Below are 57671 nucleotides of genomic sequence, written 5' to 3' on the forward strand. Positions count from 1 at the left end.
CCCGCGAGATTTTGACTAGCGAGGCATTCGCTCTCGAGGTCCGTGAACTTGAAGGTTTTTATCTTGAGCGCGGGATTAACTCGGTCCCGGCCATGGTGCTGAACGGTCGTCAGTTGGTGTCCGGATCGCTATCCGTCAAGGAATACGAACAAATCCTCAGGCAAGTCGCACGAGAGTCCGCCACTGCCTGACAAAGCGACTTAACTGCAATCTCAGTTATTAAGCTTTCGCCGGGGCTTGTTGAAGTAACCGCCCCACTTCCTTCCATCAACGTCAAGCGAACCGTCATGCCTCACGACTTGAATCAACTGGAAACTGCGCTGGCTGCTTACCCCCGAGTGGCGCTGCTGGAAGGCCCGACACCGATTCAGAAGCTGTCCCGTCTGAGCCGGGCAGCCGAACTGCATGGCTGCAACCTGTACGTCAAACGCGATGATCTGATGGGCCTCGGCGGCGGTGGTAACAAACTGCGCAAACTCGAATTCCTGCTTGGCGAAGCATTGGCCGAAGGCGCGGACACACTGGTTACCTGGGGCGGTTTTCAATCCAATCACGCCCGGTTGACCGCCGCCGTCGCGGCCCGCCAAGGTTTGGCCTGCGAGCTTATCCTGACCCCGTCGGCGGTGCGCAGCGATGATGATTTTTACCATAACGGCAACGTATTGCTCGATGGCCTGTTTGGCGCAAAGGTTCATCGACTGCCGCGCGGTTTGACGCCCGATAGCTACGCTGGCGAACTGCTCAGCGCGCTCAAAAGCCAAGGCAAAAAACCCTTCCTCATACCATTGGGCGGGTCCAGCCCCAGGGGCAGTCTGGGCTACGCCGCTTGTGCGGGAGAGATCCTCCGCCAGACAGACGCGCTCGGTGTGCAATTCGAGCGGATCATCATCCCCAACGGCAGCGCAGGGACCCATTCAGGACTGCAGGCGGGTCTGGCACTGGCTCGATCATCAACCGAAGTTATCGGCTATTCGGTGTTGGCAACAGAGGACCAGGCCACGGCGACGACACTGGAAAAAACCCGGGAAACCTTGCAGCTCCTGGACCCGTCCGCAACCCTTCTGCAAAGCGCAATCACTGTGGATGGCAGTCAACGTGGCGACGCCTATGGCGCCCCCACCGAATCGATGCTCGAAGCGGTTCGACTGCTGGCCTCCGTTGAGGGCTTGCTGACGGATCCGGTCTACGGTGGCAAGGCCTTCGCCGGGTTGCTCGCTGCCGTGCGCCGGGGTGACTACCCGCCAGGAAGCAATCTACTGTTTGTGATGACCGGCGGCTTGCCCGGCCTCTTTGCCTACCGCAGCGCCTTCAACTGACTTGAGCTTTTTCGTCGTCATAAAAAACTGATGCCCGGGCGAGCCCACGGCATCGGTCACTTAACTTGCGTGGAGTACATCGTCATGTCGAACGCCCCTTATCCGCTGAACCGGACCGCTTATCTGCTTGTCGATCCGTACAACGATTTTCTCTCGGAAAACGGCAAGGTCTTCCCCTTGATCAAGCCGATTGCCGAGCAGGTCGGGCTGCTCGACAACCTGCGGGCGCTCGATCGCGCCGTACGGGCGCAGAACATTCCGGTGGTCATCGTGCCGCACCACCGCTGGGAACATGGCGACTATGAAGGCTGGGACCATCCAACACCTACCCAATGCAAAATCATGCACATGCACCACTTCGCACGCGGTGAATGGGGCGGCGAATGGCATCCCGATTTCGCGCCGAAGGACGGCGACATTGTCGTGCAGGAACATTGGGGCTCCAGCGGCTTTGCCAATACCGACCTTGATTTTCGCCTGAAGCAGAAAGGCATCACCCACGTCATCATCGTCGGCCTGCTCGCCAACACCTGCATCGAAGCGACCGCCCGCTACGCCTCGGAACTGGGCTACCACGTCACGCTGGTGCGCGATGCGACCGCCGCTTTCCGTGCGGAAATGATGCACGCCGCCCACGAGTTGAACGGGCCGACTTTCGCTCATTCAATCGTGACTACCCAAGAATTGATTGAGGCGCTTGCAGTGCAAGAGTAATGGCGATGAACCTCACCGATTTCGCGAGTTGGCCGAGGTGGTGCGTCAAGGCCGCTTTCTGCAATGGGCGATCGCCCCCCGTCAAAAATGCACCTTGAGCAAGAGACTCAACGCGTTCTGGTCGGTAGGGAATCCGCTCGTGTCTTCAATCCCGTATTTATTCGACCAGTAATCCCACTCAAGTCCCGCATAAAAACGTTTTTGCTGTTGCCCCAGCGCCTTGCCCACGTCGTATTTGACTTGGGGGTTGAAGTGAAAGCTCCTGGCCACATAGTTGGAGGTGCCTTTGTTGCCGACGTCGTTGACGTACCACTCCAGATAGCCGTCGAAAAGAATGTCGGAGCGACCCACCGGGAGGGTCATGGACCAGGTCGGGTTGATCTGCCATTGACCTGAGGCCTTACCGGTGATGCCGTCGGGTTTGCGGTAGTAGGTATTCAGGGAAAAGCGATCGAAGCCTGGAAGCATGAGGTCGACAGCAGGACCCAGCAGGTATTTGCGATTGCGGTTTTCACCGCGCTCGTAGGTGGCGGCGATGAGGACGTCCTTGACGATGCCATAGCTCAGGGAGCGGTCACTGATTTTGCCCAGCGACAGCCGTGGGGAGAATTCACCGTAGTAGGAATGGCCGTGGGCACCCGAGAGTCCGCTGGACCATTTGTTGTCGACGAACATGAAGATATCGCCCCACGTCCAGCCGCTGGCGTGTTCGAAGCTGAGCGTTTGCTGAGTATCGTCGCCAGTGCCGTCGACTTTGAAATGCTGGCCGTAGAGGTAGCTCAAGCTGTTGTCGTTCCACAACAGAGGGCCAGCTTCGGCGCCGGCGCTGGCCAGAGCTAACAGCGGCGCCAGGCTGCGACGCAGCAGTGAAGGTGCAAGTAATGGAATACGCGATGTTTTCATGGGCTGCCCTTTTCAGGTGATTGGCGGATATCACCGGCAAGGCATGCCCGAGCTGCGGATCAAGCAGCTGCTCTGGCCCTCAAATTAACGAGGGGCGACCCTTGCCGGGTACGCGGCGTAATGCCGCCAGAGCAATGCCCTGCACTTCGGGTCCTGTTGAGAGCCCACTGTGCTGACCGCTTCTACTCGACTCCAGACTAAGCAGAGGTTGTGCCAACTGAGCGAATACAATCTTCAGCCCTCATTCAGCACAATCGATTCGTAAAACTGAATACTTTGCAGCCATCGGTTGCGCACCAGATTGAGGCGCGCCCACTTGAATTCGCACTGTTGCGATTCGCCTGCCCACCTCCTGCTGATTGCCTCGCCCGCCGGATCCCGTGAGGGCGGGCCTGCGACGGCTTGGCACACTTTTGGCTATTACCACTTTCGAGTAGAAGCGGTCAGTGCCAGCAATGGCACCGGGCATTGCTCTTGCGCCCTTCCCTGTGGGCGTACGTCCGATTGGATGCTTGAACGCGGCGCCAGCGCCCCGGGCAAGAGAGAAGTGTCAGCCGTGTAACTACGCAACGCGCCCTCTCTCCTCCCCTTGTTCTCTCCAATCGGTCCCGCGCTGGCGTGCCGATTGGCGCGCGGCGGTTTTCGAATCGTTGTGGAGAACACATCATGAAAATTCGCTTTGCCTTGGGTCAACCGCTTCGCTCGCTACTGGCCATGGCGCTTGCGCCCGCCGCCCTGATCGCGTCTCCACTGGCTTTGGCCAATGACAAGGTGGTGCTGCTCACCTCCTGGTATGCCCAAGCTGAACAGGGCGGTTTCTACCAGGCCCTGGCGGATGGACTGTATGAAAAAGAAGGCCTGGACGTGACCATCCGCATGGGTGGGCCGCAGGTCAATGGCATGCAGCTGCTGCTCAACAAGCAGGCCGATTTCATCGTCAACTACGATTTGCAGATTCTCAAAAGTGTGGAGCAAGGCCTGCCGGTGGTGGCCGTGGCCGCGCCCTTTCAAGGTGACCCTCAGGGCCTGCTGACCCATGCCGATGTGAGCGGCCTGGATGCCTTGCAGAACAAGCAGGTGCTGGTTTCCACCTCCGGCCAGCAAACCTGGTGGCCGTGGCTCAAGGGCAAATATCAGCTCAAGGACAGCCAGGCCCGCCCCTACACCTTCAACCTGCAACCCTTCCTCGCGGACGCCAACACCACGCAGCAGGCCTATGCCAGCTCCGAGTTGTTCCAGGCGTTGAAGACCGGGGAGAAAGCCAACTTCTTCCTGTTCGCCGACGCTGGTTACCCACCCTACGGCTCGACGCTGGCCACTCGCCAGGACGTGATCGATCAGCATCCTGAGCGAGTCCAGCGCTTTGTTCGCGCCTCGATGGAGGGCTGGAAGCGCTACCTCGACAACCCGAGCGCCAACCACCTGATCAAGGCCGATAACCCGAACATGAGCGATGAATTGCTCGCCTGGGGCTTGTCGACGCTCAAGCAATATCGCCTGGTCACCGGCGGTGATGCCGCCACCCAAGGCATCGGCGTGATGAGCGATGCGCGCTGGCAGGCCACGCGCAATTTCATGGTCGAAGCCGGCCTGCTCGGTGCCGATGCGCCTTGGCAGAAGGCCTACACCACGCGCTTCGTCGAGGACTTGAAGGTGCTGCCTGACGCCGAACAGTCCGCCAGCCGCTGAGCCTGATTGCAAGACTGCTGAACCCAGAGCCCGAGCCCAAGAGCCGGCTGAACGAATACCGTGAGGACACTTGTTATGTTGGTCACCAAACAACCTGTATTGCGCCGTTTCTGGTATGCCCTGCTGCCCATGACCTCGCTGGATGCCGGTCCGCAGCCTTTCACTTTACTCGGCGAGGCGCTGGTGCTGTGGAAGCGCCCCGACGGCACCCCGGTGGCCATGCGCGACCGTTGCTGCCACCGCACCGCCAAGCTCTCGAAAGGTTTTGTGAGCGAGGACGGTAACATCGCCTGCGGCTATCACGGCTGGGAATATGATTGCACCGGCACCTGCGTGAAGATCCCGCAAAACCCCGCGGGCATGATTCCGCCGGGCGCCTCGGTCCAGGCCTTTCACTGCCAGGAAAAATACGGCTACGCCTGGGTCGCCCTCGACGATCCTCTGCAACCAATCCCTGAGTTTCCCGAAGATGGCGCCCCGGGCTACCGGCGCATCTTCCAGTTTTATGAAGAGTGGAAAACCAGCCCGCTGCGGGTCATGGAAAACTCCTTCGACAACTCGCACTTTTCCTTCGTCCACAAAGCCAACTTCGGCCTGTTCGACCAGCCGGCGCCGGCCGGCTACGAGTTCCGCGAAACCGACTACGGCTTCGAGGCCGAAACCCGGGTGCCGATCCGCAACCCCGAGGAAAGCTATCGCATCACCGGCACCCGCGAGCCGATCACCCAGCGCCATCTGATCAACCGTTATTACCTGCCTTTCTCCCGGCGCTTTGGCTGTATGTACCCGGACAGCGGCATCCACCACATCATCTACAACTGCGCGACACCCATGGAAGACGGGCGCCTGATGCTGGTCCAGTGGCTGTATCGCAACGACAGCGAGGAGCAATGCTCGACCCAGGAGCTGATCGACTGGGACGCAGCGATCACCGCCGAAGACCGCGACATCCTCGAAGCCACCGATTACGACGCCTGTGTCGATACTCGCCGGCGAGTGGAACTGCACATGCCGTCGGACAAGCCTGGCCTGGTGATTCGTCGGCAACTGCTGGGCCTGCTCGAAGCTCACGGTGAAAGTGAAGTGTTCCTCAGCCATTGAAGTCAGCGCCCCGGTGTGCCGGGGCTTTACCGGACGCTCATGACCCAAGGGGAGAGCGCTATGTTGATGCGAACCATAACTGGGGCCAACGCCCTGCCACAGGCGTTGCCACGGGGCGACAGCGTCGGCGTGCAAACGCCGCTGTTCGCCAATCAGGTGGAAAAAACCTACAGCAACGGCACCCAGGCCTTGAGCCGGGTGAAGCTGGCCATTCAGCGCGGCGAGTTCGTTTCATTGCTCGGCCCTTCGGGCTGCGGCAAGAGCACCCTGCTGAAAATGTTCGCCGGCCTCGAAAAGCCCTCCGCCGGCCACGTGCGCTGGTGGGGCAAGGACAGCCCGGCCAGCCCGACCCAAGGGCAAAGCCTGGCGATGGTTTTCCAGGAGGCGACCCTGATGCCTTGGGCCAAGGTCAGCGACAACGTGCGCCTGCCGCTGGATCTGGCCAATGTGCCCAAAGCCCAGAGCCAGCCAAAGGTCGACGCAGCCCTTGCTCTTGTCGGCTTGGACCGCTTCAGCCAGGTGTACCCGCGGGAACTGTCCGGCGGCATGCAAATGCGCGCGTCCATCGCCCGGGCCTTGGCCACCGAGCCCAATCTGCTGTTGATGGACGAGCCCTTCGGCGCCCTGGATGAGTTCACCCGCAACAAGCTCGACAGCGACCTGCGTCAGCTGTGGGCTAGCCGCGACCTGACCGTGGTGTTCGTCACTCACAGCATTTTCGAGGCCGTCTACCTGTCATCGCGGGTGGTGGTGATGGGTGCGCGCCCGGGCCGAGTAATCGCCGACATCGAAATCGACGGCCCCTTGGAACGAGACGAGGCCTACCGCACCTCCCCGGCCTTTATCGCGCAGTGCGCACGCCTGTCCCGGCTGCTGGCCGAGGCCAATGGCGATCCTTGCTGACTTTATTGAGAGCCCGCTCATGAACCCGTCCTTTACTCCCTGGTTACGTCACCCCACGGTGTTGCGCATCGTCTCGCCGCTGCTGCTCGGCGCGGTATTGCTGGGTCTGTGGCAATTGGCATGTGTGGCCTGGAAGGTGCCGGTGTATCTGGTGCCCTCCCCGGTCGATATCGGCCGTACCTTGATCAGCGATGGCCCGATGCTGTTCGGTGCATTGTGGATGACCTTGAAGATCACTTTTTTCTCCTTTGCGCTGGCGGTGCTTATCGGCACCCTGGCGGCCTTTGTGTTTGTGCAGAGCCGCGTGCTGGAAGCCAGCCTGTTTCCCTACGCCATCCTGTTGCGGGTGACGCCGGTGGTGGCCGTCGCGCCGCTGATCATCATCTGGTGCAGCAATACCACGCTGGCGTTGATTATTTGCGCGACTTTGGTGGCGATTTTCCCGATCATCGCCAACACCGTACTCGGCTTGCGCAGCGTCAACCCCGGCCTGCTCAATCTGTTCCGCCTGAACCGCGCCAGCCGCTGGCAGGTGCTGTTGCGCCTGCGCATTCCCAGCGCCCTGCCGTGTTTTTTTGCGGGGCTGCGCATTGCCAGCGGGCTGGCGTTGATCGGCGCGGTGGTGGCGGAGTTCGTCGCCGGCACCGGGGGCACCGGTGCTGGGCTGGCGTATCAGATCCTCCAGGCCGGCTTTCAACTGAATATTCCAAGGCTGTTCGCTGCCCTGCTGCTGATCGCCTTGACCGGTGTCGCGTTATTCAGCCTGATGGCCGTGCTGGCCCGGTTGAGCCTGCGCAACTGGCACGAAAGCGAACTCGGCTGACCCTTTTAATCCGCCGCAGGCGCGGCGCATGGAGCCTCACATGAAGCTTGAAAATAGCTGGCTGGTACGTAACGCCAGCGCCATCCTCACCGGTTTGTCCGGCGCGGCGGCGCGCCACGCCGGGCCTGATATCCGTATCGTCGACGGCCGCATCAGCGCCATCGGCGCCCTGCAACCCCAGCCCGGCGAGCGAGTGCTGGATGCCACCGATTGCGTGGTCTACCCGGCGTGGGTCAATACCCACCATCACCTGTTTCAGTCGCTGCTCAAAGGCATTCCCGCAGGTATTGACCAGAGTCTGGGAGCCTGGCTGGGTGCCGTGCCCTATCGCTATCGCGGCGCGTTTGACGAGCAAAGCTTTCGCCTCGCCGCGCGCATTGGCCTGGTCGAATTGGCACGATCCGGCTGCGCCACCGTCGCAGACCATCATTACCTGTACTTGCCGGGCATGGACTTTGACAGTGCCGAGGTGCTGTTCGAGGAAGCCGAACGGCTGGGGCTGCGGTTTGTTCTCTGCCGTGGCGGAGCCACGCAAGCACGACAAGCCGAAGGCAAGTCCGTGGCCGGGCCGGAGACTCTGGAGCAATACCTGGACGACGTCGAGCGTCTGGTGCGGCGCTACCACGACCCGGCCGCTGATGCCTGGCGGCGGGTGGTGATGGCGCCCACCAGCCCGCCCTACTCCATGCCTGCCGAACACCTGCGCGAAACCGCCCGGGTCGCCCGGCGACTGGGCATTCGCCTGCACAGCCATCTGAGCGAAACCGTCGAATATCAAAATGAGGTGCAGCAACGCCACGGCATGTCGCCAGTGGCGTTCTGTGCCGAACACGAGTGGCTCGGCCCGGACGTGTGGTTCGCGCATTTAGTGAAACTCGACGCCGAGGAAATCCGCATGCTCGGGACCAGCGGTACGGGCATTGCGCATTGCCCGCAAAGCAATGGCCGCCTGGGCAGTGGCATTGCCGATGTGGTGGCCATGGAGGCTGCGGGAATGCCGGTGTCGATTGGCGTGGATGGCGCCGCCTCCAACGAGGCCTGCGACATGATCAGCGAAACCCACGCCGCCTGGCTGATGCAACGGGCCAGACTTGGCGAACGCGCCCGCCCGCGTTATGCCGGCGGTGACGAGGAAGGCGGTGCCAGCGCGGCCACGGTGGAAGACGTGGTGCGCTGGGGTACGTCTGGCGGGGCTCGGGTGCTGGGGCTGGACGCCGTGGGCAGCGTGCAAGTGGGCATGGCGGCCGACCTGGCGATCTACCGCCTGGACCAGCCGCGATACTTCGGCCTGCATGACCCGGCGATCGGGCCGGTGGTGGGCGGAGGACGCCCGACGTTGCGCGCCTTGCTGGTCGCTGGGCGGTTGACCGTACACGACGACCAGTTGCCTGACTTCGACCTGGCCGAACTCGGCGCCCAGGCCCGGGACGCGGTGCGGCGGTTGCAGCAGGCCGCAGGCGTACGCTCATGAGCTGATCTCCCCGGCACGCGCTGCCGTGCCAATACTCGCCCGCATCAAATGCCGGGACTGTCATCAGATAGTTTTATGGTCCCGGAGAAGAAAGCAGCGGACGGCGTATGACAAGGCGCTGCTACAACAATTGCTCGCGTAGAAAATCGATGAACGCCATCGTCCGCGCTGAACGTCTCCGCTCGCGGCTGAGTACGGCGCTGACAGGCAGCGCGCTGGTCTGATAGCTGTCGAGTACGGTACTCACCCTGCCCTGCTCGACGTCAGCTGTGAACAGCCATTGCGGTGAGAGGGAAATACCCAAACCGGAGAGCACCATTTCGCGGATTGCCTCGCTGCTGTTGCTGGTGACGTTGCCCTGAATGGCTACATCGAGTTCCTCGGCGCTGTGGGTAAAGTGCCAACGGTCGTAATGCTCCAGCAACGTGAAGCCGATGCAGTTGTGATCGGACAGTTCGCTGGGCTCACGTGGCACGCCGTGCAGAGCCAGGTAAGCGGGCGCGGCATAGACACGCCGTGGGCTATTGCCCAGTGGCAGTGCCACCAATCCCTCGCTCTTCACCGCGCCAATGCGAATAGCCAGATCGATGTTTTCCTTGAGCAGGTCTTCATTGTGGTCACTCAGCCGCAGGTCAATCCGCACATCAGGATGGCGTTGCAGGAAAGTCCCTATGAGCGGTGCGATGCATAACCTTCCATAACTGACCGGCGCGGCGACTCGTAAAGGGCCGGCAATCTGCTCCTGGCCACTGGTGAAGCTTCGCGTGGCAGTTTCGACGTGGCCGAGAATTTCCTGGCAGTGGTCGTAGAAGCGTTGACCTTGGTCGGTCAGGGCCAAATGCCGAGTGCTGCGTGCGAACAATGGCCCACCCAGATACTGCTCCAGCGCGCGCACTTGCTTGCTCACTGCCGGCTGCCCCATGTTCAGTTCACGGGCGACCGCCGAGAAGGACCCGCGCTCCACGACGCGAACAAAGACATGCATGCTGTCGAACAGATCCATCGACGATTGGTTCTCCTTGTGGAATAAGTCATATGCGAATTGGGTTTCTTATCGGAATGATTAAAGCGCGGCAATCTGTAAGCGTCCATCCCAACACAGGTTCGCGCCATGAAACATTCCATGCTTGCCGCCATCGCCGAGTCCGCTCAGTCCCCGCTGGCCATCCGTCACATCGACCGCCCTGTTGCCGGTAAGGGGCAAGTCCTGGTCAAGGTTCACGCCGCAGGGGTCAATCCGCTCGATACCAAAATTGCCTCCGGCGCAGGGGCTCACGCCCGCCAAACGCTGCCGGCCGTGCTCGGCCTTGACCTCGCCGGTACGGTCGTCGAAGTGGGCGAAGCGGTCGACGGGTTCACCCCGGGCCAGGAAGTCTTCGGCATGCCCGGCGGGATCGGCGGCGCCCAAGGCACCATGGCCGAGTACATTGCCGTGGATGCCCGCCTGATCGCGGTCAAGCCACACACCCTCAGCATGCGTGAGGCGGCTGCATTGCCTTTGGTATTCATCACCGCGTGGGAAGGTCTGGTCGATCGCGCCAATGTTCGCTCCGGCCAGCGAGTACTGATTCATGGGGGCGCGGGTGGGGTCGGCCAAGTGGCTGTGCAACTGGCCAAGGCTCGCGGTGCCGATGTCTACGCCACCGGTTCGGCGGGCAGTCTGGACTTCATACGCTCGCTGGGCGCGACGGCGATCGACTATCAGGCACAGAGCGTTGAGGATTATGTCGAGCACTACGCCGCCGGCGAGGGGTTCGACATTGTCTACGACACCGTCGGCGGCAGCACGCTGGATGCATCATTCCAAGCCGTGAAAGCCTATACCGGGCACGTGCTGAGCTGCCTGGGCTGGGGCCAGCACAGCCTGGCACCGTTGTCGTTCAAAAGTGCCACCTACTCGGGGGTTTTCACTCTGGCTCCGCTGCTCACCGGCAAAGGACGCGAACATCACGGCGCTATCCTGCGCGAGGCCGCTGCGCTGGCCAATGCGGGTCAACTGACGATCCGCGTGGATCAACAGCACTTTGCACTGCAAGACGTCAACGAGGCGTTTCGCCAAGTCGCCGAAGGCCGCGGCAAGGGCAAGACGGTGATCGAGTTTGTGGGTGCATAGCTTCTTGTAATCTCTTCATAGCGCTAACGGCCAAAAGCGTCCGCCTTTGGCCGTTAGTTGCCACACAAGGGCAACCGCTTTCGGCCAAGAGCTGCCGCCCCCATGGTCTTCTCCAGCCCAAAACGCTGTCGCCAGTTGCTGCCGAACGTATGGCACACCTACTGGCATGGGCCGCATACCATATGGATGGCAACCCGATCCCTTTAGGCGGCTCTTTCTATGAGAGCTGGCCTCTCACCCATTTGTAATTACCTGGCCTGAATAAACCGCTGCTCAAGGTTTTCTTTTGCATTGCTCTTCGGGCGCACCATATCCCCAAGTGATGATGGCTTCGGCCTTATGTTCCCAAAGCGATTCATTACGCCCAACGTACTTGATGCCAATGCCACTGAGTTGCTGGTACATCAGCGATACGCTGTCGCCACGCTCGGCTATTAATGTCGGCGGATCAGTTTCGAAGAACCTGACAGTTACCTCGTTTGCAGGGTTGCCGTCGCATTCGTAAAAGACAGGCCCAGTACCAGAGATCAGTCGGTACCGTGCTTGCAACTCAGCGATACGGTTATGGTATTCCATGCGCAGGCACGCACCGACGTCATCACTCTTCCAGCAATCGTCCCGCCCCTTGATCCACCCCCGCTGCTCTGCTTTGAGCATTGGAGGATGCTCGTTGCCGGCCTTGATACTCGCACTGGCATACACTGCCGAGAGTTTGCGATCGAGGGCAGATAATTCCTTGTCTTCACATATTAATGCTTCGATACCGCCAGGCTCCGCCTTTGAGCAATCGTAAGATGGACCAGGTGACGAACTGATAGCCGACGATGTTCCCGTGCGCGCCCCGCTCGACTGTATCGCACTGATTTGCTGATCAATGTAATTGCACCACTGCTCGGAGCTTCGCTCTGGGACATCTGACCCATCTTGAACCCCCAGCTTTATCTCGATCACTGACTTCCATTCGTCAGAACCTAAATCCGGTCCGTGCCCTTGCATATCAGCCGTATGCAGAACCTTATCGACCGATTGATACCACGTGTTTGAGCATTGAGATTGCGCCTTGGCAACGCCTGTGACGCCAATCAATAGCAAGACCAAATATTTGCGCATGTGCGGTTTCCCTGGATTTACGCAGTCGCCAACCACTCATCTTAGCCGGTCTCATCCGCTAGCGAACGGTGAGTCAATAGTGATTGCAGCACCTGATGAGCCATATCAATCGGCCATAAGTAGATGGAAGGAGATTGATTGCCTCAAGGCTCAGATATCCCTGACTCGAAGCGGAGCTTTCTGGCCAACGAGCTTCCCCTTATTCCATGGCTGATGTCGATATTTAGCGATTGTGTACATGGTGGCGCCCTCCACATGGGTGAAGGACCGGGGTGGATCAGTCGCGCGGCACCGTTGTCGGATTCGGCCAGAAGCAGACACTTAAAAGCTCAACGATCAGGTTCTCATGTCATGAAATCATCCGGCTGCCGTACCATCGGCACATCGACAAAACGGAGGTTGATATGGGAAATGGTCAGGGCAAAAAGGTCGTTGTCATTGGGGCAGGCATCGTTGGCGCGTCATTGGCGTATCACTTGGCAGGTAAAGGCGCGAATGTCACTTTGGTAGAAGCTGAAGATATAGCTTCGGGAGTGACTGGCAGCTCATTCGCTTGGCTCAATGCCTCACACCCCGAACCCGACCCAATCGCGCAACTGCGCGGTTCTGCCATCAAGGAGTACCGCCGACTCGAAACGCAGCTGCCAGGTCTGGAGATAAGATGGACAGGCGCCTTGTCTTACAGTGCGATGGCGATTGAGGCACTGCCAGCCTCAGGTCACCAGGCTTCGGCAAACCTGGTGTCTCGATCGCAGATCCTCGACTTGGAACCAAATCTCAAGAACCCTCCCCAGTCTGCTCTGTATGCGGCTGAAGAAGGAGCGCTGGACGCAGTGGCAGCTACGCATGCGTTGATCGCAGGTGCGCAGGCATATGGGGCAAAGATTCTCACTCAGACGCGAGTGCTCGGTTTTGTAACCCAGAGTGCAACGGTGACTGGAGTCGAAACAACGACAGGCAGCCTCGATGCCGATATTGTCGTACTGGCAGCCGGGGCAGGCATCACGAAACTGACAGACATGCTTGGAGTGTTCCTGCCAATAGAGGCCTCCCCTGCCATTTTCATCCGTTACAAGTCACAACCCAACCTCGTACACACCCTCATATCCAGCCCTGAAATGGAAGTGCGGCAAAGTTCGGATGGTGCGTTGCTCGCGGCGGAAGATTATCTGAACGATGCCGTGGAAAATCAGCCGGCAGCGATAGCGCTTCGCACTGCCAAGACAATCCAGAACGAACTCCATGGTGTCGTCTCCATAGAACCGGAACGGGCTTGTGTCAGCCTCAGGCCCATGCCTGAGGATGGCATCCCCATCATCGGTTATCTCCCCAATGTAGGTGGCGTCTACGTTTGTGCAATGCACCCTGGAATTACTCTGGCGGCGATAGTGGGACGTCTGGCCAGCGAGGAGATCATCGATGACAAGGTGTCCAGTGCCCTTTGCCCATGCCGGCCTGATCGATTTTTGCAAGCGGAGGGAAGCCTCTTGTGAGGCAGAAATCGGCCAAGAGCAGACGTTCGAACCCAAGGTAATGCGATGAAGGGAAAAACTAGAATGACTGCACCTCTGACCAGTAACGCAGCAACCCAGCCTGGGCCTATTACCGGGATCGGCGCGTCAGCCTGAACTGTGGCCAATTGTCCTAGAAACCCGGGGCGTCATTTCGCCCAAAGCAGGCGCTGCGCGCAACGTATTTGCCTGATGGCCCAACGCCTGAGTAGAATGCGATTCATTATCAATCATGTATGTCCCGGGATGCCGATGCGTAGCGACGAAACACTAGGTACTGCAGATCCAGGGCTGCTCTATCGCACCCACTTCTCGTGGTTACAGGGCTGGCTGGTCCGTCGCATTGGCTGTCGCGATAATGCCGCAGATCTGGCGCAGGACACCTTTGTGCGTGTGCTCAAACACCGTCATCAGTCCGGCGCCCTGCGCGAGCCACGTGCTTATTTGAGCAGCATTGCCCGAGGGTTGATGATTGATCAGTATCGTCGTCGCGAACTCGAACGCGCCTACCTGGAAAGCATCACCTTGCTGCCTCAACACGAGGTACCCTCGGAAGAAAGCCGGTTGATGATTCTCGATGCGCTCGAGCGCATAGACCGTCTGCTTGACTCGCTTAAACCAAGAGTTCGTCAGGCGTTTTTATTTGCCCGACTCGACGGTCTGACCTGCGCACAAATCGCCGAAAAGCTCGGAGTTTCCCGCGCGACGGTGGAGCGCGACCTGGCCACGGCCCTGCAACACTGCTACCGCTTGCGTTATGTCGAGGCCTGAGCCTGAGGCGCTGGATCCGGCCATTGTCGAGCAGGCAATCCAATGGCTGGTGCGCCTTCGCTTCAATCAAGCCGATGAACAGACACAGCGCACGTTTGAGCACTGGCTCCAGCAGCGCCCGGAGCATGGGTTGGCGTGGCAGCGTGTGGAAACGCTGGGAGATGAATTCGAAGGCGTGCCAGCTCAACTGGCTCGACAAACCCTTAAGGGCGCCCAACATGGAATGCGCCGGCGGGAAAGCCTGAAGCTACTGGGCATATTGGCGACCGTCGGCACGGCAGCCTGGCTCGGCCGCGACTACACCCCCCTGCCCTCCATGCTTGCACAGCAGCGCAGCAGCACCGGCGAGCAACGACGTTTCCAACTCGACGATGGCAGTCTTATCCAGCTCAATAGCGATAGCGCCGTCGACAGCGATTTCGACGCCCAGCGGCGCCTGATCATCCTGCGCCGTGGTGAAATCATCGTGAATGTCGGTGCGGATCAACACTCGCCGCAAGCGCGACCACTCTGGGTGCAATCACGCGACGGAATGATGCGAGCCCATAGCTCGCGCTTTCTGGTCCGCGAGCGTGACGACGGCACTCTGGTCGCGGCCCAGGAAGGATCAGTCACGGTGTTCCCCGGCTCCAGTCGAACGCCTGCGAGCCGCAACGTTCTGGCAGGAAACCAACTGCTGTTCACCCCAAGCGGCACCCGAACGTTCAGGGACAACGGCCTCGATCTATGGGCTTGGGGTGACGGTGTGATCAGTGCGAACCATATGCGCCTCGGTGACTTCATCGCAGAGTTGTCGCGTTATCGCCCAGGAGTCTTGCGCTGCGCCGAAGAGGTCGCTGATCGACGCGTTTCCGGCACCTTCCAGCTCGCCGACAACGATCGGGTCCTGGCATTGATCGCGCAGTCACTGCGCCTGCACATTGATTACCGAACCCGTTATTGGGTGACCGTAACCGCTGCCACCTGAGTCCACCCGAATATTTTTTCGCTACCTGAAAAATAATGAGGTGGTTTCTCATTCTCGTTCGACCTCTAAGGAAGGCCGGAATACAGGCCAGTCTGCCGATGTCCTTTCTTGGAGCGAGAAAATGAGTTCGTCCCCGGTTTCACAGCGCCATCCTTTGAGTCGTGCCTTGCACGGTGCGATTTTGGGTTTGATCGTGAGCAGCTATGCATTGCCATCGCTGGCGCAAACCTCGGGCGCTGACCACAGCGATCAAGTCAAACAGTGGAATATCGCCCCCGGGCCACTGGCGCCAGCGCTTGACCGCTTTGCGCGCGAGGCTGGCATCAGCCTCTCCTTCGACGCCTCGAGTGTGGCGAACCGCACCACGGCTGGCGTGAATGGCTCGCTCGAAACTTCGGCAGCGCTGTCATCCTTGCTCCAGGGCAGCGAATTGCAGATCGAACAGCAAGGCCCGAATGCTTACCTGCTGACCCCTCAAGCAAAAACCGCCGGCCCACTGGAACTCGACGCAACGGCCGTCGAGGACTACCGCCTCGCCCCGCTCATCATCAATGCCAAGGTTCGGGTCAGTGCCGACGACGACGCCAACTCGGTGGTGGCCAAGGAGCTCTGGGTTGGCGGCAAGGTCGCCACCAGCATTCTCAATACACCGGCATCGGTGTCGGTGGTGACCAACAAGGAAATGCAGCAACGCAGCGTCAGCACCACGGAAGAAGCGCTGCAATACACGCCGGGCGTGGTCAGCGACTTTTATGGTACGGATGATCGCAACGACTATTTCCAGATCCGCGGCTTCCAGGCCACCACCTACCGTGACGGCTTGACCCTCAGCTCAATGCGCGGCGTACGCGAAGACCCATTCGCCTATGAGCGCATCGAGATTCTGCGTGGCGCCAACTCCACCCTGTTTGGCCCTGCGGACCCGGGCGGTTCGGTAAATTTCGTGACCAAACAGCCGCGCTTCGAAAAGTTTGGCCAGGGCTATGTGACCTACGGTTCGTTTGACCATGTCGAGACCGGCATCGATGTCGGCGATGCGCTGAACGACGAGAAAACCCTGGCCGGCCGTTTTACTGCCAAAGGCCAGAACAGCGACCGCGAGTACGATCACTCGCAGGACGACAACCAGTTGTTTATGGGTGGCCTCACCTGGGCACCGACGGATTACACGTCGGCCACTATGATTCTGGACTACCTGAAAACCGAGAGTTCGCCCAACAGCGGCGGCTATCCACTGGATCGGGAATACGACCGCAGCAAGTTTTATGGCGAGCCCAGCTACAACTTCCACGATGTCGAGCGCACCAGCCTCAGCGGTAACGTCACCCATGATTTCGACAACGGTTTCGTGCTGCGCAGCAATCTGCGTTACAGCAAGTTGACCGATGATTTTGGCTACGTGTACCTCAGCGACAGCGCCGCACGTGTCGGTACCACCGTTGATCGATACCTGTTTGGCACCGACACCGAAGCTGACCAGTTCAACGGCAATCTGATGCTGCAATACGATGCCCGCTTCGAGAACATCGACAGCAGCAGCCTGGTAGGCGTGGAGTACCTCGATTCGACCACCAAGGAAAGCTCGGTCTACGCCCTGACAACCCCGATCGATATTGCCAACCCGGTGTTTACTGGCGTTCCACGCTCAATCGCGCCGTATGCCGTCAACAAGCGAGACGCGACCACAAAGGCCGTCTTCCTTCAGCAGAACCTGTCGTTCTACGAGCGTTTCATCGTCACCGGAGGCGTGCGCAACGACTCGATGGACCTGACCAGCAAGGGCTTGCAATCCACCGAGAAAGACAACTTCTCCGAAACCTCCTACCGAGGTGCGTTGACCTATATCGTCAACGATGAGGTGTCCACCTATGTGAGCATGGTCGAATCCGTCTCGCCGCCGCAGGTTGGCGTAACACCGCAGACAGGCAGGCAGTACGAAGTGGGCGTGAAGTATGCGCCGATGGGAATGGATGCACTGTTCTCCGCCGCCGTGTATGACCTGACCCAGGAAAACGTCACCATCGCCGTGGTGCTGCCGAGCGGCATCATCGAGCAGCAGACGGTGGGTGAATCACGCGCGCGTGGCCTCGACCTGGAGGCCAAAGCGCAGGTGACGCAGAATCTCAGCCTGATCGGTGGCTATTCCTATATGGAGTCCGAGGTACTGCGCGGCTCGTTGTATGACGGCAGTTCTCTGAAGGGCAACGAGTTCGCCACGGCACCCAAGCATTCCGCCTCGCTCTGGAGTTACTACGACGTGCCCGCCACTGATGTCAGCGTGGGCCTGGGTGCGCGCTACGTCGGCGCTTATTACTTTGATGCAGCCAACTCCGGCAAAAGCGATGGCACTACCCTGTTCGACGCCGCCTTCAACTACAAGATCGCCAAGGGCACCGACCTGGCGGTGAACGTCAGCAACCTGCTGGATGAGCAGCACGTGGTCGGCTCCGGCACGGCGAACTTCTACAACCCGGGCCGCGAGATTACCGCCAAATTGAGCTACAACTGGTAATTAGGCGGGTATCCTATTTTTTCGTAGAGGAAACGGTGCCCGCGTTACCGCGAGCACCGTTAACTACGGGCATACCCAGCTTGATTTACGCTTGAATGAAATCACGCGGAGAAACAGATCATGTTCCTCGCTCCCGGAAGTCTATTGGCCCTGGCTTTGGGTGTCTGCTTTTGCACATCCGTGCTCGGACAAGGGGCAGCAGACAGCGATTCTCCACCGGCGATACTGCCATTGGCATCCGAAAGTGCGCCGAGACTCATTGCCTACCCGCCGCTTGCCGAGCCACTCGCCCGTGGAGTGGTCATCATCCAGTTTCGAACAGAGCACGCCAGGATCATGCCGGTTTTTGGCAGGGTGGCTGCTGAGGTATCACCACGCTTAGGTCACCTTCACGTGACCGTCGATGACTGGAAAGGTACGTGGGCGCACACCAGTGAAGACCCGATTATCCTGGTCGGGCTAACCCCCGGTGCTCACAAGGTTCTCTTGGAAGTGGCCGACCCGACGCACCAGATCATCACCAGTACGACAGTGAGTTTTACAGTACCGGAGAAGACACCGATGGACGCTCCCCGTACTGACGATCATCACGCGGTAAAACCATGACTGCCGTGCTACTCACCGAAACAGGTAATGATCGGCGTCTCTGCCAGCGAATGACTAGCTCAATACCTCCAGAAAACCGGGGTCACGAGCACCAACACCGTCAGGATTTCCAACCTGCCTAGCAGCATGCCAACGGTGAGTAGCCATTTGGCCGCATCTGGCAGTGACGAGAAATTACCTGCCGGTCCAATAATGGTGCCCAGGCCGGGGCCGACGTTACACACCGCCGTAGCGGCACCGCTCAGGGCGGTAATCCAATCAAGCCCGATCAGCGCCAGGCCCAAAGCGATGGCGGCAATCGTGATGGTGAAAAAAAACGAGAAGGTCAGCAGCGAGCGGACGATTTCCTCATCGATGGGATGGCCGTTGTATTTTTTCTGAATCACGGCTCGAGGGTGGATCAACTGCTTCAAGCTGCTGACCAGAAGCGCGGCGGCCACCTGAAAACGGAATATTTTCAGCCCGCCGGCCGTTGAGCCGGAACAGCCTCCGACGAATGTCAGATAGAAAAACAGCAAAACAGCGAAGCTGCCCCACAAGGTGTAGTCGCCAACCGCAATTCCAGTGGTCGTGACAACCGAGGTCACATTGACCGCCACGATACGAAACGCATCCCACCATCCGTAGTCACTGTGCAAATACAGCCAGGTACCTACAGCCAACGATGTGACGAGCAGGAATCCAATAAACCCGCGTACCTGGTGATCCTTGATCAGCGCACGTCGATTGCCCCGACATGTCGCGACATACAAGGTGAATGGCAGACTGCCCAGGATCATGATGACCACCGCCACCCAGTGAATTGCTGGCTGCTCCCAGTGCCCGAGGGAGGAATCCGACGTTGAGAACCCGCCGGTGGAGATCAACGACATTGCGTGGTTGATCGCTTCGAATGAGGTCATTCCTGCGAGCCAGAGCGCCAAAGTGCCGATACCCGTCAGGCCCAGATAGAGCAAAAGGATGTACTTGGCTGCGACATGAGAACGTGGTGTCACTTTCTCCGACCAGTCCGAGGATTCTGTCTGGAAAAGACGCATGCCGCCGACTCGCAAGAGCGGAAGAATCGCGACAGCCATGCCGATAAAACCGATGCCGCCTAACCAATGCAGCATGGAACGCCAGATCAACAAGCCGGGAGAGGCGCTATCCAGACCGGTGAGTACCGTCGAGCCAGTGGTTGTGATGCCCGACATCGTTTCAAAGAACGCATCGGTGTAGCTGATATCGCTGATGAAAACCATGGGTAACGCTGCGAAGGCGCACACAACAACCCAGCTCGCGGTAGTCAGCAGGTACATGTCCCTGGGCCGAAGATTGCCGGTCTCCGGACGCCCTCGCACGATCAACAGCAGACCACAGATGCAGGTAATCAGGCTCGACCAGAGAAAGGCCGACAGATCGTCGCTGCGCTCATGAACCACCAGCGTGACCATGGGTATAGCCATGCTTACCGCCAGGGTGATCAGAAAAATACCCAAGATGAAGCCGATAAGCCGAATTGCTGCGAGGGACATCACGATAGCGTTCCAAATTAGCGCCGCGCAGTATCGGATGCCCTCAATAAAGACTGCGTAAATTCTCCGTAAAATTTTGACCTGCAATCAGTCAGGCTGCGGGAGTCAAGGCGTAGCCATGGGGCAATTACAAATCTCCCAACAGGCAGAAATCGCCAAACCCAGAGCGCTCACGCGGGGTTGGCGAATTTCGTTTAGCGGCCGACTCCTGCCCGGATTCAAACCTGCGGGCCAGCGGAGTGCTTGCCGCGGGTTTTCCACAGCGAAAGCAGCACACCGCCAAGCAGCAAAGTCACCGTCACGCTCAGAGACAGGACTGCCGGAATCTTGCCGATGATGCCGACCATGAAGATCTTGCCGCCGATAAACACCAGCACCAGCGCCAGGGCGTACTTGAGGTAGGCGAAGCGGTGGATCATCGCCGCCAGAGCGAAATACAGCGCACGGAGGCCGAGGATGGCGAAAATGTTAGAGGTGTAGACAATGAACGGGTCCTGGGTGATGGCAAAGATCGCCGGCACGCTGTCGACGGCGAATACCAGGTCGGCACACTCGATCAGCACCAAGGCCAGGAACAACGGCGTCGCCCAGACCACGGACTTGCCACTGGCATCGGTCTGGCGAACGAAGAAGTGCCCTTCATGCAAGCGATCGGTCACGCGCATGTGCTTGCGCAGGAACTTCACCAGCAGGTTCTCGCTAAGGTCCGGGTGGGCATCGATCTTGCTGAACAGCATCTTTACCCCGGTCAACAGCAGGAAGATGCCGAACACATACAGAATCCAGCTGAACTCGGCGATCAGCGCTGCACCCAGGCCAATCATGATAGCGCGCAGCACTATTACACCGAGAATGCCCCAGAACAGCACCTCGTGCTGATACTTACGCGGAATTGAGAGAAAGCTGAAGATCATCGCCATCAGGAAGACGTTGTCCATCGACAACGATTTCTCGATCAGAAAGCCGGTGTAGAAATCCATCCCGGCATCACCGCCCTTGACCTGCCAGACCCAGAGGCCGAACAGCAAGCCGGCGGCAATATAGCCCGCCGACAGCAGCAGGCTTTCACGGACGCCGATCTCTCGATGCTCACGGTGCAGCACCCCGAGATCGAAGATCAAAAGGCCCAAAACGATGCTGACAAAAACGAGCCACAACCAAGTGGCGGTGCCGAGAAACTCGGCAAAAAAGAACGGTTCCAGGGCAGTCATGAGCCCCCTCCTCTAGTGTCGAAGTTGTACAAACTGCAACTCCGACATGGCAGCTATTCGCTGTCAGAGGGGCCCGGCGTTGTGAGGAAAAATTTAGAGAGCCGTGTGTGATTTCTCAATCGATCAAGAGTTGCAAGTTATTTCACAATGGCAGCCTCGTCAGAGGTTGAACTGACTATCGTCAGAAACTGAACGTACGGAGATCGATCACAATCTTCCGGTGATCAGCGCTGGCGTTCACACCGATATTGGAGCCATTGCCGACCTGCAAACTGACGACCAGGATTCGCGAAGAACCTGGCGGTCTATCCTTCAAGACTTGACTCATATTGATCGAGGCACTGCTGTATGAACTCTCTATGGATAGCACTGGCTATTTTCGGATGCCTCGTCGCTGCCTCGCTTCTCATGATGCAGTGGTACCCAAAGCTGGCAGCCCAGCACAGGGACGACGAAACCAACTCCGTGATTCGTCTGGTCGCCAACATTTTTGTGGTGATGACCTCGCTGGTTTTTGGCTTGATGATCAATTCTGCCAAAAACACCTTTGAGTCTATTGATGCGAACTTCCATGGGTATGCAACCAGCATGATCATCTTTGATCGGACACTGCGGGGCTATGGCGATGCGGCGCAAGACACGCGAAATCGCCTGATCACCTATCTTGAGCGCGCTATCGAGACCCCCTATCGAGGAGACGAGGCGCTGCAGCACCGTAACAGCGAGGCGGCTAAATACCTGGATGACATAGGTAAGTCTTTGGCCCTTATAAAGCCTGCAGACCGCTACCATGAAACGATGCTTCAGGATATTCGTCAGCAATATCATTCGCTCATCGAGCAACGCTGGAGGATCGTCGAACAGTCAGAGGGAGCGATTCCTGGCCCGCTGATCGGGATGCTTGTAGCCTGGTTGACGCTCATCTTCGCCAGTTTTGGCTACCGCGCTCCCCGTAATTCGATGGTGAGAGGAATGTTCATCATCTCGTCATTGCTCATTGCAGCTTCCGTGTACCTTGTTTTGGACATGGACATACCATTTCACGGGCCTATCCAGATATCCGACGAGCCCCTGCGCAGGGCACTCGCGGTAATGCGGCTCTAGGGGCTAGCGCTCTGAGTCGTGGCCTCAAGATGAATCACGCGGAGTACGCTTGTAGCCGATAGCTGCCAGTCGCCACCGGCAGTTATCGATCCCGAGTAGCTATCAGGCGAGATGCCCGCACATCGGCGCCAAGCAAGCCACTCCCCAAACCTGGCCCCAGGTTTGTCCTGCCTGAAATCCCAAACCCGCACAAAAAAATCACCGATTCATTGTCAGTTGATTTTTTTCGGCCTATCTTGAATAAAACCTATACAGGCAACCTGTATGCGTACAACCTTTTCGCCAGACATTGGCCCTCACGCAGCACCGCCACGAGTGACCCGAATGAGCCCACTATTAGCCAGCCATTACCGTGAAATCCTCGTTGGCGTCGGCGAAAACCCCGAGCGTGAGGGGCTTTTGGATACACCCCAGCGCGCCGCCAAGGCGATGCAATACCTGTGCAACGGTTACGGGATGAGCCTGGAAGATGTCACCAATGGCGCGCTTTTCGAGTCGCAGAGCGATGAAATGGTGATCGTCAGTGATATCGAGCTTTATTCGCTGTGCGAGCACCATATGCTGCCGTTTATCGGCAAGGCGCATGTGGCGTATATCCCCACAGGCCGGGTGTTGGGGCTGTCGAAGGTAGCGCGGGTGGTCGACATGTTCGCGCGGCGCTTGCAGATCCAGGAAAACCTCACTCGGCAGATTGCTCAGGCGATCCAGCAGATCACCGATGCCGCCGGCGTCGCGGTGGTCATTGAAGCCAGGCACATGTGCATGATGATGCGCGGCGTCGAGAAGCAGAATTCGATCATGACCTCCTCGGTCATGCTCGGTGCCTTTCGCGACAGCTCGACGACGCGGCAGGAATTTCTCCAGCTCATCGGACGGCGCTAGGCCTATACATAATCTGTTACCTGTACAAGCTCAAGGAGTAGGCACATGACCCGATTTCTGCTGCTGTTAGGACTGGCGCTCAGCATCGCAAGCTGCGGCAGTGTCGATGTTGCTCGTTACGCGGACCAGCAACCGGCATTGAATCTGGAGCAGTTTTTCAGCCAGCCCGTCAAAGCCTGGGGGATGTTCCAGAAGCGCAACGGCGAAGTGGTCAAGCGTTTCGAGGTTGATATCGCCAGCCGTCGTGAAGGTGAAAACCTGATCCTCGACGAGCGCTTCCGTTACAGCGACGGCACCCGTGAACGCCGAGTCTGGACCCTCACTCCCGGGGGCAATGGTCAGTGGAGCGGTCGCGCGCACGATGTGGTCGGGGTTGCTCAGGGCCAGATCGCTGGAAACACCTTCCACTGGCGTTATCGCCTGAACCTGCCAGTCGACGACTCGACCTACGAGATGAGCATGGACGACTGGATGTACCTGGTCGACGAGGACACGCTGATCAACCGCACCCGTATGTCCAAGTGGGGTTTCGAAGTCGGTCAGGTGACGGTGTTCTTCCGGCGCCAGAACGCTGGGACGAACCCATGAGCAGTGGGTTGACCCTGGCCTCGTTCGGCGACGGTTATCGCGCTCTGGTGATCGGCGCCAGTGGCGCCCTCGGCACGGCGTTTTGCCAACATCTGCAACAGGATCCACGCTGCGCCAGCGTCCGTGCGCTGGGACGCCAGACTGTGCCGAAGCTCGACCTCGAGCAACCCGAAACGATCGCCAGCGCCGCCGCTGAACTGGCAGGCGAAGCGCCGTATCACCTGATCATTCACGCGGCCGGCCTCCTCCATCGTGACCGGATCAAGCCGGAAAAAAGCTACAGCGCGATCGACGCCGAGTCGCTGCAGGCCGTGTTCCAGGTCAACACGCTGGGGCCTGCATTGCTGCTGCGCGACTTTCTGCCATTGCTTGCACCTCAAGGCGCGATGGCGATGCTGTCGGCAAAAGTCGGCAGCATCGGCGACAACCGTTTGGGCGGCTGGTACGCCTATCGTGCCTCCAAGGCTGCGCTGAACATGCTGATAAAGACCGCCGCCATCGAGCTTTCGCGCACGCGCCCGCAGAGTCGCTTGCTCAGCCTGCACCCGGGCACGGTGGTGTCGCCGTTGTCGCAACCTTTTCGCGGGGCCGCGAGCGCCCGCCCGGCAGACATTGCCGCCGGGCAATTACTGAGTCTGATTGACACGCTAACGCCGGCCGATAGCGGCCATTTCTTCGCCTACGATGGAGAACGCCTGCCCTGGTAGGCAAGGAGTGAAGCATGAATCTGCAAACCCTCACCGAACGTGCGGCCAACAGTGAAGTTCGCGAACTGGAGCTGCTGTCACTCGAAGGTGGTTTTTATCTGGCGAGGATTCGCGTGGATCAAGGTCAGTTCACCTTGCTCGATGACGCGGCCAAGCCAATGCACCTGCGCTCGATCACTCACCTGCGCGACTTGCTGCAAACCGTGCCGGCGTTTCCCTGCGTGTTGGTGCAGCAATGCGTGCACGACGAAATGTGCGGTCGGGATTCAGGGCCGGTAGAAGAGCTGCGCATTCCATTTTCGCTGACCACACCTCTATGAGGCTCAAGCGCGGCGAGCACTGAATGGCAGGCTGATAAGGCGCGCGTCGCCCACGGGCGACGCATTTATCGAACCCCTGTCCCGTCCACGGGTCTGCTTCACATCGATTCCCTGGAAGTAAACCCCATGTCCACTCAACACACGCTTGTCCTGCTTGCCCGAGGCGGATACGCCGCGCGCGGCGTTCTGTATCTGATCATCGGCATCTTCGCGCTGTTGGCAGCGCACGACTCCACCAAACCGAAAGACAGCCACAAGAGCCTCGAAGCATTACTCAGTCAGCCATTCGGCTATGTGCTGATCGGTGTTGTGGTCGCCGGCCTGCTGGCCTTCGCCGCGTGGCGTGCGCTGCAAGCGATCCGCGATGTCGACCACCACGGCAGCGAGTTCAAAGGTCTGGTCATCCGTGCAGGTTTGCTTGCTGGCGGTCTGGTCAATGCGGCGCTGGCCTTCTTTGCCTTGGGCCTGTTGGTGAGTGGCCTCAGGAGTTCGGGCGGTTCCGGGGATGGCAAGACCAAGGATCTGCTTGCGCAGCTGCTGTCGTTCGAGCATTCGAACCTGTTGATCTACCTGATCGCGCTGATCCCGCTCGGCGTCGGTATCGCCCACATCATCAAAGGCTGGAAGGCCACGTTCGAGAAATACTTCGAGGCAGATGACGAAGTGATGCGTTACGTGCGCCCGGTGTCGCGCTTTGGCTTGATCGCCCGAGGCGTGGTGTTTATCGAGATTGCAGTGTTAATGGCGGTCAGTGGCTCGGTTTACCAGGCAACCAATCCACCCGGCATGAAGGAAGCGCTGGATGCTTTGCAGAATCTGCCGGCAGGCGGCGTGCTGTTGATGCTGATGGCCTTGGGGCTGATCGCGTTTTCGGTGTACAGCTTTTCCGAAGCGGCCTGGCGCCGGATCGAAATGGATGTGCCGTTGTAGGCGGCGATTCGAGGGGGCGTGTGCCCCCTCGACTGCGCCTCATCAAGTAAACAGATCAACGCCCAGCTGAAAGGCCACCCAAAGCGCCAGACCCGTGGCAAACAACAGCGCGATGTTTTCAAACAGGTTGTTGCGGTATTGCTTGTCCAACAACGATTTCTGGTTGGACATGATCAGCAAGCCCAGGGAAATCACCGGCAAACCAATGATATTCAATGCGCTGACACCAATGGTCAGGGTGACGAAATCCGGCATGCCCGGCATCGACCAGATCAGCGGCGTGACCAGGATGAACAGCATGAACCACTTGTGCATCGGGTCGTGATGGAACTCTTTGCCGTACTTCTCGCGGCGCTCAGGACGAACATGCTGGAAGGCATCGGTGATCAGCATCGGAAACGCTGTGGTCTTGCCTGAAATACTGGCAAACAAGGTCGCGAAAACGCCGATGAAGAACACATACCAGCCAATCGGGCCGAAGAAGATTTCCAGTGCCTTGCCCAGATCGCCCAAGGTTTTCACCTCTATGCCGTTGGGCCGCAGGATTTCCGCGCCGACGATCCAGATCGCCAGGTTGATGATGATCCCGACGAACACCGCAAACAGCAGATCGTTACGCTGAATGCGCTTGTGCTGCGGCCCGGTCCAGCCTTTCTGGCGCATGACATAGGGGTGCACGAAGTTGGCGATCGAACCGGCAACCGCGCCGATTACCGAGACCGCCACCAGCAACGCGCCATGCACGCCTTCGTCCGGCGGAATGCTGAAGCCGATGGTGCCTTTGATGATGCCGCTGACATCCGGGCCGGACATCACCGCCAGGGCGATGAACGCCAGGGTCATGATCGCCAGCAGCAGCTTCATCACCCCTTCGATCATCGTGTAGATGTTGCGCCCGACCAGCATCCAGACCGCCAGTACCACCGCCACCGAGCACAGCAGTGGCTGATCGATCTTGAACAGCATCGCCAGCGACTCCCCTGCCCCCTTGATCATGTAGGCGTTCATCAGGTGCCCCATCAACAAGGCATAAACCAGCATGAACCAGGCAAACACCGGGTTGAGCTGGGCGTAGCCCTGCAGAATGGTCATGCCTTGGTTATTGCACAGCTGGAACCGGGCAATGATGTTGACGATCAGGTACCTGAGCAACAGCGAGACCGCCAGCACCCACATCATGGCGTAGCCGTAGTTCGCACCGGCCACGGAGGATGTGATCAGGTCACCCGCACCGAGCCACGACAGCACGGCGATAATGCCGGGGCCGAGCAGTTTCAGCGTTCGCAGGAACAGGTTTTGCGGTTTCGCAGCGGCCTGATGATCGAGTGGAGCCATGCTCGTCATAGGGGTATCTCCGTTATTGTTTTTGTGAGAATTGATGCATTGCGCACATTAGGTAGGATGTCGTACAACAACGCTAACAGGAGAGTATGTAGAAATGTGTCAACCCTCAATGGCGACTAGCCTCTCCGATCATTTTTGCTGATAAAAATCTTCTAATACGCGCCTATGAATAAGCGTAGCGACCTTATAAGGCTCACGAAATAGACATTGATGCCCCTGCCAATCACTCATAGGATGACTGATCACAACAACAGTAAGGCTGAAAATGATGAACAGAACGCTCTTGATTGCTGCGCTCGCCTCCACGTTGAGCGTGACGGCCAATGCCGCTACCTACGCTTACATCTCAAGCCCCGGTGACGGTCTGATCTCGCAGTATCGCCTTGATCAGAACAACGGCGCGCTCACCCTGGTCGAACAGATACAGGCCGGTGATCAGGTCAATCCCATGGCTCTCTCCCCGGATGGCAAGGTGCTGTTTGCAGCCTTGCGCGTCAAACCCTTTCAGGTGCTGGGTTACCGGATCGATCGCCAAAGCGGTCGCCTGACAAAATTCACCCAAGCGCCCCTGGCAGAGAGCATGGCTTATCTGTCGACCGATCGAAAAGGTCGCTACCTGCTCGCCGCGTCCTACGGCGCCGACACCCTCAGCGTTCAGAAGATCGGCGAGGATCAGCAACCTTCCGCCGATATCGTTCGCTACAAGACCGGCCTGCATGCCCATTCGATTCGTACCGAGCCGAGCAATCGCTTTGCCTACGCTGGCAACCTGGGCACCGACAAGGTGCTGCAATATCGCCTGGATGCCAAGACTGGCGAGCTCAGCCCGATCGGCAGCGGCTCGGTCAGTGTTCCGGAGAAAACCGGGCCTCGGCACCTGGCGTTCTCGCCGAACGGCAAATTCCTTTACGTCGTCGGGGAAATGAGCGGCACCGTGACTGCGTTTTCAATCGACGAGGCCAGCGGCGCGTTAACGCAAATCGCTGTGGCCAACGGCATTCCCGAACGTTTGCAACTGGCCCAAGGCGAAGTCCGTGATGCGCGCAACAACGACCTCAAAGACGACCCGACCCCGCGCATCTGGGCTGCCGACCTGCGCATGTCGCCGGATGGAAAACTGCTGCTGATGAGTGAGCGCACCAGCAGCAGCGTTTCGGCATTTACCGTGGATCCGGCAACCGGAGGACTGAAGTTCCTCGATAACTACTCAGTGCAGGAACAACAACCACGCAACATCGCCTTCTCCCCCGATGGCCACTGGCTGCTGGTGACGGGCGAGAAAAGCGCCAAGGTCGGTACGTACGCGGTGAGCAAGGATGACGCGCTGAAGCGTGTCGGTGAAGCGGCATCCGGCAAAGGCGCATTGTGGATCGAGATACTGCAAACGCCTGACGCATGAATATCTGCGGAGCAGCAACTGCTCCGCCGTCCTGCAACTAATCCCCCGCCGCTTCGGTCATTAGGTTTGCCGAGGTTGATACATTTACGCATACCTCCCGTTCAAGAGACTGCCCCCCGTGATCAGCCATCTCGATCGCCGCAACAACCGCTCGCTGGACAGTCTGAATTTCTTTCTCGCCGATGTCCGCGACGGCCTCGGGCCGTACCTCGCCATCTACTTGCTCGCCGTGCACCACTGGGACCCGGCCAGCATCGGCGTGGTCATGACTCTCGCCGGTATCGCCGCGCTGGTCACGCAGACACCGGCCGGTGCGCTGGTTGACAACAGTCGGGCGAAACGGGCGCTGGTCATCATCGCCGCGCTGTTGGTCACGGTGAGTTGTCTGCTGCTGCCGTTCATTTCGTCATTCAGTCTGGTGGCGTTGACCCAAGCCTTGAGCGCGGCGGCAGCATCTATTTTTGCCCCGGCCATTTCCGCGATCACCCTGGGCATCACCGGCCCGCGAGCATTCACCCGACGCACCGGTCGCAACGAGACGTTCAACCACGCCGGCAACGCGTGCGCAGCGTTATTAGCCGGTTTGTTTGCCTATCTGTTCGGTCCGGTGGCGGTGTTTTATCTGATGGCGGTCATGGCGCTGGCCAGCGTGATTGCCGTGCTGTTCGTCTCGGCCGAGGCGATTGATCATGACGTCGCACGCGGGTTGCAGCCTGGCGATCAAAGCCATCAGCCGTCCGGATTCAAGGTACTGCTGAGCAATCGCCCGTTACTGATGTTTGCCCTGTGCTGCGCGCTGTTTCACTTGTCCAACGCGGCGATGCTGCCGCTGGTGAGCCAGAAACTCGCCCAAGCCAACTTGCACATGGCCACGCCGCTGACGTCGGCGTGTATCGTAGCCGCGCAACTGGTGATGGTGCCAATGGCGCTGCTGGCCGGCGCGAAAGCCGATGTCTGGGGGCGCAAACCGTTATTGCTGGCGGGTTTTCTGATCCTGCCGCTGCGCGGGTTGCTCTACACCTTCTCGGATGATCCGTATTGGCTGGTCGCGGTGCAGTTGCTCGACGGCGTCGGCGCTGGTTTGTTCGGCGCGCTGTTCCCGGTGATGGTCAAGGATCTCACCCTCGGCTCCGGGCATTTCAATGTCAGCCTCGGCGCGCTGACCACAGCGTTTGGCCTGGGCGCGGCGCTGAGCAATGGGCTGGCCGGATTTGTCGTCGAGGCCGCCGGTTACAGCGCGGCATTCCTGACCCTCGCCGGAGTCGCAGCGGCAGCGTTCCTGCTGCTGTTGATCGGTGTCCCGGAAACGCTGCAGCGGACTGAGAAATTCGAGTCCGGTGCAGTTATGGGCCAAAGCTGAGCTAATCGCCACCGCAGCCATCGCCTAAAACGCTGTACGTGGCAACATGCCGCTGACCGTGGCTGTCTTCATAGACGACCTCCACCGGAACAATTCCGCAGGCGGCGCTGGTGTCGGTGATGCTGATGGTTTTGGCGATATCCAGTGGCACGCCGGTCTGTGCAGGTTCGGTGGCGGCGAACACGTTGCCGGCGAGGATGGCCAGGGTCAAAGCAAAAAGCGTTTTCATGGTGTGATCTCTCTATAAAGGATGGGGAATTCAGGCCTGACGTTCGGTCAGCAATTGGCGCGCGGAATCAGCCATTACCGGCAGTGCTCCGGCGAGCATCAGGACGTCCTTGAGCACCAGGCGCCCGGCACCGGACAGATAGGGAAAACCGTGCTGACCATCACCCAGCGCAGCGACCCAGGCTTCAGGAGTGGTGATCAGAAAGCTCAGGGTCACCAGCGGCGTGGCGAACGCTAAGGCACCGCCGAGCAGGCCGGTACGGCGAGAAAGCGGATTGGACAGGACCAGCAGACCGATGAGAATTTCCACCACGCCAAGCCCGGTGGAAAAGCCGTAGGTGTTGTTCGCGGTCTGCCAGGCGCGCTTTTCGGCGTTCAGCTCGCCCTCATGGGTCAGGTGCGCCTTGTAGTCCTGCGGGTGTTCGTAGAAGAACGACATCACCGGGCTGTTGGCGACGAAGGGCGTGATGCTGTCGGCTTCGTACGGGACGAATTTCAGCGCGCCGATCCACAGGAACACGATGGCGATGGCCTCGCGCATCAGCGGGATGCCGAGGCGATCGAGTTTGCCGAGCTGTTGTAGTCCGGCGTTGATTGAGGTGAACATGCGGCTTCTCCAGATCAATGAAAGTGGAGTCAGTCTGCAGTGCTATCGAATCGCGCTTTTGTCGGTCATGCTCAACGTCTTGCTCAATCGTCTCAACTTTGCGGATTCCTTCGTGATGGGTGCCAATGAACTCGCTCGATAAGCTCATCAGCCTGGCCAACGTGCGCGGCAGTCTTGATCTGCGTTGCCAGTTCCAGGGCGACTGGGCGCGCGATCATCAACAGGAAGCCTTGGGCAAGGCGCCCTATCACATCGTGCTCAAGGGTGAATGCCGGGTTGAGCTGGCCAGCGGACAACGCCTGGCGATGCGCGCCGGCGATATTCTGCTGTTGCCACGGGGGACGCCGCATGTGCTGCACAGCGGCGGTAAAGATGTAGCGCCAATGCTGCCAACGCTGATTCCCGGCGGGGTGTTGCCGATCTATCGGCTGGGTGGCGCGAGCGCCGATCTGGACATGCTTTGCGGTGGCTTTCATTACAACCGCGCATCGATGCTGTTCGCCGCCCTCCCCGATTACCTGTTGATTGCCAACGATGGCTTACCGATTGATGCGCCGCTGACCGCCCTGATTGCGCTGTTGCGCAGCGAAGCCGACAGCGAACAGCCGGGTGCACGGTTCCTCCTCGACTCACTGTCCCAAGCCTTGTTCACCTTGATCCTGCGTGCGCACCTGGCGCGTGCCGATCACGACAAAAGCACCCTGGCGCTGCTCGGCGACCAGCGCCTCGGCCGCACCTGTCAGGCGATATTGGCCGACCCGGCGCACGAATGGACCATCGAGGCCATGGCCGACACCGCGAACATGTCCCGCGCGACGTTCATGCGCACCTTCGCCCGGGTCGCTGGCGTGTCGCCGTGGGTGCTGCTGACTCAATTGCGCATGGAGCTGGCATTCAGTCTGCTCAGCCATTCGCATCTGGGCCTGAATGACATTGCCGTGCAGGTCGGCTATCAGTCGCAGGCTGCCTTCAGCAAGAAATTCAAGGAAATCTACGGCGAGGCCCCGGGCAAGGTCCGCCGCGCGATCTGAGCGGATGGATCGCTTTGTATCAGCGTGTAGCTTTCGCCGCCCCAGATACACACGCATGCGAAGTTCGGCCGTGCGCACACACAACTGACATATTTAGCGCGCTAAATACCACTGTCGCTTCCATTCCTACCTTAACCAATCGACAGGACATCACCATGAACAAAGTCTTCGCAGCCCTCGCCCTTACCGCCGCCATGTTCGGCGCCACCGCTGCGTTCGCCGCGCCGGTCAAACCTACCGTGGTGCTGGTGCACGGTGCCTTTGCCGATTCGAGCAGCTGGAACGGCGTGGTCAAGATTCTCGAGAAGGATGGCTATCCGGTGATCGCCGCTGCCAACCCGCTGCGCTCGGTCAAGGGTGATGCGCAATCGGTGGCGGATGTGCTGGCCAGCGTGAAAACCCCGGTGGTGTTGGTCGGCCACTCTTACGGTGGCCCGGTGATCAGCGAAGCCGCTTACGGCAATGCCAATGTCAAAGCGCTGGTGTACGTCGCAGCTTTTGCACCGGAAAAGGGTGAAACCGCAGCCGAATTGTCCGGGCGTTTCCCCGGCAGCACCCTTGGCCCGACCCTGTCGGCCCCGGTTGAGCTGGCCGATGGTGGCAAGGATTTGTACATCCAGCAGGACAAATTCCACGATCAGTTCGCTGCCGATGTGTCTCAGGCAGATGCGAAGTTGATGGCCGCCACGCAACGCCCGGTGACCGTCGCCGCGCTCAACGAAGCCGCCACCGAGCCTGCATGGAAAACCGTGCCGTCGTACTTCGTCTACGGTGACCAGGACAAGAACATCCCGGCGCAAGCCTTGGCGTTCATGGCCGAGCGCGCGCACTCCAAGCAGACCGTCGTGGTCAAAGGCGCTTCGCACGTGGTGATGGTGTCCAACCCGAAAGCCGTTGCCAGCCTGATCGAAACCGCTGCGGCCGCGAAGTGATCCAGCGCTGAGTTGAACCTTGAAGCCTTAGCCGTGAACCCTGTTCACGGCTTTCAGCGCTGGGTGGTGTTGCAGCCGCTCGCTGAGGAAATCGACAAACGTGCGCACCTTCGCCGGTACGCGCGGATGTTTCAGATAGACCAGTTGCACCGGTAACGCCGGCGGCTCAAAGGCCTCCAGCACCAATTCCAGTTCACCGGCCGCGACCTGGCTGGCGACTTGATAGGACAGCACCCGGGTAATGCCCCAACCGGAGCTGGCGATGTTGATCGCCGCCTGATTCGCGGTGACCACCAGACGCGGCTCGAAGCGAAAACTCAACGGGCCATCGGCATGGGCGAATTGCCAATCGCTGAGCAAATGACTGGCGGACGACATGACGATATTGGCGCGGCTCAGCTCGTTCGGATGTTGCGGTCGGCCATAGCGGGCGAAGTAATCGGGCGTACCGCAGATGACCTGCCGGACCTCGCCGACCTTGATTGCATGCTGATTGTTCTCGTGCAAATGGCCGATGCGCACGGCGACATCGATACCCTCTTCCGCCATGTTCACCACGCGATCAACCAGCAAAGCCTTCAGATGCACCGAAGGAAACGCATCGACGTATTGCGCCAGCAACGGCGCGATGAACAACTCGCCAAACAACACCGACGCGGTCACGCTCAAGTGCCCGCACGGCACCCGATAACTGCCGGCAGCGGCCTCTTCGGCTTCGTCGACGTCGCACAGAATTCTTCGGCAATCGTCCAGATAACGATGCCCGGCTTCGGTCAGGTGCAGGCTGCGCGTGGTGCGCGACAACAGACGCGTGCCGATGCGTTGTTCCAGCGCAGCAATGGCGCGGGTGACGCTGGGTGGCGAGGTGTTCAAACGCCGGGCCGCCGCCGCAAAGCCACCCTCCTCGGCCACGGCCAGGAACATGCGCATTTCCTGAAAACGATCCATAGGCGGGAACCTGTAAAAAACCTCGATAACACAGTGAAATCATGTGGGAGCGAGCCTGCTCGCGAAGGCATTCTGTCAGTCAACATCACCGTTGAATGACACACCGCTTTCGCGAGCAGGCTCGCTCCCACAGGGGTTGGTATACACAGATGAATTTGGGCAATGCTTCAACTCCCGCCAGTACGCCCGCACATTCGGATATTTCTCCAGCGAGACATTGTCTTCCAATACATGGAGGGCACAGCTGACGCCAAACCTGTGGGAGCGAGCCTGCTCGCGAATGCGTCCGGTCAGTCAACATCACCGTTGCATGACACACCGCTTTCGCGAGCAGGCTCGCTCCCACAGGGGTTGGTATACACAGATGAATTTGGGCAATGCTTCAACTCCCGCCAGTACGCCCGCACATTCGGATATTCCTCCTGCGAGACATTGTCTTCCAATACATGGAGGGCACAGCTCCCACAGGAGATGTGCATCGTTGTGAATCAAGCGCTTTGCAGGCCCACCGCTGTGCGCTGCATACCGACGAATTTCGGCAGCGCCTCGACCCGCCCAAGCCACACCCGCACATTCGGGTAATCCTCCAGCGAGACATTGCCTTCCGGTGCGTGGGCGACGTAAGTGTAGGCGGCCACATCGGCAACGGTTGCCTTGTCGCCGGCAAGGAATGCGCTGTTGGCCAACTCGTCTTCCATCACCTGCAACAACGCATGGGAACGCTTGATCGCATCAGCTGCGTCGTAACCGGCGCCGAACACCGTGATCAAGCGCGCCGTGGCCGGGCCGGAGCTGATCTGCCCGGCAGCCACCGATAACCAGCGCTGCACCTTGGCTTGTTCGACCGGATCGCTCGGCAGCCACTGGCCGTTGCCGTATTTGCTCGCCAGATAAACAAGAATGCCGTTGGAATCAGCGAGCACCGTACCGTTGTCGTCAATCACCGGCACTTGGCCGAAACGGTTGAGGGCGAGGAATTCAGGGGTTTTGTGTGCGCCCTTCATCAGGTCGACGAACACCAGTTCGGTCGGAACATCCAGCAGGGACAGCATCAACTCGACGCGATGCGAGTGGCCGGACAACGGATGGCGATACAGTTTGACGGCTGACTGAGACATGACGTGCTCCTGGATTATTTGAGGTCGACCCGCTGATCGTGTCGATGGGCTCATCCTGCTCCCCTGCCGCAAATCGCGGAATCCTCAGCAAATACAATCGAGCATTTCAGCCAGTGAAATAATCATCCTCGTCCTTAGGCGCGCGTAGGGATCATTTCACCGCGTGAAACAGTGGATTGCAGTTTCTGGCCATTCCCTCGCAACCGGCCGAGGGCGAACATGAGCCCACTTGAGCTTCAGCCCCTGGCGGCTCACCGGCCCGTTTGCACCCGAGGAGAATCGAAATGGACACAGCGTCGAAACCGCAGCCCTCGCCCTGGCATGAAGGTGAGCTGACCCTGCAACGTGCCGTCGGCGCGGTGGAGATGATGGTCGGTGTCGGCCAGCGGCAACTGGCCCGCGACTGGATGCCGGATCAGCACCGCGAGTTCTACGCGCAACTGCCCTTCGTCGTGCTCGGCGCCGTTGATGGCCAGGGCGACCCGTGGGCGACGCTGCGCACCGGTCAACCGGGCTTCATGGATTCGCCGTCGCCGCAGGTGTTGAAGATCAAACTCGACGCGCAGCCCAATGACCCGGCCAATCAAGGCCTGCAGCCCGGCGACGCGATCGGCATGCTCGGCATCGAGCTGCACACCCGTCGGCGCAATCGCATGAACGGCAATATCAGCCGCCGCGATGACAACATCCTTGAGATCGGCGTGACCCAGGCTTACGGCAACTGCCCGCGCTACATCAACCTGCGCCATTACGCCTTCGTCGACGAAACCACCGATGCCGCGCTCGACTTGCCGGTCAGCGAACCCTTGGTGCGCGACATGATCACCGCCGCCGATTCGTTCTACGTGGCCACTTATGTGGTGCGCGACGGTGAGCGGCAAGTCGATGTGTCCCATCGCGGCGGCAAATCCGGTTTCGTCCATATGGACGAAGACGGCACCCTGACCATCCCGGATTTCTCCGGCAATCTGTTCTTCAACACCTTGGGCAACATCCTGCTCAACCCGCGCGCCGGGCTGACCTTTATCGATTTCGAAAGCGGCGATCTGTTGCAGATGACCGGCAGCGCGGAAGTGCTGCTCGACGATCCGCAAATCGCCGCGTTCCAGGGTGCCGAACGTCTGTGGCGCTTCAGGCCGCAGCGCATCGTTTACCGTCAGGCCGCATTGCCGCTGCGCTGGGCCGAGCAGCCGCAAGGCGATTCGCCCAATTCGCAAATGACCGGCAGCTGGGAACAGACCCGCGAACGTCTGCAAGCCGAGGCGCTGCGCAATCAATGGCGCGCGCTGCACGTCACGCGGGTGGTCGATGAGAGTCCGCAGATCCGTTCGTTTTACCTGCAAGCCAACGATGGCTTCGGCCTGCCGCGCTTCGAACCGGGCCAGCACTTGCCGATCAAGGTCTTGCTCGACGGCCAGGATGCCGCGTCGATCCGCACCTACAGCGTGTCCAGCGCGCCGTCGGACGAGTTCCTGCGCATCAGCGTCAAACGCGATGGCTCGGTGTCTTCGCATCTGCATGATCGGGTCCAGACATTGGACTTGATCGAAGCCCGCGCGCCGCAAGGCGACTTCACCGTCGACGCCACCGAACGCCGGCCGCTGGTGCTGTTGGCCGCCGGGGTTGGGGTGACGCCATTGCTGTCGATGCTGCGCGAGGTGGTCTATCAGGGCAAACGCATCAGCCGCATGCGCCCGACTTGGGTGGTGCAAAGCAGTCGCACCGTTGAGGATCTGGCCTTTCGCGAAGAAATCGACGCCTTGGCTGCACGCGCCGGTGACAAGGTCAAGGTGCTGCGCGTGGTCAGCCAGCCGCCGCTGGAAGCAACAGCGCAGGGTTACGATCATGCCGGGCGCATCGACATCGCCCTGCTGAAGAGCCTGCTGCCGCTGGATGACTACGATTTCTACCTGTGCGGCCCGGGCAGTTTTACCCAGGCGCTGTACGACGGCCTGCGCAAAATGCGCATTCCCGACGATCGCATCCACGCCGAAACCTTCGGCCCGTCGACGCTGATCCGCGATGTCGAAATCAGCACCCCGGCGCCGCCGCAAGTACCGGTCGCCGAAGAACCGGTCAAGGTGTTGTTTGCCACGTCCGGCAAGGAAGCACGCTGGGAACCGGGCAGCGGCACCTTGCTCGAACTGGCCGAGGCGCGTGGCTTGAATCCGGAGTTCAGCTGTCGCGGCGGGTCCTGCGGCACCTGCAAAACCCGCCTTACCAGCGGCCAGGTGCATTACCTCACCCCGCCGGCCATGCGCCTGGCGGACGACGAAGTGCTGATCTGCTGCGCCGCCCCGGCGCAGGGCAGCGACACCCTGGTGCTGGATGTTTGAATTTTGAGGAGGTGTGCCATGAAGCCGTTTGCCGAAACCAGCGTCGTTTGGCCGCAAGAGAAAACCGGACTGTCCGCCAGCGAATGCGAACGCAGTTTTTTGCTGCCGCAACTGATGGGCTCGCTCGCCGGTGAAACCTGCGCGTTGACGGGCTCATTCAATCAACGTGAGCATCTGCCTTCGAGCCCGAACGGCTGGTTTTCCCGTGGGCTCAAGGCGTTGTTTGCTTAGGCTTTGCCCACCGCCGCCACTCTGGCCGCCGGCCCATGCTGGCGGCTGGTGATCAATCCGACGAAGGAAATCAGCAGCGCCAGGCCAATGGTCGAGGTCACTTCCAGGCGGTGTTCAGGGGTGATCATCATCACCGCCAAAGCCGCGCAGATAAAGGCGATGACCAGCCAGGTGAGCCAGGGAAACAGCCACATGCGCAGGGTCATTTCGACCTTTTCCCGTTCCAGTCGGCGGCGCATGCGCAACTGCGAAATGGCGATCACCAGATACACCAGCAAGGCAATAGCCCCGGAGCTGGCGAGCAGGAACTGGAACAGCCCGGCCGGCATGAAATAGCTGAGCAAGGTAACGCCCGCACCAATCACCGTGCTGGCAATGACCGCCGCGCATGGCACGCCTGCCGCCGAAGTCACCTTCAATGCCGGCGGCGCATCGCCGCGTCGGCCCAAGGAATAGAGCATGCGCGAGGAAATGTAGATCGAGGAGTTCATGCAACTGGCCACCGCGATCAACACGACCACGTCGACGAGGAATTTGGCGTTAGGGATGTTCATCAGTTCCAGTGCGCGCTGGTAGGAACCGACCGAGGCGAGCTGCGGGTCATTCCACGGCACCACGGAAATCACCACGAAGATCGACAGCAGATAGAAAATGCCGATGCGCCAGATCACCGAGCGCGTGGCCTTGGCGATGTTCTGCGCCGGGTTGTTCGATTCCGCAGCGGCAATGGTCACCGCTTCGGTGCCGATGAAACTGAACATGATGGTGATGAACGCGCCAACCACTGCCGACATACCGTTCGGCGCAAAGCCGCCGTGCTCGGCCATCAGCGTGCTCAAGCCACTGGCTTCGCGCTCGGGAATCCAGCCCATCAGCACCGCAAAGCCCAAGCCGATGAAACCGATGATCGCGATGACCTTGGCCATGGCGAACCAGAATTCGAACTCGCCGTATTTCGACACGCTGAACAGGTTGGTGATCACCAGCAGCACGATCGACAGCAAGGCGAACAACCAGGCATCGACCTGGGGAAACCACTGATTGAGCACGTGACCGGCGGCCAGTGCTTCGATGGGAATCACCAGCACCCAGAACCACCAATACAGCCAGCCGATGGTGAACCCGGCCCAGCGGCCAATGGCTTGATCGGCGTAGGTGGAAAATGAGCCGGTGTCGGGATGCGCGACAGCCATTTCGCCGAGCATGCGCATGACCAGCACGACCAGCAGACCGGAGAACAGATAAGCGAGCAGCACCGCAGGTCCTGCGGCGGCGATGGCGTGGCCTGAGCCAACGAAAAGTCCTGCGCCGATGATGCCGGCAATGGAAAGCATGGTGACGTGACGCGGTTTGAAACCTTGCGCCAACTGACCGTTGGAGTCCTTGGGGTTCAGGCTGTTCATGGGTTCTTATTGTTCTCATGATCGACGTTTGGGCCACTGACTGAGCGTCAGGCGATCATCACTTCCGGTGTCGGCATCAGGCGAAAGCTGCGACGCAGACGCTTTGCCGACGAAATGATGCTTCACCTTACGTGGCCCGACCGCCGCGCAACTAGCCTGAGTGCGGCATGCCGATGTCTGATTTCGACATGCCACTCTCAGGCCACTATAAGTCGGCGGCAACCGCTGCGGCGAGTTACAGCGTGTAGGAAATCCCCACCTGCACGGTTCGCGGCGCCCCCGGGTAGGCGTAAACGTTGCCGAAGGCGCCCTCCTCGTAGTCGCGATCGAAGATGTTTTTCACATCGAGGTTGAGCCGCACCTTGTCGTTGATCTTGTAGAAGCTCAGCAGGTCGACCACGGTGTAACTGCCCATGGAAAACGCGGTGTTGGCCGTCTGCCCGGCGCGCTCGTCGACGTATTTCAGGCCGGTGCCAAGGCCAAGGCCTTTGAGCGTGCCGTCCTGGAATTCGTACATATTGAGCAGGCTGAAGCTGTTCTTCGGGATGTTCAGCAGTCGGGTGCCGGAGCGCAGCGTGTTGTCCTTGGTCACCTCGGCGTCGACGTAGGCGTAACCGCCGACCACTCGCCACTCAGGGGTGAGGTTGCCGGTGACGTTGACGTCGAAACCACGACTGCGCACTTCACCGGCAGCGACGCTGAAGGTGGAGTCCACCGGGTCGGTGGTCAGCACGTTGCGTTTTTCGATCTGGTAGATCGCCGCGTCGACGCTCAACTGCTGATCCAGCGCTTCCCACTTCACGCCCATCTCGTAGGACTTGCCTTTCTCCGGGGCGAAACCGCCGCCTTCGCGGCTGGCGCCGGTGTTGGGCTTGAACGAGCGCGCGGTGTTGGCGTACACCGCCAGGGTTTCGGTCAAATCGTAGGTCACGCCGATACGCGGGGTGACGGCATTGTCGCTGGCCTGCCAGCTCTTGCCGCCCGGCACGTAGGTTTCATAGTCGTGCTCGAAGCGCTCGAAACGCGCGCCGGCCAGGACTTTCAGTTTGTCGGTCAGGGCTACCTGATCCTGCACGAACGCGGCGTAGGTCTTGAGGTTCTCTTTATCGTGGGTCGGTGTGCGGGTCAGCGCCGGGCGTGGCTGGCCGTAAACCGGATTGAAGATGTCGATCGGGTAGGCACTGACCGCGCCGCTGGAGCGCTGGATGATCGACTTGTAGTCGTAATCTTCGTACTCGATGCCGGTGAGCAAGGTGTGCTGCAGACCGCCAGTGTCGAAATGCCCGGTGAGGTTGAGCTGGGTGTCCTTGTCGGTCCATTCCAGCTTGCGGTAGTTGAAGTTGCGCCCCAGCGTGCGGCCGTCAGCGGCAATGCCGTTGGCCTCGATCGCATCGCCCTTGAGCGAGCCGTCGAGCCACTGGAATCCACCGCCCAGGGTCCAGTCGTCGTTAAGCATGTGCTCGAAACGCAACTGCGCCATGTTGTTGTCGTTGTGCAGCTTGCCGACGTCCTTCTCGCCAAAGAAGGTATCGCGCGAGGCAGTGCCGATCTGCGCCGGGTAGCGCGTCACGCCGCGATCGAGCGGCGCGTTGTTGCGCATGAAATCGCCTTCGAAAATCAGCTTGGTCGCGTCGGTGGCCTGCCAGGTCAGTACCGGCGTGATGCCGTAGCGCTCGTTCTCGACATGATCGCGGAAGGTATCGCCGCCCTCGCCCACCACATTCAAGCGATAGGCCAGGCGCCCTTCTTCATCGAGCGGCCCGGAAGCATCGAGGGTGCCGCGCTTCATGCCTTGGTCATTCAACTGGCTGCCCAAGGTGACGGTGCGCTCGGGCAACGGTTGTTTCGACACTACGTTGAAGGTACCGCCGGGATCGCCACGGCCATAGAGCATGGTCGCCGGGCCGCGCAGCACTTCCAGACGCTCGATGGTGTTGGCGTCGGGCATGTTCGGGTAGCCACGGTTGATCGGGAAACCGTTGCGGTAGAACTCGCCCGTGGTGAAGCCGCGCACGGTGAACGTAGTCAGGCCCTGCCCACCGAAATTGTTCGCGCGCCCGACGCCGCCGGCGTAATCCAGCGCATCCTGCAAACGCGTCGCGCCGAGGTCTTCGACGGCATCCTTGGTCACCACGCTGATTGACTGCGGGGTTCCATGAATCGAAGTGTCGGTGCGCGTGGCGCTGGCCGAACGGGTCGCGCGGTAGCCTTGCACCGGGCCGTCTGCCCGTTCGTAATCCGCTGTGCCGACTACGTCGGTGGCTTCCAGCTCAAGCGTTGAAGAAGTCGGTTCGGCTGACTCAGCCCACGAGGAAGAAGACAACGCCTGCAGCACACAAATGGAAAGCAGAGTTCGACGCATGAGGTGAAAACCTTTACGAATAGGCCAGAACGAAGGGCAAAACCGCCAGTGAAAACGTCGCGCATGGTATACGGTCGCATTAGTAATTGAAACGTATTCCTATTTGTCATGTTGATCATGATTGGTGAGCGCGATTCATCACTCCATCCTGAATCCGCGCATTATCAGTGGCGCGTCGATGGCCTAGGCTCGTAGAGATCCGACGTCAACCGATGGCTGCGCCGCGCTACGTGTGCGTCGCCAGCCTGTCTGGAAGGAATTTGCAGATGAAATTCGACACCCCGGCCGGCTCCAATCCGATCGACCAGCTGAAGGTGATCGGCCAACCTGCCGACCGCATCGACGGCAAGCTGAAAACCACCGGCACCGCCACCTACGCCTACGAACAGCACGCAGCTGCGCCCGATGCCGCTTACGGCTATATCGTCGGCGCCGGGATCGGCAAGGGGCGCATCGCCTCGATTGATTCGACGCAAGCGCGTGAAGCATCCGGGGTAATCGCCATCGTCACTTACGAAAACGCCGGGGCCTTGGCCAAAGGCGAGTTTTACGTAGCCAGGGCCTTGGCCGGGCCGCAGGTCGATCATTATCACCAGGCCGTGGCGATTGTCGTCGCGGACACCTTTGAACAGGCCCGCGCGGCCGCCGGCTTGCTCGACATCCGCTACGTGGCCGAAGCGGGTTCATTCGATCTGGCGGCTGCGAAAGACTCCGCAACCCCACCGCCACCGGCCGGTTTTGGCCCGCCGCCGCAGACCAGCGTCGGTGACTTCGAAGGCGCCTTCAACGCTGCGCCAGTGCAAATCGATCAGCACTACAGCACGCCTGACCAGGCCCACGCGATGATGGAACCGCACGCAACCATTGCCCGCTGGAGTGGCACGCAGTTGACCTTGTGGACATCGATCCAACAGATCAACTGGGGCGTGCGCGATCTGGCGAAAACCCTCGGTATCGCCAAGGAAGATGTGCGCCTGATCTCGCCGTATATCGGCGGTGGTTTCGGCGGTAAGGGCACGATTCTTTGCGACGCAGTGTTGGCATCCCTGGCGGCTCGACATGCCGGGCGACCGGTGAAAGTCGCGCTGCCGCGGCCGCTGATGTTCAACAACCTCACCCATCGTCCGGCGACGCTTCAGCGCCTGCGCATCGGTGCCAACCGTGACGGCATGATCACGGCGATCGGCCACGAGAGCTGGTCGGGCAATCTGCGCGGTGGTCGCGCCGAAGCGGCCACCGCGTCAACCCGATTGCTTTACGCCGGGGCCAATCGCATGACCCGTTTGAATCTCGCCGTACTCGATCTCGCCGAGGGTTCGGCGATGCGCGCGCCGGGCGAGGCACCGGGGATGATGGCGCTGGAAATCGCCATGGATGAACTGGCCGAAAAGCTGCAGATGGATCCGCTGCAGTTGCGCATCCTCAACGACTCGCAGGTCGATCCGGAGCAACCGGCGCGGCCGTTCTCCAAACGGCAGTTGGTGGAATGCCTGAACACTGGGGCCGAACGCTTTGGCTGGCGTCAGCGCAACCCTCAACCCGCTCAGCGTCGTGAGGGCGGTTGGCTGATCGGCATCGGGCTGGCCTCGGCGATTCGCGGCGCACCGACGACCGCTTCGGCGGCGCGGGTGCGTCTCGATCGTCAAGGCGTCATCACCGTGGAAACCGACATGACCGACATCGGCACCGGCAGTTACACCATCATCGCCCAGACCGCTGCCGAAATGATGGGCGTGCCGCTGGACCGTGTCGTGGTGCACTTGGGCGATTCGCGGTTTCCGGAGTCGTCAGGCTCCGGCGGCCAGTGGGGCGCCGCCTCCTCCACTGCCGGCGTGTATGCCGCGTGCGTGAAACTGCGTGAGGCCGCCGCTCGCGCCGTCGGGATTGACCCGCAGCAAGCGGAGTTTGTCGACGGGCAAATTCGCGCAGGCTCGCAGCAGGTTGCCTTGGCTCAGGCCGCAGCCAATGGCGAGCTGACGGGCGAGGACCGCATGGAATACGGCGATCTGGCCGAGCGTTTTGCCCAGCAGACTTTCGGCGCGCATTTCGCCGAAGTCGCGGTCAATGCGTCGACCGGCGAAATTCGCCTGCGCCGGCAACTGGCGGTGTGCGCCGCCGGGCGCATCCTCAACCCGAAAACCGCGCGCAGCCAGATCATCGGCGGCATGACCATGGGCGCTGGTGCGGCATTGATGGAAGAGCTGGCGGTGGACCATCGAATCGGCTTTTTCGTCAATCACGATCTGGCCGGATACGAGGTGCCGGTGCACGCCGACATTCCCCATCAGGAAGTTATCTTTCTCGATGAAGTCGACCCGTATGCCACCCCGCTGAAGGCCAAAGGCGTCGGCGAGCTGGGTATCAGCGGCGCGGCGGCGGCCATCGCCAACGCGATCTATAACGCGTGTGGCGTACGGGTGCGCGATTATCCGATTACGCTGGATAAACTCATCGGCGAGTTGTCCTACCCGGTCTGAGACTGGATCACGCAGGATATCGCCCATGTACCCCACCACCCCCGATGGCCGCTATTTTGTGGTCAAGCAACAGCTGTGGCGTTGCAGCAACCCATCGTTGCCAGCCGCCGAGCGTGAGGCGTTTGTAGCCGAGCTCATGTCAGCGCGGCGTGCGGTCAAAGAGGCGAAGCGTGCGGAGGATGCACAGGCGTTGAAGTCGGCGAGAGCTCGCGTCAACGACGCCAAAGTCGCGCTGGGTGAACGCGGGCCGGTGTGGTGGGATGACGGCAGCCCGGATTACAACCGTTTCAAGGTGAGCAATACACCGTATGCGCAGTGGTTTGCCCAACTGCCTGAAGAGGACAGCAGTTCTGCCTGAGTCTTGAATGGCCTGCTGATCTCCAATCCCACCAATCAACACAAATCCCCTGTGGGAGCGAGCCTGCTCGCGATTGCGTTGGATCAGGCAATGAAGATGTTGAATGTGCCGCCGCCATCGCGAGCAGGCTCGCTCCCACAGGATTGGGGATTGAATAAAGATCGATGGTTCGGCCCATAACAGTGTGGGAGCGAGCCTGCTCGCGAATGCATTGGGTCAGTTAAAGAAGATGTTGAATGTGCCGCCGCCATCGCGAGCAGGCTCGCTCCCACAGGATTGGGGATTGAATAAAGATCGATGGTTCGGCCCATAACAGTGTGGGAGCGAGCCTGCTCGCGAATGCATTGGGTCAGTTAAAGAAGATGTTGAATGTGCCGCCGTCTTCGCGAGCAGGCTCACTCCTACAAGGGACCAGCGGCGAGGCTCAGACATGAAGCAAATGCCGGGTCATCGCCATCGAAGTTTCCAGCGACTGTCCGGTGCGCTGCAGTTTGTTCAGCAGACTGGCGCCGAGCCAGAGCTGATACAGCGTCTCTGCCAACTTCCGCGCATCGCCCTCGGGCAGGCTTTTGTCATTTTGGCCTTGTTCGATGCATTCGGTGATGCGCGCGACGATGCGTTCGGCGCCGTCGCGCAAGGTCAGGCGCATTGATTCGGACAGGTCGGCGACTTCGGCGCTGAGTTTCACCACCAGGCATTCATCGCCGTGGCCTTCGAGGGTGCAGCGGTTCTGCCAGCCCTGCCAGTAATCCATCAAACGCTCGAAAGCAGTCAGCCCCGGCAGCGTCAGGCGGCGCTCCATGTCGGCGAGGTAGTCGACGAAGTAATCCTCGAGCAGCGCCTGGCCATACAACTCCTTGGATTTGAAGTAGTGATAGAACGAGCCCTTGGGCACGCCAGCGGTCTGCAGGATCTCGTTGAGGCCGACGCTGGTGAAGCCCTTCTCGGCCATCATCCGGTGGCCGGTGTCGAGTAAGTGTTGGCGGGTGTCGTCAAAGGTCGGCTTCATGGTGCGCAAAATTCCAGACAATAGACCAGTCGTATACTTCTCAAGGCCGGGAGTTTGCCATAACCGACGGGCAAAAACATTTTCTGAAAAAATTACTAGACGACTGGTCTAATTGGAACCTATGCTGCGCCCCGAGACACAAATTCATGCGGTGCCGACGCTGAGCGAATTCCTCGCCCTGTGCCGATGCCTGACCAAACCAAGGGTGCTCTATGAAAATCTTGATGGTTCTGACTTCCCACGATCAACTCGGCAACACCGGCAAGAAAACCGGCTTCTGGCTGGAAGAGTTCGCCGCGCCCTACTACGCCTTCAAGGACGCCGGCGCCGATGTCACGCTGGTATCGCCTGCCGGCGGCCAGCCGCCGCTCGATCCGAAAAGCGATGAGCCAAGCGCGCAGACTGCCGAGACCGATCGCTTCCGCGCTGATCCGGCTGCACAACAGGCACTCGCCACCACTGGCCGTTTGGCTGACGTGAAGGCCGAAGATTTCGACGCCGTGTTCTACCCAGGCGGCCACGGCCCGCTGTGGGATCTGGCCGAAGACAAGGCCTCGATCGCGCTGATCGAAGCCTTCGACCGCGCCAACAAACCTCACGGTTTTGTCTGCCACGCACCGGGTGTGTTGCGTCATGTGGTGCGCGCTGACGGCCAGCCGATCGTCAAGGGCCGTGACGTCACCGGTTTCACCAATGCCGAAGAGGCTGCAGTCGGTCTGACTGACGTGGTGCCGTTCCTCATCGAAGACGAATTCCAGCGTCTGGGCGGGCGCTATTCGAAAGTCGCCGATTGGCAGGTGCATGTGGTGGCTGACGGTCAACTGGTCACCGGCCAGAACCCGGCCAGCTCCGCCGCCGTTGCCGAAAAGCTGTTGAAGATGCTCGGCTGAATCCCTCGCTCTACCCCGATCAACGCCGCGTGCGTACCGCCCGGCGTTGTTTTTTTGCCCAGTCACTAGTCGACTGGTCTAATCAGATTCAAGGCTTACTCCATGAATAACGCTTTCTTCACGCCTGCCAAATTGGGCGCACTCACCCTGAAAAACCGCATCGTCCTGCCACCTCTCACCCGCCAGCGCAGCACGCAACCGGGCAATGTCGCCAACGAATTGATGGCCGAGTATTACCAGCAGCGCGCCGGTGCCGGTTTGCTGGTCACCGAGGGCACCCAGATCGAACCGCGCGGCCAGGGTTATGCGTGGACGCCGGGCATTCACACGCCGGAGCAGATCGCCGGTTGGCGCAAAGTCACCGAGGCGGTGCACGCGGTGGATGGCGTGATCTTCGCCCAGCTCTGGCACGTCGGTCGGGTCTCGCACACGGCGTTGCAGCCTAATGGTGATGCCCCGGTGTCGGCCTCTGCGGTCGCCACGAACCGCGTCAGCGTGTTCATCGAAACCGCGCCCGGTGCCGGTGAACTAGTGCCGCCGTCCGCACCGCGCGCGCTGAGCACCGATGAAGTGCAGGAACTGATTCAGCTGTACATCCAGGCCGCGCGCAACGCGATGGATGCAGGTTTCGACGGCATCGAACTGCATTGCGCCAACGGTTATCTGGTCAACCAGTTCATCTCCGCTCACAGCAACCTGCGCACCGATCAGTACGGCGGCTCGCTGGATAATCGCTTGCGCTTTTTGCGCGAAGTGGTGGCCGGTGTTGCCGAATGCATCGGCAAGGACAAGGTCGGTGTGCGTTTCGCACCGTTGTTCACTACCACCGATGAAGCGCGGACGTATCTGGGCCTGGTCGAGGAAGATCCGCACAGCACTTACATTGCCGCGATCAAGATTCTCCAAGACGTCGGCATCGCCTACCTGTCGATCGCCGAAGCCGACTGGGACAACGCGCCAGCGATGCCGCAGACCTTTCGCCAGGCCGTGCGCGACACGTTCAGCGGCGCGATCATTTATGCCGGTCGCTACACCGCCGAAACCGGCGCGCAATTGCTTGAGTCGGGCCTGGCGGATCTCGTCGCGTTTGGCCGACCGTTCATGGCCAACCCGGACCTGCCGGCGCGGATTGCCCATGACTGGCCGTTGAATCAGCTGAATCCGGCGACAGTGTATGGCGGTGGTGCCGAGGGCTACATCGACTATCCGACCTACCCCGCCTAAGAACCCAAAACAAGTTCCTGTGGGAGCGAGCCTGCTCGCGAAGGCGGTGGGTCAGTCAGCACTTGTATTGACTGACAGGACGCTTTCGCGAGCAGGCTCGCTCCCACAATAGGATGTCAGTGGCCGCTAAACCTATACATATCAAAAAATCTGTATAACTATTGGAGTTCGAATCGTTCACCGGACTTAGCTCCATGCCCCCTGCCCACCGCTTGCTCCTGATCCTCGGTGACCAGCTGTCTTTCGACCTGGCCTCCCTGCAGCCACTCGATCCCCAGCAAGACCTGCTACTGATGGTCGAGGTCATGGAGGAAGCGACCCACGTCGCTCATCATCCGCAAAAGATCGCCCTGATCTTCAGCGCCATGCGCCACTTTGCCGAGGCGTTGCGCGATAAAGGCTACCGCGTCCAGTACGTCCGCCTCGACGACCCGGATAACAGCGGCTCCATCCCCGGCGAACTGCAGCGCTGGCAAACCCTCACCGGCGCCGAACAGATTCATATCACCGAATGCGGCGACTGGCGCCTTGAGCAGTCAATCAAAGATTCGGGCTTGCCCGTGCATTGGCATTCAGACAGCCGTTTCCTCTGCTCCCGCGAAGAGTTCTCCAATTGGGCCAGCGGCAAGAAACAGCTGCGCATGGAGTTTTTCTACCGCGAGATGCGGCGCAAGAGTCGGCTGCTGCTGAACGGGGACGGTACGCCGGTCGGCGGTGCGTGGAATTTCGATTCAGAAAATCGCAAGGCGCTGCCCAAACACGCCAAACCGCCCTACCCGGCGCGTTTCGCCAATGACGCAATCACCCAAGAGGTGCTGGCGTTGGTCGGCGAGCGCTTCGCCACGCATTACGGCACGCTGGATGACTTCAATTACCCGGTGACCCACGCCGATGCCCAGGCCCTGTGGCAATACTTTCTCGACTATGCGCTGGCCGGCTTCGGTGATTACCAGGACGCCATGGCCAGTGATGAGCCGTTTCTGTTTCACGCGCGGATCAGTGCCGCGCTGAACATCGGCCTACTCGATTTGCGCCAGCTGTGCAGCGATGTCGAGGCGGCCTACTGGTCGGGGAGCATCGGCCTCAACGCTGCCGAAGGCTTCATTCGGCAGCTGATCGGCTGGCGCGAATACGTGCGCGGTGTGTACTGGCTGAAGATGCCGGACTACGCCGAGGGCAATGTGTTTGCTAACACGCGTGCGCTGCCGGAGTTCTACTGGACCGGGCGGACACAGATGAACTGCATGCGCCAGGCCATCGGCCAAAGCCTGCAACATGCCTACGCCCACCACATTCAGCGCCTGATGGTCACCGGCAACTTTGCCTTGCTCGCCGGGATTGCGCCGAAAGAGATTTGCGAATGGTATCTGGCGATCTACATGGACGCCTTCGACTGGGTCGAACTGCCCAACACCCTGGGCATGGTCATGCACGCCGACGGCGGTTATCTCGGCTCCAAGCCTTACTGCGCCAGCGGCCAGTACATCAATCGGATGTCGGATTACTGCGGCGACTGCGCCTATAAGGTCAAGGAAAGCAGCGCGGACGATGCCTGCCCGTTCAATGCGCTGTACTGGCATTTCCTCATGCGCCACGGCGATATCCTGCGCGGCAATCAGCGCATGGGCATGATGTATAAGAATCTCGACCGCATGCCGCTGGCCAAGCAGGATGCGCTGTGGCAACGCGGGCAGACGCTGTTGGCCAAACTGGATAATGGCGAAGCTTTCTAGTGCGCCTCAGGCCTGCCCGGCCAAACCGTTGCGCCCCGCTGCTTTGGCGCGGTACAGCGCCTGATCCGCGTTCTGGATCAACGCCGGGAGCGAATCCAGCTGCGCGCCCGTCCCCACCGCCATGCCGATACTCACTGTGATCCGAGCAAACGGACTGCCCGGGTGGGCGATGTTCGCTTGCTGCAAACGCTCAAGCATCAGTTGCGCCACCACCGTCGCACCGGCGCTGTCAGTGGCCGGCATGATCACCGCCATTTCCTCGCCACCGTAGCGCGCGACCAGATCCGAGGGGCGTCGCACGCAGCCCTCAAGAATCTTGCTGACCGCTTGCAAGCAGGCATCGCCGGCGACGTGGCCCAAGGCATCGTTGAACAATTTGAAGTGGTCGATATCAATCATCAGCAAGGCCAGCGAAGTCCCGTCACGCTGCGCGCGCCGCGCTTCCACCGTCAGCGTCTCATCGAAACAGCGGCGGTTGGCCAGGCCGGTCAGCGCGTCCTTCAGCGCCAGTAATTCCAGCTGCCGATTGGACGCAAGCAGCTGCTGCTGGGCATCGCGCAAGGCTTCTTCAGCCTCAGTGCGGCGGCGGATATCAAGGATCAGGAACCAGCCGATCAATCCGGTCAGCCCCAACAGTCCGATCACCACCACCGCCGACAACGCCGCTTCGATGCGCCACGCCGCTAGCGCTTCATCCTTGCCCAGGGCCACGGTGGTGATCAGCGGCAGCGTTTCGCTTTTACGGAACGCGTACAACCGCTCCACGCCGTCGAGGCTGGAGGTGTACGAGGCAGTGCCGACTGAACGGTCGACGAGGTATTTGGCGTAAATCGGCGATTTGGAGAAGTTGCGGCCCATGTCCTGCTCACGGAACGGGTAACGCACCAGCAGCGTGCCGTCGGTGTACGACAGGCCGATCGCGCCGTCCTGGCCAACGTCGAGTTTGCCGAACACGCGCAGAAAGTTTTCCACCCCCAGCGTCACTGCTACAACGCCAGCGAACTGGCCACCGGCGTCATTGAAGCGCCGACTGATGGTCACCACCCATTCATGATTGGCACGGCTCTGGATCGGCGGGCCAATGAACGGCTCGCGGCTGCGGTTTTCACGGTGGTGAATGAAATAGGCGCGGTCGCTGCTGTTGGCGCCCTCCGGAATCGGCCGATTGGAGGACATCAGCCAATGCCCGCTCCGGTCATAGATGATGATGCCGCTGAGCTGTGGCATCAGCGGCTGCTGGCGGTCGATCAGGCTCTGGATGCGCTGAATCTGCGCCGGGCCGTTGCCCTCGGTTTCCAGACGTTCGACCAGTCCGAGCAAGAGCAGCGAGCTTTGCCGGACGATGCCTTCGGTGTAGGTGTTGAGCGCCTGGGTCAGGTTCAGGCCATGCACGTCGACCTCGGCCAGCGCACGCTCGCGCGAAGACCAGACTTTCCAGATCGTCAGTGAAGTCAGGGAACAGCCAATCACCAGCAGCAGGAGCATTACAAGGCGAGTATCACGCTTCACGTCAGTACCTTAAGGAAGTCCGGTATCCATTCCAGCCATCATTCGAACGTCGGCACTCACGGCGGCCACGTGTTCCGGGGCGCAAGCATACAAGCAGTGTGCAGCGGCTGCAGCAACAGAGTGTGCAGCGCTAAGCGGCAGGTGCGGCGGGTTTGAGGATTTCCACGAGAAAATCGATGAACACGTTGATCCGGCTCGAACCACGGTGGTTGGGCAGGTACAGCGCGTTGATGCAACTGCTGGCACTGCCGGGATTGACCTCGTAGTGCTCAAGCAAGCGCGTCAGGCGCCCGGCGGCGACGTCGTCGCGCACCAGCCAGTCGGCCAGCAGCGCCACCCCGCCACCGCCAATTGCCGCTTCGCGCAAGATGTCGGCGTTGTTGCTTTGCAGGCGGCCCGCAACGTTGAGCTGAATCGGCTCTTCGTCGCCCTGAAAGGTCCAGTGGTGATGGCTGCCGCCGTAATCGAAACGCAGGCATTGGTGCTCAAGCAGATCCCGCGGATGTTCGAGCACGCCGCTGCGCGCCAGATAATCCGGGCTGGCGACAATCCAACGCTGAAACTGCCCGACGCGTTTGCTGACGATGTCTTCACTGACCACCGTCGAGCCGAGCCGCACTGAAACGTCGATCTGCTCGCTGAGCAGATCGCTGACCTGATCGCTCAGCGACAGGCTGATCTCCAGCCCCGGATGACGTTCAAGCAGGCGACTCAGGTGCGGCGCGATCAGCCGGCGGCCAAACTCCACCGGCACGCTGATACGCAAGCGGCCCTGGGCATCACTGCCACGATCGGCGACCACCGCATCGGCTTCGTCGATGGCATCGAGAATCGCCACGGCCTTCTCGAAATAGGTCTGGCCGGCGACGGTCACGCTGGTGTTGCGCGTGGTGCGATTGAGCAGACTGGCGCCCAACTCGTTTTCCAGCCCCGCCACTTGCCGTGTCACCGAAGACGTCGAAATCCCAAGCTTGCGCGCCGCCGAGGAATAGCCCCCGCAGCGCACGGTTTCAACAAACATCTTCAAGGCCAGCAACTTGTCCATAAGCGGGATCCGGTGGTGAGGGAACGCCGCTGATTGTGCATCAGTGCTCGCCACACGTCTTGTATCGTCGTGCTTGCCGGGCCTCATCGCGACCTCAGCCATCAGCCTTGCGGCTCAGGAACAACGCCAGCGCCAGCGCCGGCAACACCGCTACGGCGACGGCAGAGAGGTTCCAGCCGAAGTGTTCATACAGCGGGCTGGCGACCAGTGAGCCGAGGGCGCCGCCGACGAAGATGCTGGTCATGTACACCGCATTCAGGCGTGCGCGGCTGTGCGGGTCGAGGGCGTAGACCTCGCGCTGGCCGAGGACCATGTTCAATTGCACGGCAAAATCCAGCAGCACCGCACACACCACCAGCCACACGTAACCACTGCCCGGCAGCGCGGCGATCAACAGCGACAGCGGCGCCAGCAGCAACGCCACCAAGGTACCGCGACGACCGTGCCCGGCATCGGCCAGACGCCCGGCAATCGGCGCAGCAATCGCACCCACCGCGCCGACCAACGCAAAGATCGCCACCTGCGCCTGGCTGAAGCCGTGATGACGCATCAGTTCAATCGGCGCGAGGGTCCAGAACAGGCTGAAACTGGCAAACAGCAAGCCTTGATACAGCGAACGCTGGCGCAACACAGGAAAGCGTCGGGCCAAGGCAAACACCGAACCGATCAACGCGACATAGGTGGCTTTGTGCGTCGGCATCCGGCGCGGCAATGCCACAGCGGTAATCAGCGCGATCACCGCCATCAGTGCCGCCGCGCTGTAAAACACCCCGCGCCAGCCGAACACTTCGACCAACAGGCTCGACAGCGGCCGCGACAGCAGAATCCCCAGCAGCAAGCCGCTCATGATGTTGCCGACCACGCGGCCGCGGCTGGCTTCCGGTGCCAGATGCGCGGCCAGCGGCACAAGAATCTGCACCGCAACCGACGTCAGGCCGATCAGCAAAGAGAGCAGCAGAAACAGCGACGGCGAGTGGGTCAGGCCAGCGCACAGCAGCGTCACACTCGCAGCGAGGGTGAAACCGACCACCAGACGGCGGTTTTCCATCAGGTCGGCCAACGGCACCAGCAGCAACAGGCCCAAGGCGTAACCGAATTGGGTCAGCGACACGATCAGGCTGGCATTGGCGCTGGACAGGCCGATCTGCGGCGCGATCAGTTCGACGATGGGTTGTGCGTAATACAGGTTGGCGACGACCGCGCCGCAGCAAAATGCCAGAAACGCGACCATCAGGCCGGAGAGTGAAGCAGGCTGTTCGGCCGGGGCCGCAACGGCAGGGTTGCCCGTAAGCATGGTGACACCTCGTTGAGTTCGGGAAAGTTGTGCCAAGGCTACGGTCAGCCGGCGGGGGCGAGAATCCGTGCCACTGGCAACGCACTGATGCGCGGCGCGCAACGTTGCTTGTGGCGCAACGCGCTGTTGCGCGGGCCGGTGATTCTCCGCTGCAAGGGTCTTCTCTACGCTTTGGCCCTGGCGCAGACGTCCGCATCGGCGCCCTTCCCCCGGCTGCTACAAGGAGCGTTTCCATGACCCGCACTGCACTCGTCCTGCCACTGCCCGCCGCGTTTTTCTGCCGACCATGAATAGCCATTTGCTCAAATCCAGAACCCTGTGGTTCAGCGTCGCCGTGCTCGCGGTACTCTGCCTGATCGTCGCCGTCGCGCTGATGTGGCGCCCGGCGATCGCGCCAATCAAACGCCCGACGTCATTCGATACTGCGCAGTTGCAACGCGGCGCACGGGTGGTCGAGGCCGGTGACTGCGCGGTGTGCCATACCCGCCCCGGCGGCGAATACCTGGCCGGCGGGCTGCCGCTGGTGACGCCGTTCGGCACGCTGTACAGCACCAACATCACTCCAGATGCGCAGACCGGGATCGGCGAGTGGTCATTGCCGGCCTTCGAGCGGGCGATGCGCGAAGGCATTGCCCGCGACGGCCACTTTCTCTACCCGGCCTTTCCCTACGTGCATTACCGACGCATGAGTGCAGCAGACATCGCCGACGCTTACGCCTACTTGATGAGCGGCCCCGCCGTACATGCGCCCGCCATGCAGAACCAGATGAATTTCCCGATGAACATCCGCCCGCTGGTGTCGTTCTGGAACCTGCTGTTTCTGCATGGCGAGCCACTGACGCCGCTGGCCGAACACAGCGCGGCATGGAATCGCGGACGCTATCTGGTCGACGGCCCGGGCCACTGCGCCGGCTGCCATTCGCCGCTGAACCTGATCGGCGCGGAAAAATCCTCGGAGTATCTGCAGGGCGGCAGCGTTGATGGCTGGGAAGCGCCGGCACTGGTCGGCCTCGGCCAACGCGCCAATCCATGGAATCGCGAGCAATTGGTCGGCTACCTGCGCGCTGACGTGGTCGATGGTCACGGCACACCCGCCGGCCCGATGCGCCCGGTCAGCCTGAGTCTGGCGCGCTTGCCGGCCAGTGAAGCCGAGGCGATTGCCGACTACCTGCTGAGCCTGCAAAGCCCGCACGCGGTGACCGAAATCACCCCGAAAAAGCAGCCGAGCAGTCCAGCGGATCACAGCACCGGCGCCCTGCTCTTCAGCAGCGCCTGCGCCGGATGTCACGCACCCGCCGCGCCGATGCGCGAAATCGACGGCCGCCCAGGCCTGCAAGGCACTTCGGCGCTGCAAGCGGCCAGCCCGCGCAACTTTCTCAAGACCGTGCTTGAAGGCGTGCCCGCCATTCCCGGCGCGCCCGGCCCGGTGATGCCGCCGTTCGCCGCCAGCCTCGACAACGCCCAGCTCGGCGCCCTCGCCGCGTATCTGCGCGAGCAAGCCAGACCCGAACAGCCATGGGCCGACCTCTCTTCCACTATTGAAGCGTTACGTCAGGAGACGAAATGAGCCAGATCACTCTCACCGTCAATGGAGCCGCCCAAGCGCTGGAGCTGGAGCCGGACATGCCGCTGCTGTATGCGCTGCGCAATCACCTGAACCTCAACGGTGCCAAGTACGGCTGCGGCCTGGGCCAGTGCGGCGCGTGCACGGTGATCGTCGACGACCAGCCGGTGTTCGCCTGCCTGACACCGTGCGCGGGCCTTGAAGGGAAAAAGATCCGCACCGTGGAGAGCCTCGGCAGCGCAGAAAAACCCGGCCCGTTGCAAACGGCATTCATCGACAAGCAAGCGGCGCAATGCGGTTACTGCATCGCCGGCATGCTGATGCGCGCGCAGGCGTTGCTCGAACGTGATCCGCACCCGGACGAACAAACCATCCGCGAACACATGGCCGGCAATCTGTGCCGTTGCGGCACGCACTTGCGCATTATCGAGGCGATCAAACAGGTGGCCGGGCATAGCGGGAGCCTGACATGAACGAAGCAAACGGCTTGAACCCCAGCCGCCGGGCCTTCCTGCGTGGCGGCGCACTACTGATGGCCTTCACCCTGATGCCGGTAGCGCGGCGTGTCTTGGCCGACACCGAAGTCGACACCCTCGGCACCGTGGTCCTTGCCCCCGATCTGCCCGGCAGCCTGCGCACCAACCCTTACCTGGACGCGTGGATTCGCATTGGCGCCGACGGCATCACCGTGTACACCGGCAAGGTCGAACTGGGCACTGGAGTGAAAACCGCGTTGCTGCAAATCGCTGCCGAGCGTTTGCAGGTGCCGGCCAGCGCCGTCAATTTGCTCACCGCCGACACCGCGCTGACGCCCAACGAAGGCTACACCGCCGGCAGCCACAGCATTTTCGACAGCGGCACCGCGCTGTACAACGCCGCCGCGCAGGTGCGGGAAATGCTCGTCGATGCCGCTGCGCGCAGTTGGCAAGTCGATGCTGCACAACTGAGCACTCGCGACGGCATCATCCAAGGCCCCAGCGGGCAACGCATGGCTTATGCCGAAGCAGTCAAGCATGTCGATGTGCACCAATACGCCAAGGCACAATCACCGGCGATGGCGGCGGCCGACTTCAAACTGATCGGGCACAACCTGCCGCGTCTGGACATACCGGCCAAGGTCAGCGGCGGCGCGGCATTTGTGCAGGACATGCGCCTGCCGGGCATGCTGCATGCGCGGGTGATTCGCCCGCCGCGTCCCGGCTGCACGCTGCAGGCATTCGATACGGCATCGATTGAAGCGCTCAGCGGCGTGGTCAAAGTGATCCGCGACGGCAACTATCTGGCGGTGGTCGCCCGTGATGAGTGGCAAGCGATCAAAGCCATGCGCAGCGGCATCGAGAGTGCCAAGTGGAGCGGCGGCGAGGCGATTCCCGAAGCCGCCGGGATTCACGATTTGCTCAAGCAATTGCCCTCCAAGCGCTATCCGATCAGCAACACCGGCAATCCCGGCGGCACGACCGAAACGCGCTTCAAAGCGCGGGTCACCAAGCAGTATTTGATGCACGGCTCGATCGGCCCGTCCTGTGCGGTGGCCTGGTTTAACGATGGCGTGCTCACGGTGTGGACCCACACCCAGGGTGTCTATCCACTGCGCGCCGGTATCGCCGAGATGCTGCGGCTGCCGCCGGAACGTGTGCGCTGCATTCATACCGAAGGCTCGGGTTGCTACGGCCACAACGGCGCCGATGATGCCGCCGCCGATGCCGCGCTGATCGCGATGCGCCTGCCGGGCACGCCGGTGCGCGTGCAATGGATGCGAGAGCAGGAAAACCTTTGGGAGCCATACAGTTCGGCGATGGTCACCGAGGTCGATGCCGGCCTCAGCCACGGTCGCTTGCAGGACTGGAACTACGAGCTGTGGACCACGCCGCACAACGAACGCATCGTCAATGCCGGGCGTTTGCTGCCGGCACGTCTATTGGCCAGACCCTTCGCCTCGGCGCCGTCGGTGCCAATCGCTCAGCCCGAAGGTGACGGTGATCGCAACGCGGTGCCGCTGTACGAGCTGGGCGCGACGCGGATCAACATGAACTTCGTCACCACCATGCCGTTCCGCACTTCGGCCATGCGCTCGCTCGGTGCGCACATCAACATCTTTGCGATCGAGGCGGGTATCGATGAGTTGGCGATCAAGGCTGGCCTTGATCCGGTGGCGTTGCGCCTGGCGCATCTGCGCGACCCACGTGCCCGGGCTGTGATTGAGCGCGTGCGTGACGAAATCGGCTGGCCCCACATGAGCAGAGAACCCGGCGCGGGGATCGGTTTTGCCTTCGCCCGCTACAAAAACATCATGGGTTACTGCGCCCTTGCGGTGAAATTGCGGGTGCATCCGCAGACCGGTGAAATCCGCGTTGACCATGTGGTAACGGCGGTCGACGTCGGCCAGATCGTCAGCCCCGATGGCCTGCGCAATCAGGTCGAGGGCGGCATTGTCCAGTCGGCGAGCTGGACGCTCTACGAACAAGTCGCCTACGACGCGGGCGGCATTCGCAGCTACGACTGGAGCGGTTATCCGATTCTGCGTTTTACGCAATTGCCGAAAAAAGTCGATGTGCATTTGCTCGATCAACCGGGCGAACCCTTCCTCGGTGCTGCCGAAATTGTCCAAGGGCCAATGGCTGCTGCCCTCGGCAACGCGGTCAGCAATGCCACCGGCCGGCGCTGGCTGAATCTGCCGCTGACTCGCTCGACCCAACCCGCCTGAACCACGCCCGCGTTTATCAACGATGAGCGCGGGTGCCGTTGCGTTGCGCGCAAAACTGCGTAGCGCCGGCCACGGATTATCAGCCCCGCCGCCCCCGGTTAAGTTACCTGCACAGCGCGCGGCACCTGGCTGCCGCGCTTGAACCCTACTCATCGACATCCGGAGCTATCCATGACCCGTCGCCTGTTTCAACCCATCGCACTCGGCCCTTACACCCTTGCCCATCGTGTGGCGATGGCGCCCCTGACCCGCTCGCGCGCCGGCCAACCGGGCGATGTGCCGACTGCAATGAACGCCGAGTACTATCGCCAACGTGCCAGTGCCGCGCTGATCATCACCGAGGCCACGCAGATCTCCCAACAAGGCCAGGGTTATGCGTGGACGCCGGGGATCTACACCGATGCGCAAGTGCAGGCCTGGCGCGAAGTCAGCACGGCGGTGCACGAGGCCGACGGTCTGATCTTCATGCAGTTGTGGCACGTCGGCCGGGTCTCGCACCCAAGCTTTCAGCCGGACGCCGGTTTGCCGGTGGCGCCGAGCGCCCTGCCTGTGCCGGGCAAGACGTTTATTGTTGATGAACAAGGCAACGGCGTATGGGGCGATGTGCCGGTGCCGCGCGCCCTCGAAACTGCGGAAATCGCCGACATCGTCGAAGACTACCGCCGCGCTGCACGTAACGCGTTGAACGCTGGCATGGACGGCGTGGAGATCCATGCCGGCAACGGTTATCTGCTCGACCAGTTCCTCAACAGCAACAGCAACCAGCGCGACGATGCTTACGGTGGCAGCTTCGAGAATC

At 60.5% G+C, this 57671-nt stretch carries 51 protein-coding genes and 1 pseudogene (2 of these 52 only partly in view); 35 read left to right on the forward strand and 17 right to left on the reverse strand.

Annotated features, from left to right (window positions below):
- The 3 genes from FEE99_RS18540 to FEE99_RS18550 all read left to right on the forward strand — a co-directional run.
- Positions 1-191, forward strand: partial view of a DsbA family oxidoreductase gene (locus tag FEE99_RS18540; protein ID WP_041480353.1) — the 3' end only. The gene continues 466 nt to the left of window position 1, outside the view; only the last 191 of its 657 coding nucleotides appear in the window; its start codon lies beyond the left edge, outside the window; the stop codon is at positions 189-191.
- A 96-nt stretch (positions 192-287) separates the two neighbouring features.
- Positions 288-1316 (forward strand): D-cysteine desulfhydrase family protein, encoded by a 1029-nt coding sequence (locus tag FEE99_RS18545; RefSeq protein ID WP_052392210.1) that lies wholly within the window; start codon positions 288-290, stop codon positions 1314-1316.
- 84 nt (positions 1317-1400) lie between these two features.
- Positions 1401-2030: an isochorismatase family cysteine hydrolase gene (locus tag FEE99_RS18550; RefSeq protein ID WP_041480352.1), complete on the forward strand. Its 630-nt coding sequence runs from the start codon at positions 1401-1403 to the stop codon at positions 2028-2030.
- 81 nt (positions 2031-2111) lie between these two features.
- Here the strand turns inward: FEE99_RS18550 and FEE99_RS18555 are convergent, their stop codons facing one another.
- On the reverse strand, positions 2112-2894 hold the full coding sequence (locus FEE99_RS18555) for an outer membrane protein OmpK (RefSeq protein ID WP_041480426.1): 783 nt from the start codon (positions 2892-2894) through the stop codon (positions 2112-2114).
- Positions 2895-3599: 705 nt separating this feature from the next.
- Here FEE99_RS18555 and FEE99_RS18560 point away from each other — a divergent pair.
- The 5 genes from FEE99_RS18560 to FEE99_RS18580 all read left to right on the forward strand — a co-directional run bounded on the left by FEE99_RS18560 (position 3600) and on the right by FEE99_RS18580 (position 8920).
- Positions 3600-4622, forward strand: coding sequence for an ABC transporter substrate-binding protein (locus tag FEE99_RS18560; protein WP_052392209.1), 1023 nt, complete (start codon positions 3600-3602; stop codon positions 4620-4622).
- A 75-nt stretch (positions 4623-4697) separates the two neighbouring features.
- Positions 4698-5723, forward strand: coding sequence for an aromatic ring-hydroxylating dioxygenase subunit alpha (locus FEE99_RS18565; RefSeq protein WP_041480351.1), 1026 nt, complete (start codon positions 4698-4700; stop codon positions 5721-5723).
- A gap of 60 nt (positions 5724-5783) precedes the next feature.
- Complete coding sequence (locus tag FEE99_RS18570; protein ID WP_041480350.1) at positions 5784-6626, forward strand: ABC transporter ATP-binding protein; 843 nt, start codon at positions 5784-5786, stop codon at positions 6624-6626.
- A gap of 19 nt (positions 6627-6645) precedes the next feature.
- Positions 6646-7449: an ABC transporter permease gene (locus tag FEE99_RS18575; RefSeq protein ID WP_041480349.1), complete on the forward strand. Its 804-nt coding sequence runs from the start codon at positions 6646-6648 to the stop codon at positions 7447-7449.
- A 40-nt stretch (positions 7450-7489) separates the two neighbouring features.
- On the forward strand, positions 7490-8920 hold the full coding sequence (locus FEE99_RS18580) for an amidohydrolase family protein (RefSeq protein WP_041480348.1): 1431 nt from the start codon (positions 7490-7492) through the stop codon (positions 8918-8920).
- A gap of 121 nt (positions 8921-9041) precedes the next feature.
- Here the strand turns inward: FEE99_RS18580 and FEE99_RS18585 are convergent, their stop codons facing one another.
- Positions 9042-9923, reverse strand: coding sequence for a LysR family transcriptional regulator (locus FEE99_RS18585; RefSeq protein WP_041480347.1), 882 nt, complete (start codon positions 9921-9923; stop codon positions 9042-9044).
- Positions 9924-10031: 108 nt separating this feature from the next.
- Here FEE99_RS18585 and FEE99_RS18590 point away from each other — a divergent pair, with 108 nt between their 5' ends.
- A complete protein-coding gene (locus FEE99_RS18590; protein ID WP_041480346.1) occupies positions 10032-11033 on the forward strand; it encodes a zinc-dependent alcohol dehydrogenase family protein in 1002 nt (333 codons plus the stop codon).
- A gap of 273 nt (positions 11034-11306) precedes the next feature.
- On the opposite strand, the gene FEE99_RS18595 is transcribed toward FEE99_RS18590, so the two are convergent.
- Both FEE99_RS18595 and FEE99_RS18600 read right to left on the reverse strand, forming a co-directional pair.
- A complete protein-coding gene (locus FEE99_RS18595; RefSeq protein ID WP_041480345.1) occupies positions 11307-12143 on the reverse strand; it encodes an MliC family protein in 837 nt (278 codons plus the stop codon).
- A gap of 153 nt (positions 12144-12296) precedes the next feature.
- Positions 12297-12383: pseudogene (locus tag FEE99_RS18600) on the reverse strand (integrase); the annotation flags it as partial.
- Positions 12384-12547: 164 nt separating this feature from the next.
- Here FEE99_RS18600 and FEE99_RS18605 point away from each other — a divergent pair.
- The 5 genes from FEE99_RS18605 to FEE99_RS18625 all read left to right on the forward strand — a co-directional run bounded on the left by FEE99_RS18605 (position 12548) and on the right by FEE99_RS18625 (position 18510).
- A complete protein-coding gene (locus FEE99_RS18605) occupies positions 12548-13636 on the forward strand; it encodes an NAD(P)/FAD-dependent oxidoreductase (RefSeq protein ID WP_041480424.1) in 1089 nt (362 codons plus the stop codon).
- A 270-nt stretch (positions 13637-13906) separates the two neighbouring features.
- Positions 13907-14425 carry a sigma-70 family RNA polymerase sigma factor gene (locus FEE99_RS18610; protein WP_038862146.1) on the forward strand — a complete coding sequence of 173 codons (519 nt, stop codon included), beginning with the start codon at positions 13907-13909 and terminating at the stop codon, positions 14423-14425.
- Positions 14412-15392 (forward strand): FecR domain-containing protein, encoded by a 981-nt coding sequence (locus tag FEE99_RS18615; RefSeq protein ID WP_052392208.1) that lies wholly within the window; start codon positions 14412-14414, stop codon positions 15390-15392. Before FEE99_RS18610 ends, FEE99_RS18615 begins: the two co-directional genes overlap by 14 nt.
- Positions 15393-15513: 121 nt before the next feature.
- Entirely contained in the window at positions 15514-17904 is a 2391-nt protein-coding gene (locus FEE99_RS18620) for a TonB-dependent siderophore receptor (protein ID WP_041480344.1), read from the forward strand.
- Positions 17905-18024: 120 nt separating this feature from the next.
- Entirely contained in the window at positions 18025-18510 is a 486-nt protein-coding gene (locus FEE99_RS18625; RefSeq protein WP_041480343.1) for a DUF6130 family protein, read from the forward strand.
- A 59-nt stretch (positions 18511-18569) separates the two neighbouring features.
- Here FEE99_RS18625 and FEE99_RS18630 read toward each other — a convergent pair whose 3' ends face one another.
- Together FEE99_RS18630 and FEE99_RS18635 are read right to left on the reverse strand one after the other, a co-directional pair.
- Positions 18570-20024, reverse strand: coding sequence for a TrkH family potassium uptake protein (locus FEE99_RS18630; RefSeq protein WP_041480342.1), 1455 nt, complete (start codon positions 20022-20024; stop codon positions 18570-18572).
- A gap of 218 nt (positions 20025-20242) precedes the next feature.
- On the reverse strand, positions 20243-21235 hold the full coding sequence (locus FEE99_RS18635; protein ID WP_041480341.1) for a TerC family protein: 993 nt from the start codon (positions 21233-21235) through the stop codon (positions 20243-20245).
- Between the two features lie 348 nt (positions 21236-21583).
- Between FEE99_RS18635 and FEE99_RS18640 the strand changes: the two genes are divergently transcribed.
- The 6 genes from FEE99_RS18640 (at position 21584) to FEE99_RS18665 (ending at position 25766) form a co-directional block, all read left to right on the forward strand.
- Positions 21584-22339 carry a bestrophin-like domain gene (locus FEE99_RS18640; protein WP_041480340.1) on the forward strand — a complete coding sequence of 252 codons (756 nt, stop codon included), beginning with the start codon at positions 21584-21586 and terminating at the stop codon, positions 22337-22339.
- Between the two features lie 324 nt (positions 22340-22663).
- On the forward strand, positions 22664-23221 hold the full coding sequence (folE, locus tag FEE99_RS18645) for a GTP cyclohydrolase I FolE (RefSeq protein WP_041480339.1): 558 nt from the start codon (positions 22664-22666) through the stop codon (positions 23219-23221).
- 45 nt (positions 23222-23266) lie between these two features.
- Positions 23267-23809, forward strand: a complete 543-nt coding sequence (locus FEE99_RS18650) for a DUF3833 domain-containing protein (RefSeq protein WP_041480338.1) — start codon at positions 23267-23269, stop codon at positions 23807-23809.
- The gene (locus FEE99_RS18655) at positions 23806-24516 is read left to right on the forward strand and encodes an SDR family oxidoreductase (protein ID WP_041480337.1); all 711 of its coding nucleotides are present in this window, start codon (positions 23806-23808) and stop codon (positions 24514-24516) included. Before FEE99_RS18650 ends, FEE99_RS18655 begins: the two co-directional genes overlap by 4 nt.
- Positions 24517-24530: 14 nt before the next feature.
- A complete protein-coding gene (locus tag FEE99_RS18660) occupies positions 24531-24836 on the forward strand; it encodes a DUF6482 family protein (RefSeq protein ID WP_016774774.1) in 306 nt (101 codons plus the stop codon).
- Positions 24837-24962: 126 nt separating this feature from the next.
- Positions 24963-25766, forward strand: a complete 804-nt coding sequence (locus FEE99_RS18665; protein ID WP_016774775.1) for a DUF1206 domain-containing protein — start codon at positions 24963-24965, stop codon at positions 25764-25766.
- A 42-nt stretch (positions 25767-25808) separates the two neighbouring features.
- On the opposite strand, the gene FEE99_RS18670 is transcribed toward FEE99_RS18665, so the two are convergent.
- On the reverse strand, positions 25809-27101 hold the full coding sequence (locus FEE99_RS18670) for an Nramp family divalent metal transporter (RefSeq protein WP_370695140.1): 1293 nt from the start codon (positions 27099-27101) through the stop codon (positions 25809-25811).
- 274 nt (positions 27102-27375) lie between these two features.
- On the opposite strand from FEE99_RS18670, the gene FEE99_RS18675 reads away from it, so the two are divergent.
- Both FEE99_RS18675 and FEE99_RS18680 read left to right on the forward strand, forming a co-directional pair.
- Entirely contained in the window at positions 27376-28509 is a 1134-nt protein-coding gene (locus FEE99_RS18675; protein WP_041480335.1) for a lactonase family protein, read from the forward strand.
- Positions 28510-28627: 118 nt separating this feature from the next.
- The gene (locus FEE99_RS18680; RefSeq protein ID WP_041480334.1) at positions 28628-29869 is read left to right on the forward strand and encodes an MFS transporter; all 1242 of its coding nucleotides are present in this window, start codon (positions 28628-28630) and stop codon (positions 29867-29869) included.
- A 1-nt stretch (position 29870) separates the two neighbouring features.
- Here the strand turns inward: FEE99_RS18680 and FEE99_RS18685 are convergent, their stop codons facing one another.
- Together FEE99_RS18685 and rclC are read right to left on the reverse strand one after the other, a co-directional pair.
- Entirely contained in the window at positions 29871-30098 is a 228-nt protein-coding gene (locus FEE99_RS18685) for a DUF2790 domain-containing protein (RefSeq protein ID WP_041480333.1), read from the reverse strand.
- A 30-nt stretch (positions 30099-30128) separates the two neighbouring features.
- Positions 30129-30704 carry a reactive chlorine resistance membrane protein RclC gene (rclC, locus tag FEE99_RS18690; protein WP_041480332.1) on the reverse strand — a complete coding sequence of 192 codons (576 nt, stop codon included), beginning with the start codon at positions 30702-30704 and terminating at the stop codon, positions 30129-30131.
- A 125-nt stretch (positions 30705-30829) separates the two neighbouring features.
- On the opposite strand from rclC, the gene FEE99_RS18695 reads away from it, so the two are divergent.
- Both FEE99_RS18695 and FEE99_RS18700 read left to right on the forward strand, forming a co-directional pair.
- Complete coding sequence (locus FEE99_RS18695; RefSeq protein ID WP_041480331.1) at positions 30830-31735, forward strand: AraC family transcriptional regulator; 906 nt, start codon at positions 30830-30832, stop codon at positions 31733-31735.
- Positions 31736-31890: 155 nt separating this feature from the next.
- Positions 31891-32667 carry an alpha/beta fold hydrolase gene (locus FEE99_RS18700; protein ID WP_041480330.1) on the forward strand — a complete coding sequence of 259 codons (777 nt, stop codon included), beginning with the start codon at positions 31891-31893 and terminating at the stop codon, positions 32665-32667.
- Between the two features lie 27 nt (positions 32668-32694).
- Here FEE99_RS18700 and FEE99_RS18705 read toward each other — a convergent pair whose 3' ends face one another.
- The gene (locus FEE99_RS18705) at positions 32695-33615 is read right to left on the reverse strand and encodes a LysR family transcriptional regulator (RefSeq protein WP_041480329.1); all 921 of its coding nucleotides are present in this window, start codon (positions 33613-33615) and stop codon (positions 32695-32697) included.
- 488 nt (positions 33616-34103) lie between these two features.
- Complete coding sequence (locus FEE99_RS18710; RefSeq protein ID WP_041480328.1) at positions 34104-34733, reverse strand: glutathione S-transferase family protein; 630 nt, start codon at positions 34731-34733, stop codon at positions 34104-34106.
- Between the two features lie 284 nt (positions 34734-35017).
- On the opposite strand from FEE99_RS18710, the gene FEE99_RS18715 reads away from it, so the two are divergent.
- Positions 35018-37069 carry a 2Fe-2S iron-sulfur cluster-binding protein gene (locus FEE99_RS18715; protein ID WP_041480327.1) on the forward strand — a complete coding sequence of 684 codons (2052 nt, stop codon included), beginning with the start codon at positions 35018-35020 and terminating at the stop codon, positions 37067-37069.
- An 18-nt stretch (positions 37070-37087) separates the two neighbouring features.
- Positions 37088-37300: a hypothetical protein gene (locus tag FEE99_RS18720; protein ID WP_041480326.1), complete on the forward strand. Its 213-nt coding sequence runs from the start codon at positions 37088-37090 to the stop codon at positions 37298-37300.
- Here the strand turns inward: FEE99_RS18720 and gabP are convergent.
- Together gabP and FEE99_RS18730 are read right to left on the reverse strand one after the other, a co-directional pair.
- On the reverse strand, positions 37297-38703 hold the full coding sequence (gabP, locus tag FEE99_RS18725; RefSeq protein WP_041480325.1) for a GABA permease: 1407 nt from the start codon (positions 38701-38703) through the stop codon (positions 37297-37299). The genes FEE99_RS18720 and gabP overlap by 4 nt on opposite strands.
- Before the next feature lie 235 nt (positions 38704-38938).
- Positions 38939-41065, reverse strand: a complete 2127-nt coding sequence (locus tag FEE99_RS18730) for a TonB-dependent siderophore receptor (RefSeq protein ID WP_041480324.1) — start codon at positions 41063-41065, stop codon at positions 38939-38941.
- A 266-nt stretch (positions 41066-41331) separates the two neighbouring features.
- Here FEE99_RS18730 and paoC point away from each other — a divergent pair, with 266 nt between their 5' ends.
- Together paoC and FEE99_RS18740 are read left to right on the forward strand one after the other, a co-directional pair.
- Positions 41332-43542, forward strand: coding sequence for an aldehyde oxidoreductase molybdenum-binding subunit PaoC (gene paoC / locus FEE99_RS18735; RefSeq protein ID WP_041480323.1), 2211 nt, complete (start codon positions 41332-41334; stop codon positions 43540-43542).
- Between the two features lie 25 nt (positions 43543-43567).
- Positions 43568-43900 (forward strand): hypothetical protein, encoded by a 333-nt coding sequence (locus FEE99_RS18740; protein ID WP_041480322.1) that lies wholly within the window; start codon positions 43568-43570, stop codon positions 43898-43900.
- A gap of 424 nt (positions 43901-44324) precedes the next feature.
- Here FEE99_RS18740 and FEE99_RS18745 read toward each other — a convergent pair whose 3' ends face one another.
- Positions 44325-44909, reverse strand: a complete 585-nt coding sequence (locus FEE99_RS18745; protein ID WP_041480321.1) for a TetR/AcrR family transcriptional regulator — start codon at positions 44907-44909, stop codon at positions 44325-44327.
- A gap of 212 nt (positions 44910-45121) precedes the next feature.
- On the opposite strand from FEE99_RS18745, the gene FEE99_RS18750 reads away from it, so the two are divergent.
- From FEE99_RS18750 to FEE99_RS18760, 3 genes are all read left to right on the forward strand, one after another.
- The gene (locus FEE99_RS18750) at positions 45122-45799 is read left to right on the forward strand and encodes a type 1 glutamine amidotransferase domain-containing protein (protein ID WP_041480320.1); all 678 of its coding nucleotides are present in this window, start codon (positions 45122-45124) and stop codon (positions 45797-45799) included.
- Between the two features lie 102 nt (positions 45800-45901).
- Positions 45902-47023, forward strand: a complete 1122-nt coding sequence (locus FEE99_RS18755; RefSeq protein WP_041480319.1) for an alkene reductase — start codon at positions 45902-45904, stop codon at positions 47021-47023.
- A 194-nt stretch (positions 47024-47217) separates the two neighbouring features.
- Positions 47218-48756 carry a cryptochrome/photolyase family protein gene (locus FEE99_RS18760; protein ID WP_041480318.1) on the forward strand — a complete coding sequence of 513 codons (1539 nt, stop codon included), beginning with the start codon at positions 47218-47220 and terminating at the stop codon, positions 48754-48756.
- Positions 48757-48762: 6 nt separating this feature from the next.
- Here the strand turns inward: FEE99_RS18760 and FEE99_RS18765 are convergent, their stop codons facing one another.
- The 3 genes from FEE99_RS18765 to FEE99_RS18775 all read right to left on the reverse strand — a co-directional run bounded on the left by FEE99_RS18765 (position 48763) and on the right by FEE99_RS18775 (position 52604).
- Positions 48763-50265, reverse strand: coding sequence for a sensor domain-containing diguanylate cyclase (locus FEE99_RS18765; protein WP_041480317.1), 1503 nt, complete (start codon positions 50263-50265; stop codon positions 48763-48765).
- 130 nt (positions 50266-50395) lie between these two features.
- Positions 50396-51310: a LysR family transcriptional regulator gene (locus FEE99_RS18770; RefSeq protein WP_041480316.1), complete on the reverse strand. Its 915-nt coding sequence runs from the start codon at positions 51308-51310 to the stop codon at positions 50396-50398.
- A gap of 94 nt (positions 51311-51404) precedes the next feature.
- Positions 51405-52604, reverse strand: coding sequence for an MFS transporter (locus FEE99_RS18775; RefSeq protein ID WP_041480315.1), 1200 nt, complete (start codon positions 52602-52604; stop codon positions 51405-51407).
- Positions 52605-52902: 298 nt separating this feature from the next.
- Here FEE99_RS18775 and FEE99_RS18780 point away from each other — a divergent pair, with 298 nt between their 5' ends.
- The 4 genes from FEE99_RS18780 to FEE99_RS18795 all read left to right on the forward strand — a co-directional run.
- A complete protein-coding gene (locus FEE99_RS18780; protein ID WP_371924015.1) occupies positions 52903-54171 on the forward strand; it encodes a c-type cytochrome in 1269 nt (422 codons plus the stop codon).
- Complete coding sequence (locus FEE99_RS18785; protein ID WP_041480313.1) at positions 54168-54641, forward strand: (2Fe-2S)-binding protein; 474 nt, start codon at positions 54168-54170, stop codon at positions 54639-54641. The genes FEE99_RS18780 and FEE99_RS18785 overlap by 4 nt, the downstream gene beginning before the upstream one ends.
- Positions 54638-56872, forward strand: coding sequence for a xanthine dehydrogenase family protein molybdopterin-binding subunit (locus FEE99_RS18790; protein ID WP_041480312.1), 2235 nt, complete (start codon positions 54638-54640; stop codon positions 56870-56872). The genes FEE99_RS18785 and FEE99_RS18790 overlap by 4 nt, the downstream gene beginning before the upstream one ends.
- A gap of 171 nt (positions 56873-57043) precedes the next feature.
- A protein-coding gene (locus FEE99_RS18795) for an alkene reductase (RefSeq protein ID WP_041480311.1) crosses the window boundary here: on the forward strand, positions 57044-57671 show its 5' portion. The gene runs 485 nt beyond the window's last position; only the first 628 of its 1113 coding nucleotides appear in the window; the start codon lies at positions 57044-57046; its stop codon lies off the right edge, out of view.

This window comes from Pseudomonas sp. ef1, assembly GCF_007293365.2.
In the GTDB taxonomy this organism is placed as follows: Bacteria; Pseudomonadota; Gammaproteobacteria; order Pseudomonadales; family Pseudomonadaceae; genus Aquipseudomonas; species Aquipseudomonas siliginis.

Coding starts and splice junctions, on each gene's coding strand:
- FEE99_RS18620 (WP_041480344.1), top strand. CDS start 15,514: ATGAGTTCGTCCCCGGTTTCACAGCGCCATCCTTTGAGTCGTGCCTTG.
- gabP (WP_041480325.1), bottom strand. CDS start 38,703: ATGAACAGCCTGAACCCCAAGGACTCCAACGGTCAGTTGGCGCAAGGT.
- FEE99_RS18585 (WP_041480347.1), bottom strand. CDS start 9,923: ATGGATCTGTTCGACAGCATGCATGTCTTTGTTCGCGTCGTGGAGCGC.
- FEE99_RS18745 (WP_041480321.1), bottom strand. CDS start 44,909: ATGAAGCCGACCTTTGACGACACCCGCCAACACTTACTCGACACCGGC.
- FEE99_RS18590 (WP_041480346.1), top strand. CDS start 10,032: ATGAAACATTCCATGCTTGCCGCCATCGCCGAGTCCGCTCAGTCCCCG.
- FEE99_RS18595 (WP_041480345.1), bottom strand. CDS start 12,143: ATGCGCAAATATTTGGTCTTGCTATTGATTGGCGTCACAGGCGTTGCC.
- FEE99_RS18565 (WP_041480351.1), top strand. CDS start 4,698: ATGTTGGTCACCAAACAACCTGTATTGCGCCGTTTCTGGTATGCCCTG.
- FEE99_RS18610 (WP_038862146.1), top strand. CDS start 13,907: ATGCGTAGCGACGAAACACTAGGTACTGCAGATCCAGGGCTGCTCTAT.
- FEE99_RS18660 (WP_016774774.1), top strand. CDS start 24,531: ATGAATCTGCAAACCCTCACCGAACGTGCGGCCAACAGTGAAGTTCGC.
- FEE99_RS18705 (WP_041480329.1), bottom strand. CDS start 33,615: ATGGATCGTTTTCAGGAAATGCGCATGTTCCTGGCCGTGGCCGAGGAG.
- FEE99_RS18710 (WP_041480328.1), bottom strand. CDS start 34,733: ATGTCTCAGTCAGCCGTCAAACTGTATCGCCATCCGTTGTCCGGCCAC.
- FEE99_RS18580 (WP_041480348.1), top strand. CDS start 7,490: ATGAAGCTTGAAAATAGCTGGCTGGTACGTAACGCCAGCGCCATCCTC.
- FEE99_RS18640 (WP_041480340.1), top strand. CDS start 21,584: ATGAACTCTCTATGGATAGCACTGGCTATTTTCGGATGCCTCGTCGCT.
- paoC (WP_041480323.1), top strand. CDS start 41,332: ATGAAATTCGACACCCCGGCCGGCTCCAATCCGATCGACCAGCTGAAG.
- FEE99_RS18790 (WP_041480312.1), top strand. CDS start 54,638: ATGAACGAAGCAAACGGCTTGAACCCCAGCCGCCGGGCCTTCCTGCGT.
- FEE99_RS18625 (WP_041480343.1), top strand. CDS start 18,025: ATGTTCCTCGCTCCCGGAAGTCTATTGGCCCTGGCTTTGGGTGTCTGC.
- FEE99_RS18750 (WP_041480320.1), top strand. CDS start 45,122: ATGAAAATCTTGATGGTTCTGACTTCCCACGATCAACTCGGCAACACC.
- FEE99_RS18755 (WP_041480319.1), top strand. CDS start 45,902: ATGAATAACGCTTTCTTCACGCCTGCCAAATTGGGCGCACTCACCCTG.
- FEE99_RS18635 (WP_041480341.1), bottom strand. CDS start 21,235: ATGACTGCCCTGGAACCGTTCTTTTTTGCCGAGTTTCTCGGCACCGCC.
- FEE99_RS18740 (WP_041480322.1), top strand. CDS start 43,568: ATGTACCCCACCACCCCCGATGGCCGCTATTTTGTGGTCAAGCAACAG.
- FEE99_RS18550 (WP_041480352.1), top strand. CDS start 1,401: ATGTCGAACGCCCCTTATCCGCTGAACCGGACCGCTTATCTGCTTGTC.
- FEE99_RS18560 (WP_052392209.1), top strand. CDS start 3,600: ATGAAAATTCGCTTTGCCTTGGGTCAACCGCTTCGCTCGCTACTGGCC.
- rclC (WP_041480332.1), bottom strand. CDS start 30,704: ATGTTCACCTCAATCAACGCCGGACTACAACAGCTCGGCAAACTCGAT.
- FEE99_RS18615 (WP_052392208.1), top strand. CDS start 14,412: ATGTCGAGGCCTGAGCCTGAGGCGCTGGATCCGGCCATTGTCGAGCAG.
- FEE99_RS18675 (WP_041480335.1), top strand. CDS start 27,376: ATGATGAACAGAACGCTCTTGATTGCTGCGCTCGCCTCCACGTTGAGC.
- FEE99_RS18720 (WP_041480326.1), top strand. CDS start 37,088: ATGAAGCCGTTTGCCGAAACCAGCGTCGTTTGGCCGCAAGAGAAAACC.
- FEE99_RS18685 (WP_041480333.1), bottom strand. CDS start 30,098: ATGAAAACGCTTTTTGCTTTGACCCTGGCCATCCTCGCCGGCAACGTG.
- FEE99_RS18650 (WP_041480338.1), top strand. CDS start 23,267: ATGACCCGATTTCTGCTGCTGTTAGGACTGGCGCTCAGCATCGCAAGC.
- FEE99_RS18570 (WP_041480350.1), top strand. CDS start 5,784: ATGTTGATGCGAACCATAACTGGGGCCAACGCCCTGCCACAGGCGTTG.
- FEE99_RS18575 (WP_041480349.1), top strand. CDS start 6,646: ATGAACCCGTCCTTTACTCCCTGGTTACGTCACCCCACGGTGTTGCGC.
- FEE99_RS18770 (WP_041480316.1), bottom strand. CDS start 51,310: ATGGACAAGTTGCTGGCCTTGAAGATGTTTGTTGAAACCGTGCGCTGC.
- FEE99_RS18630 (WP_041480342.1), bottom strand. CDS start 20,024: ATGTCCCTCGCAGCAATTCGGCTTATCGGCTTCATCTTGGGTATTTTT.
- FEE99_RS18605 (WP_041480424.1), top strand. CDS start 12,548: ATGGGAAATGGTCAGGGCAAAAAGGTCGTTGTCATTGGGGCAGGCATC.
- folE (WP_041480339.1), top strand. CDS start 22,664: ATGAGCCCACTATTAGCCAGCCATTACCGTGAAATCCTCGTTGGCGTC.
- FEE99_RS18695 (WP_041480331.1), top strand. CDS start 30,830: ATGAACTCGCTCGATAAGCTCATCAGCCTGGCCAACGTGCGCGGCAGT.
- FEE99_RS18785 (WP_041480313.1), top strand. CDS start 54,168: ATGAGCCAGATCACTCTCACCGTCAATGGAGCCGCCCAAGCGCTGGAG.
- FEE99_RS18730 (WP_041480324.1), bottom strand. CDS start 41,065: ATGCGTCGAACTCTGCTTTCCATTTGTGTGCTGCAGGCGTTGTCTTCT.
- FEE99_RS18700 (WP_041480330.1), top strand. CDS start 31,891: ATGAACAAAGTCTTCGCAGCCCTCGCCCTTACCGCCGCCATGTTCGGC.
- FEE99_RS18775 (WP_041480315.1), bottom strand. CDS start 52,604: ATGCTTACGGGCAACCCTGCCGTTGCGGCCCCGGCCGAACAGCCTGCT.
- FEE99_RS18670 (WP_370695140.1), bottom strand. CDS start 27,101: ATGGCTCCACTCGATCATCAGGCCGCTGCGAAACCGCAAAACCTGTTC.
- FEE99_RS18545 (WP_052392210.1), top strand. CDS start 288: ATGCCTCACGACTTGAATCAACTGGAAACTGCGCTGGCTGCTTACCCC.
- FEE99_RS18665 (WP_016774775.1), top strand. CDS start 24,963: ATGTCCACTCAACACACGCTTGTCCTGCTTGCCCGAGGCGGATACGCC.
- FEE99_RS18655 (WP_041480337.1), top strand. CDS start 23,806: ATGAGCAGTGGGTTGACCCTGGCCTCGTTCGGCGACGGTTATCGCGCT.
- FEE99_RS18760 (WP_041480318.1), top strand. CDS start 47,218: ATGCCCCCTGCCCACCGCTTGCTCCTGATCCTCGGTGACCAGCTGTCT.
- FEE99_RS18715 (WP_041480327.1), top strand. CDS start 35,018: ATGGACACAGCGTCGAAACCGCAGCCCTCGCCCTGGCATGAAGGTGAG.